The organism is Allobosea thiooxidans (assembly GCF_900168195.1).
In the GTDB taxonomy this organism is placed as follows: domain Bacteria; phylum Pseudomonadota; class Alphaproteobacteria; order Rhizobiales; family Beijerinckiaceae; genus Allobosea; species Allobosea thiooxidans.
The window spans coordinates 1-53,474 of the sequence record NZ_FUYX01000022.1 but is presented as its reverse complement, the minus strand read 5'-3'; the positions used below and the strand labels follow the sequence as shown (position 1 = coordinate 53,474).

General features: G+C 68.2%; 56 protein-coding genes. 25 read left to right on the top strand and 31 right to left on the bottom strand.

From position 1 onward, the window contains the following. Nucleotides 1-4 precede the first annotated feature (4 nt). Nucleotides 5-199 carry a Trm112 family protein gene (locus tag B5Y19_RS24450; protein WP_055730662.1) on the bottom strand — a complete coding sequence of 65 codons (195 nt, stop codon included), beginning with the start codon at nt 197-199 and terminating at the stop codon, nt 5-7. A gap of 14 nt (nt 200-213) precedes the next feature. Beyond that, nucleotides 214-5,049 (bottom strand): NAD-glutamate dehydrogenase, encoded by a 4,836-nt coding sequence (locus B5Y19_RS24445; protein ID WP_411914172.1) that lies wholly within the window; start codon nt 5,047-5,049, stop codon nt 214-216. A 180-nt stretch (nt 5,050-5,229) separates the two neighbouring features. Here B5Y19_RS24445 and B5Y19_RS24440 point away from each other — a divergent pair, with 180 nt between their 5' ends. Both B5Y19_RS24440 and B5Y19_RS24435 read left to right on the top strand, forming a co-directional pair. After that, nucleotides 5,230-5,778 carry a peroxidase-related enzyme gene (locus tag B5Y19_RS24440; RefSeq protein ID WP_055730712.1) on the top strand — a complete coding sequence of 183 codons (549 nt, stop codon included), beginning with the start codon at nt 5,230-5,232 and terminating at the stop codon, nt 5,776-5,778. 364 nt (nt 5,779-6,142) lie between these two features. After that, complete coding sequence (locus tag B5Y19_RS24435) at nt 6,143-6,511, top strand: DUF2794 domain-containing protein (RefSeq protein WP_055730663.1); 369 nt, start codon at nt 6,143-6,145, stop codon at nt 6,509-6,511. Between the two features lie 110 nt (nt 6,512-6,621). On the opposite strand, the gene B5Y19_RS24430 is transcribed toward B5Y19_RS24435, so the two are convergent. The 4 genes from B5Y19_RS24430 to B5Y19_RS24415 all read right to left on the bottom strand — a co-directional run bounded on the left by B5Y19_RS24430 (nt 6,622) and on the right by B5Y19_RS24415 (nt 11,564). After that, nucleotides 6,622-7,158 carry a GNAT family N-acetyltransferase gene (locus B5Y19_RS24430; RefSeq protein ID WP_055730664.1) on the bottom strand — a complete coding sequence of 179 codons (537 nt, stop codon included), beginning with the start codon at nt 7,156-7,158 and terminating at the stop codon, nt 6,622-6,624. 114 nt (nt 7,159-7,272) lie between these two features. Next, on the bottom strand, nt 7,273-8,055 hold the full coding sequence (locus B5Y19_RS24425; protein WP_055730665.1) for a Bax inhibitor-1/YccA family protein: 783 nt from the start codon (nt 8,053-8,055) through the stop codon (nt 7,273-7,275). Between the two features lie 219 nt (nt 8,056-8,274). Continuing rightward, on the bottom strand, nt 8,275-10,860 hold the full coding sequence (locus B5Y19_RS24420) for an ABC transporter permease (RefSeq protein ID WP_055730666.1): 2,586 nt from the start codon (nt 10,858-10,860) through the stop codon (nt 8,275-8,277). Between the two features lie 2 nt (nt 10,861-10,862). Next, nucleotides 10,863-11,564, bottom strand: coding sequence for an ABC transporter ATP-binding protein (locus B5Y19_RS24415; protein WP_055730667.1), 702 nt, complete (start codon nt 11,562-11,564; stop codon nt 10,863-10,865). Between the two features lie 150 nt (nt 11,565-11,714). On the opposite strand from B5Y19_RS24415, the gene B5Y19_RS24410 reads away from it, so the two are divergent. The 4 genes from B5Y19_RS24410 to B5Y19_RS24395 all read left to right on the top strand — a co-directional run bounded on the left by B5Y19_RS24410 (nt 11,715) and on the right by B5Y19_RS24395 (nt 14,594). Beyond that, on the top strand, nt 11,715-12,356 hold the full coding sequence (locus B5Y19_RS24410; RefSeq protein ID WP_079592289.1) for an arylesterase: 642 nt from the start codon (nt 11,715-11,717) through the stop codon (nt 12,354-12,356). An 80-nt stretch (nt 12,357-12,436) separates the two neighbouring features. After that, on the top strand, nt 12,437-13,492 hold the full coding sequence (locus B5Y19_RS24405) for an aldo/keto reductase (RefSeq protein WP_055730669.1): 1,056 nt from the start codon (nt 12,437-12,439) through the stop codon (nt 13,490-13,492). Between the two features lie 236 nt (nt 13,493-13,728). Then, nucleotides 13,729-14,301, top strand: coding sequence for an RNA 2',3'-cyclic phosphodiesterase (gene thpR, locus B5Y19_RS24400; protein ID WP_055730670.1), 573 nt, complete (start codon nt 13,729-13,731; stop codon nt 14,299-14,301). Next, complete coding sequence (locus B5Y19_RS24395; RefSeq protein WP_055730671.1) at nt 14,298-14,594, top strand: 4a-hydroxytetrahydrobiopterin dehydratase; 297 nt, start codon at nt 14,298-14,300, stop codon at nt 14,592-14,594. The genes thpR and B5Y19_RS24395 overlap by 4 nt, the downstream gene beginning before the upstream one ends. 6 nt (nt 14,595-14,600) lie before the next feature. Here the strand turns inward: B5Y19_RS24395 and B5Y19_RS24390 are convergent, their stop codons facing one another. Further along, complete coding sequence (locus B5Y19_RS24390) at nt 14,601-15,266, bottom strand: RluA family pseudouridine synthase (protein ID WP_244555717.1); 666 nt, start codon at nt 15,264-15,266, stop codon at nt 14,601-14,603. Between the two features lie 272 nt (nt 15,267-15,538). On the opposite strand from B5Y19_RS24390, the gene ftsY reads away from it, so the two are divergent. The 4 genes from ftsY (at nt 15,539) to B5Y19_RS24370 (ending at nt 18,708) form a co-directional block, all read left to right on the top strand. Further along, nucleotides 15,539-16,801 (top strand): signal recognition particle-docking protein FtsY, encoded by a 1,263-nt coding sequence (ftsY, locus tag B5Y19_RS24385; RefSeq protein ID WP_139384549.1) that lies wholly within the window; start codon nt 15,539-15,541, stop codon nt 16,799-16,801. Beyond that, entirely contained in the window at nt 16,798-17,433 is a 636-nt protein-coding gene (locus B5Y19_RS24380; protein WP_055730674.1) for a septation protein A, read from the top strand. The genes ftsY and B5Y19_RS24380 overlap by 4 nt, the downstream gene beginning before the upstream one ends. A gap of 151 nt (nt 17,434-17,584) precedes the next feature. Beyond that, the gene (locus B5Y19_RS24375) at nt 17,585-17,998 is read left to right on the top strand and encodes an MbcA/ParS/Xre antitoxin family protein (protein WP_055730675.1); all 414 of its coding nucleotides are present in this window, start codon (nt 17,585-17,587) and stop codon (nt 17,996-17,998) included. Then, entirely contained in the window at nt 17,995-18,708 is a 714-nt protein-coding gene (locus tag B5Y19_RS24370; protein WP_079592287.1) for an RES family NAD+ phosphorylase, read from the top strand. Before B5Y19_RS24375 ends, B5Y19_RS24370 begins: the two co-directional genes overlap by 4 nt. A gap of 18 nt (nt 18,709-18,726) precedes the next feature. On the opposite strand, the gene B5Y19_RS24365 is transcribed toward B5Y19_RS24370, so the two are convergent. Together B5Y19_RS24365 and B5Y19_RS24360 are read right to left on the bottom strand one after the other, a co-directional pair. Continuing rightward, nucleotides 18,727-18,951, bottom strand: a complete 225-nt coding sequence (locus B5Y19_RS24365) for a toxin-antitoxin system YwqK family antitoxin (protein WP_055730677.1) — start codon at nt 18,949-18,951, stop codon at nt 18,727-18,729. A 45-nt stretch (nt 18,952-18,996) separates the two neighbouring features. Continuing rightward, nucleotides 18,997-19,782 carry an SDR family NAD(P)-dependent oxidoreductase gene (locus B5Y19_RS24360; RefSeq protein ID WP_055730678.1) on the bottom strand — a complete coding sequence of 262 codons (786 nt, stop codon included), beginning with the start codon at nt 19,780-19,782 and terminating at the stop codon, nt 18,997-18,999. 179 nt (nt 19,783-19,961) lie between these two features. Here B5Y19_RS24360 and B5Y19_RS24355 point away from each other — a divergent pair, with 179 nt between their 5' ends. Continuing rightward, nucleotides 19,962-20,336: a YkvA family protein gene (locus B5Y19_RS24355; RefSeq protein ID WP_055730679.1), complete on the top strand. Its 375-nt coding sequence runs from the start codon at nt 19,962-19,964 to the stop codon at nt 20,334-20,336. A 111-nt stretch (nt 20,337-20,447) separates the two neighbouring features. On the opposite strand, the gene B5Y19_RS24350 is transcribed toward B5Y19_RS24355, so the two are convergent. Beyond that, on the bottom strand, nt 20,448-21,422 hold the full coding sequence (locus B5Y19_RS24350) for an NADPH:quinone oxidoreductase family protein (RefSeq protein ID WP_055730680.1): 975 nt from the start codon (nt 21,420-21,422) through the stop codon (nt 20,448-20,450). Between the two features lie 190 nt (nt 21,423-21,612). On the opposite strand from B5Y19_RS24350, the gene B5Y19_RS24345 reads away from it, so the two are divergent. The 3 genes from B5Y19_RS24345 (at nt 21,613) to B5Y19_RS24335 (ending at nt 24,153) form a co-directional block, all read left to right on the top strand. Beyond that, entirely contained in the window at nt 21,613-22,212 is a 600-nt protein-coding gene (locus tag B5Y19_RS24345; RefSeq protein ID WP_055730681.1) for a hypothetical protein, read from the top strand. A gap of 231 nt (nt 22,213-22,443) precedes the next feature. Next, nucleotides 22,444-23,670, top strand: coding sequence for a dual-specificity RNA methyltransferase RlmN (gene rlmN / locus B5Y19_RS24340; RefSeq protein WP_055730713.1), 1,227 nt, complete (start codon nt 22,444-22,446; stop codon nt 23,668-23,670). A 3-nt stretch (nt 23,671-23,673) separates the two neighbouring features. Continuing rightward, the gene (locus tag B5Y19_RS24335) at nt 23,674-24,153 is read left to right on the top strand and encodes a hypothetical protein (RefSeq protein WP_055730682.1); all 480 of its coding nucleotides are present in this window, start codon (nt 23,674-23,676) and stop codon (nt 24,151-24,153) included. Between the two features lie 6 nt (nt 24,154-24,159). Here B5Y19_RS24335 and ggt read toward each other — a convergent pair whose 3' ends face one another. Beyond that, nucleotides 24,160-25,896 carry a gamma-glutamyltransferase gene (gene ggt, locus B5Y19_RS24330; protein WP_079592285.1) on the bottom strand — a complete coding sequence of 579 codons (1,737 nt, stop codon included), beginning with the start codon at nt 25,894-25,896 and terminating at the stop codon, nt 24,160-24,162. A 127-nt stretch (nt 25,897-26,023) separates the two neighbouring features. Here ggt and B5Y19_RS24325 point away from each other — a divergent pair, with 127 nt between their 5' ends. The 3 genes from B5Y19_RS24325 (at nt 26,024) to B5Y19_RS24315 (ending at nt 28,135) form a co-directional block, all read left to right on the top strand. Beyond that, on the top strand, nt 26,024-26,626 hold the full coding sequence (locus B5Y19_RS24325) for a LemA family protein (protein WP_055730684.1): 603 nt from the start codon (nt 26,024-26,026) through the stop codon (nt 26,624-26,626). Between the two features lie 106 nt (nt 26,627-26,732). Next, the gene (locus tag B5Y19_RS24320; RefSeq protein WP_055730685.1) at nt 26,733-27,530 is read left to right on the top strand and encodes a TPM domain-containing protein; all 798 of its coding nucleotides are present in this window, start codon (nt 26,733-26,735) and stop codon (nt 27,528-27,530) included. Further along, the gene (locus B5Y19_RS24315; RefSeq protein ID WP_055730686.1) at nt 27,530-28,135 is read left to right on the top strand and encodes a TPM domain-containing protein; all 606 of its coding nucleotides are present in this window, start codon (nt 27,530-27,532) and stop codon (nt 28,133-28,135) included. The genes B5Y19_RS24320 and B5Y19_RS24315 overlap by 1 nt, the downstream gene beginning before the upstream one ends. 21 nt (nt 28,136-28,156) lie before the next feature. Here B5Y19_RS24315 and B5Y19_RS24310 read toward each other — a convergent pair whose 3' ends face one another. The 11 genes from B5Y19_RS24310 to acnA all read right to left on the bottom strand — a co-directional run bounded on the left by B5Y19_RS24310 (nt 28,157) and on the right by acnA (nt 38,663). Continuing rightward, nucleotides 28,157-28,921 carry a DUF1223 domain-containing protein gene (locus tag B5Y19_RS24310; RefSeq protein WP_055730687.1) on the bottom strand — a complete coding sequence of 255 codons (765 nt, stop codon included), beginning with the start codon at nt 28,919-28,921 and terminating at the stop codon, nt 28,157-28,159. A gap of 68 nt (nt 28,922-28,989) precedes the next feature. After that, entirely contained in the window at nt 28,990-29,925 is a 936-nt protein-coding gene (locus tag B5Y19_RS24305) for a lipid A biosynthesis lauroyl acyltransferase (protein ID WP_055730714.1), read from the bottom strand. Nucleotides 29,926-30,083: 158 nt separating this feature from the next. Then, nucleotides 30,084-31,106: a zinc-binding dehydrogenase gene (locus B5Y19_RS24300; protein ID WP_055730688.1), complete on the bottom strand. Its 1,023-nt coding sequence runs from the start codon at nt 31,104-31,106 to the stop codon at nt 30,084-30,086. A gap of 15 nt (nt 31,107-31,121) precedes the next feature. Further along, a complete protein-coding gene (locus B5Y19_RS24295) occupies nt 31,122-31,406 on the bottom strand; it encodes a type II toxin-antitoxin system RelE/ParE family toxin (protein WP_055730689.1) in 285 nt (94 codons plus the stop codon). Then, nucleotides 31,403-31,651, bottom strand: a complete 249-nt coding sequence (locus tag B5Y19_RS24290) for a CopG family ribbon-helix-helix protein (protein ID WP_055730690.1) — start codon at nt 31,649-31,651, stop codon at nt 31,403-31,405. Before B5Y19_RS24290 ends, B5Y19_RS24295 begins: the two co-directional genes overlap by 4 nt. A gap of 55 nt (nt 31,652-31,706) precedes the next feature. Continuing rightward, entirely contained in the window at nt 31,707-32,453 is a 747-nt protein-coding gene (locus tag B5Y19_RS24285; RefSeq protein WP_055730691.1) for an SDR family oxidoreductase, read from the bottom strand. Next, the gene (locus B5Y19_RS24280; protein ID WP_055730715.1) at nt 32,450-33,730 is read right to left on the bottom strand and encodes a beta-ketoacyl-ACP synthase; all 1,281 of its coding nucleotides are present in this window, start codon (nt 33,728-33,730) and stop codon (nt 32,450-32,452) included. Before B5Y19_RS24280 ends, B5Y19_RS24285 begins: the two co-directional genes overlap by 4 nt. Before the next feature lie 10 nt (nt 33,731-33,740). After that, nucleotides 33,741-34,886, bottom strand: a complete 1,146-nt coding sequence (locus tag B5Y19_RS24275) for a beta-ketoacyl-ACP synthase (RefSeq protein ID WP_055730692.1) — start codon at nt 34,884-34,886, stop codon at nt 33,741-33,743. After that, a complete protein-coding gene (locus B5Y19_RS24270) occupies nt 34,883-35,347 on the bottom strand; it encodes a 3-hydroxyacyl-ACP dehydratase FabZ family protein (RefSeq protein ID WP_055730693.1) in 465 nt (154 codons plus the stop codon). The genes B5Y19_RS24275 and B5Y19_RS24270 overlap by 4 nt, the downstream gene beginning before the upstream one ends. A gap of 130 nt (nt 35,348-35,477) precedes the next feature. Beyond that, a complete protein-coding gene (locus B5Y19_RS24265) occupies nt 35,478-35,759 on the bottom strand; it encodes an acyl carrier protein (protein WP_038358122.1) in 282 nt (93 codons plus the stop codon). Nucleotides 35,760-35,963: 204 nt separating this feature from the next. Then, nucleotides 35,964-38,663: an aconitate hydratase AcnA gene (gene acnA / locus B5Y19_RS24260; protein ID WP_055730694.1), complete on the bottom strand. Its 2,700-nt coding sequence runs from the start codon at nt 38,661-38,663 to the stop codon at nt 35,964-35,966. 219 nt (nt 38,664-38,882) lie between these two features. Between acnA and ccmA the strand changes: the two genes are divergently transcribed. Together ccmA and ccmB are read left to right on the top strand one after the other, a co-directional pair. Continuing rightward, on the top strand, nt 38,883-39,506 hold the full coding sequence (gene ccmA, locus B5Y19_RS24255; RefSeq protein WP_055730716.1) for a heme ABC exporter ATP-binding protein CcmA: 624 nt from the start codon (nt 38,883-38,885) through the stop codon (nt 39,504-39,506). Beyond that, on the top strand, nt 39,503-40,171 hold the full coding sequence (gene ccmB, locus B5Y19_RS24250) for a heme exporter protein CcmB (RefSeq protein ID WP_055730695.1): 669 nt from the start codon (nt 39,503-39,505) through the stop codon (nt 40,169-40,171). The genes ccmA and ccmB overlap by 4 nt, the downstream gene beginning before the upstream one ends. Here the strand turns inward: ccmB and B5Y19_RS24245 are convergent. Beyond that, nucleotides 40,159-40,401: a hypothetical protein gene (locus B5Y19_RS24245; protein WP_055730696.1), complete on the bottom strand. Its 243-nt coding sequence runs from the start codon at nt 40,399-40,401 to the stop codon at nt 40,159-40,161. The genes ccmB and B5Y19_RS24245 overlap by 13 nt on opposite strands. 293 nt (nt 40,402-40,694) lie before the next feature. Here B5Y19_RS24245 and B5Y19_RS24240 point away from each other — a divergent pair, with 293 nt between their 5' ends. From B5Y19_RS24240 to B5Y19_RS24230, 3 genes are read left to right on the top strand one after another with little or no spacing between them, the layout of a single operon-like run. Continuing rightward, nucleotides 40,695-41,459, top strand: a complete 765-nt coding sequence (locus B5Y19_RS24240) for a heme ABC transporter permease (RefSeq protein ID WP_055730697.1) — start codon at nt 40,695-40,697, stop codon at nt 41,457-41,459. Continuing rightward, nucleotides 41,456-41,641 (top strand): heme exporter protein CcmD, encoded by a 186-nt coding sequence (gene ccmD, locus B5Y19_RS24235; protein WP_055730698.1) that lies wholly within the window; start codon nt 41,456-41,458, stop codon nt 41,639-41,641. The genes B5Y19_RS24240 and ccmD overlap by 4 nt, the downstream gene beginning before the upstream one ends. Further along, nucleotides 41,638-42,228 carry a DsbE family thiol:disulfide interchange protein gene (locus tag B5Y19_RS24230; protein ID WP_055730699.1) on the top strand — a complete coding sequence of 197 codons (591 nt, stop codon included), beginning with the start codon at nt 41,638-41,640 and terminating at the stop codon, nt 42,226-42,228. Before ccmD ends, B5Y19_RS24230 begins: the two co-directional genes overlap by 4 nt. Nucleotides 42,229-42,354: 126 nt before the next feature. Here B5Y19_RS24230 and purQ read toward each other — a convergent pair whose 3' ends face one another. The 4 genes from purQ to purC all read right to left on the bottom strand — a co-directional run bounded on the left by purQ (nt 42,355) and on the right by purC (nt 44,797). Continuing rightward, complete coding sequence (gene purQ, locus B5Y19_RS24225) at nt 42,355-43,050, bottom strand: phosphoribosylformylglycinamidine synthase subunit PurQ (protein WP_055730700.1); 696 nt, start codon at nt 43,048-43,050, stop codon at nt 42,355-42,357. A 3-nt stretch (nt 43,051-43,053) separates the two neighbouring features. Next, nucleotides 43,054-43,296, bottom strand: a complete 243-nt coding sequence (purS, locus tag B5Y19_RS24220) for a phosphoribosylformylglycinamidine synthase subunit PurS (RefSeq protein ID WP_055730701.1) — start codon at nt 43,294-43,296, stop codon at nt 43,054-43,056. 83 nt (nt 43,297-43,379) lie between these two features. Further along, nucleotides 43,380-43,961 (bottom strand): hypothetical protein, encoded by a 582-nt coding sequence (locus B5Y19_RS24215; RefSeq protein WP_055730702.1) that lies wholly within the window; start codon nt 43,959-43,961, stop codon nt 43,380-43,382. 41 nt (nt 43,962-44,002) lie between these two features. Next, complete coding sequence (purC, locus tag B5Y19_RS24210; protein ID WP_055730703.1) at nt 44,003-44,797, bottom strand: phosphoribosylaminoimidazolesuccinocarboxamide synthase; 795 nt, start codon at nt 44,795-44,797, stop codon at nt 44,003-44,005. Nucleotides 44,798-45,118: 321 nt separating this feature from the next. Here purC and B5Y19_RS24205 point away from each other — a divergent pair, with 321 nt between their 5' ends. Continuing rightward, on the top strand, nt 45,119-45,442 hold the full coding sequence (locus B5Y19_RS24205) for a DUF1476 domain-containing protein (protein ID WP_055730717.1): 324 nt from the start codon (nt 45,119-45,121) through the stop codon (nt 45,440-45,442). Nucleotides 45,443-45,530: 88 nt separating this feature from the next. On the opposite strand, the gene B5Y19_RS24200 is transcribed toward B5Y19_RS24205, so the two are convergent. Beyond that, nucleotides 45,531-47,102: an alkaline phosphatase D family protein gene (locus tag B5Y19_RS24200; protein WP_055730704.1), complete on the bottom strand. Its 1,572-nt coding sequence runs from the start codon at nt 47,100-47,102 to the stop codon at nt 45,531-45,533. 356 nt (nt 47,103-47,458) lie between these two features. On the opposite strand from B5Y19_RS24200, the gene B5Y19_RS24195 reads away from it, so the two are divergent. Further along, nucleotides 47,459-48,238 carry an HpcH/HpaI aldolase family protein gene (locus B5Y19_RS24195; protein ID WP_055730705.1) on the top strand — a complete coding sequence of 260 codons (780 nt, stop codon included), beginning with the start codon at nt 47,459-47,461 and terminating at the stop codon, nt 48,236-48,238. 52 nt (nt 48,239-48,290) lie between these two features. Here B5Y19_RS24195 and B5Y19_RS24190 read toward each other — a convergent pair whose 3' ends face one another. Beyond that, entirely contained in the window at nt 48,291-48,935 is a 645-nt protein-coding gene (locus B5Y19_RS24190; protein WP_055730706.1) for a DNA-3-methyladenine glycosylase family protein, read from the bottom strand. A gap of 87 nt (nt 48,936-49,022) precedes the next feature. Between B5Y19_RS24190 and gluQRS the strand changes: the two genes are divergently transcribed. Beyond that, nucleotides 49,023-49,919, top strand: a complete 897-nt coding sequence (gene gluQRS, locus B5Y19_RS24185; RefSeq protein ID WP_055730707.1) for a tRNA glutamyl-Q(34) synthetase GluQRS — start codon at nt 49,023-49,025, stop codon at nt 49,917-49,919. 10 nt (nt 49,920-49,929) lie between these two features. Here gluQRS and B5Y19_RS24180 read toward each other — a convergent pair whose 3' ends face one another. Beyond that, nucleotides 49,930-50,847 carry an AEC family transporter gene (locus B5Y19_RS24180; RefSeq protein ID WP_079592277.1) on the bottom strand — a complete coding sequence of 306 codons (918 nt, stop codon included), beginning with the start codon at nt 50,845-50,847 and terminating at the stop codon, nt 49,930-49,932. A gap of 113 nt (nt 50,848-50,960) precedes the next feature. Beyond that, nucleotides 50,961-52,988 (bottom strand): M23 family metallopeptidase, encoded by a 2,028-nt coding sequence (locus tag B5Y19_RS24175; protein WP_055730709.1) that lies wholly within the window; start codon nt 52,986-52,988, stop codon nt 50,961-50,963. Nucleotides 52,989-53,474: the final 486 nt, after the last annotated feature.

Below are 53,474 nucleotides of genomic sequence, written 5' to 3'. Positions count from 1 at the left end.
GGCCTCAGTCTTCCAGCTGCCGGGCTTCCTCCGGCAGCATGATCGGGATGCCGTCGCGGATCGGATAGGCCAGCTTCGCGGCCCGGCTGATCAGCTCCTGCTTCGCCGCATCATATTCCAGCGTCGCCTTGGTCAGCGGACAGACCAGGATCTCGAGCAGCTTGGGGTCGATGCGGGTGGCGGTGTCCGGTTCGTTCATTGATCGCGTCCTGTTCAGCCGTGCTTGCGCGGCAGGTCGGCGAGCATGCCGGCCGCCACCATCAGCTTCGGCAAAGTGAGGCCCGAGCTCGTGATCGCGTTGACGGTGGTGCGGGTGCGACCCGTCTCCTCGCCGCGCTCCGCGAGCCAGCTTTCGAGCGTGCCTTCGCCCTTGGCGGAGGCGGAGACCTCCCAGGTCAGGCCGGAATGGGCATCGTCGAGGGTCTCGATCGCGCGCTCGCGGGCAAGGCGCTCATAGTCGTCGGTCGCCGGCACGGCTGCCGCAGCCGCCTTCAGGCTCGACAGGCCGAAGAGCGCGTCGATGCCGAAATGGATGCGGGCGACGTCGCGGATCTTGCGCTTGCTGCGCTCGGCGATGTCGACGATGTCGGTCGCTTCCGCGAGCGCCGGCAGGCTGGCGATGCGGGCCGCCAGCGCCTCCGGCACGCCATCCGCCGTCAGGACCGCGATGCGCGCGAGCCTGGCCTGCGCGGCCGCTTCCGGCAGCAGGCCGTCGAGCTCCTGCGAGAGCTCCTTTACCCCCTTGGCATAGCGGGCGATGGTCTGCTCGATCGTGCCGGGCTTGGCCACGCCGCGACGCAGGAACCAGCCCATGCGGTTGGTGACCAGCTCCTGGGCCGCGCCGTAGAGGCCGAGCTGGGTCTTGCCGGGGATCCTGGCATCCAGCCCGTCGATCTCGCCGTTGAGCCCGATCAGATCGAAGGAGTCGCGGGCGATCGCATAGGCAGCGGCGATGGCCGGAGCCTCGGAGCGCGTCAGCGCCGCAAGCACCGGCACCAGCGCCGGGCCGCCGCGATTGACGATGGCATTGGCGAGCTGGGTCGCGACGATCTCGCGGCGCAGCTTATGGCCGGCGATGGCGTCCGGATAGGCGTCGCGCAGCGCCTTCGGGAAGTAGCGGACGAGCTCGCTCGCCAGATAGGGATCGTCCGGCACCGGCGATTCGAGCAGTGCGTCGTGCAGCGAGAGCTTGGCATAGGCCAGGAGCACGGCGAGCTCCGGCCGGGTCAGCCCCTCGCCGCGCTTCTCGCGCTCGGCGAGCTGGGCGTCGCTCGGCAGGAACTCGACGCCGCGGTCGAGGCGGCCTTCCTTCTCCAGGGTCTGCATCAGGAAGCGCAGGCCGGGCGTCGCGCCCGAGCCCTGCGCCTCGGTCAGCGAGAGCGCGAGCGTCTGCAGGTAGTTGTTGCGCAGGACGAGATCGCCGACCTCGTCGGTCATCGCGGCGAGCAGGGCGTTGCGCTTGTCCTCGGCGAGGCGGCCTTCCTTCACCGGGACGGCGAGCGCGATCTTGATGTTGACCTCGACGTCGGAGGTGTTGACGCCGGCCGAATTGTCGATCGCGTCGGTGTTGAGCTTGACGCCCCTGCGCGCCGCCTCGATGCGGCCGCGCTGGGTCATGCCGAGATTGGCGCCCTCGCCGATCACTCGGGCGCGGATATCGGCCCCGGTGACGCGGATGGCGTCGTTGGCGCGGTCGCCGACCTGGGCATCGGTCTCGTCCGAGCCGCGGATATAGGTGCCGATGCCGCCGAACCAGAGCAGGTCGATGCGCGCCTTGAGGATCGCGGTCATCAGTTCGGGCGGCGAGACCTCCTTCTTGTCGAGGTCGAGCAACGCGCGGACTTCCGGAGACAGCGGGATGCTCTTGGCCTGGCGCGAGAAGATGCCGCCGCCCCTGGAGATCAGCGTCTTGTCGTAATCGGCCCAGGAGGAGCGGGGCAGCTTGAACAGCCGCTGGCGCTCGGCCAGCGACTTTGCCGTGTCCGGATCGGGATCGAGGAAGATGTCGCGATGGTCGAAGGCGGCGACGAGCTTGATCGCCGGCGAGAGCAGCATGCCGTTGCCGAAGACGTCACCCGACATGTCGCCGACACCGGCGACGGTGAAGGGCGTGGTCTGGATGTCGACGTCGACCTCGCGGAAGTGGCGCTTCACCGCTTCCCAGGCGCCCCGCGCCGTAATGCCCATGCCCTTGTGGTCGTAGCCCTGCGAGCCGCCGGAGGCGAAGGCATCGCCGAGCCAGTGATGCTTCTCGAGTGAGATCGCGTTGGCGGTGTCGGAGAAGGTCGCCGTGCCCTTGTCGGCCGCGACGACGAGATAGGGGTCGTCGCCGTCATGGCGCACCGTGTCCGGCGGCGGCACGATCGTCTCGCCGTCGAGATTGTCGGTGAGCTCGAGCAGGTTGCGGATGAAGATGCGGTAGCTCTCGGTGCCCTCGGCCAGCCAGGCCGCGCGGTCCGAGGCCGGGGGCAGCTGTTTCGGCACGAAGCCGCCCTTGGCGCCGACCGGCACGATCACGGCGTTCTTGACCTGCTGCGCCTTGACCAGGCCGAGCACTTCGGTGCGGAAGTCCTGCGGCCGGTCCGACCAGCGCAGGCCGCCGCGCGCGACCTTGCCGAAGCGCATATGGACGCCCTCGACCCGCGGCGAGTAGACGAAGATCTCGTAGAGCGGCCGCGGCAGCGGCAGCCCGTCGACCCTGGCGCAGTCGAACTTGAAGGAGATGGTCTGGCGCGGCTGGCCGTCCGGACCGGTCTGGAAGAAGTTGGTGCGCAGCGCCGCATCGACCAGGTTGATCAGGCGGCGCAGGATCCGGTCCTCGTCGAGGCTGGTGACGGCGTCGAGCGCCTCCTCGATCTCGGCCCGCTTCTGGGCCATGCGCTGCTCGCGCTCGGCGGCCGGCTGGCGCGGATCGAACTTGGCGTTGAAATAGGCGACGAGGCCCGAGGCGATGTCCGCATGGCGCGTCAGCGCGTCGGCGATGTAGCCTTGGGCATAGGGCGCGCCGGCCTGGCGGAGATAGCGGCCGAAGGCGCGCAGCAGCGCCGCCTCGCGCCAGGCGAGTCCGGCGACAAGCACGAGCTGGTCGAAGCGGTCCGATTCGGCGAGGCCGCGGAACTGCGCCATCAGCGCTGCCTCGATCGTCGGATCGAGGCGCTCGATGTCGATCTCGCCGTCGTCGGCGCGCTCCAGCGTCATGTCGTGCAGCCAGACGCGGGCGTTCTCGCCATTGCCCTGCGGCATGACGTTGTAGGTCCGCTCGTTGACGACGCGGAAGCCCATGTTCTCCAGAACCGGCACGCGGGCCGAGAGCGAGATCGGCGTGCCGCGCGAGAAGACCTTGAGGTTGGCGCGCTTGGCGTCGTCGCCTTCGCGCCGGTAAAGGTTGACGGCCCGGCCGCGCTCCGGCGTCAGCTGCTGGAGCATCTCGATGTCGACAAGGGCGTCGGCGGCCGAGAAGCGCTCGCGATAGGCGGCGCCGAAGGCCTCGGCATAGCGCTCGGCGAGCGCCCGGGCGGCCGGCCCGGCCTTCTCCTGGTCGAGCACGTCCTTGAGCCCGTCGCCCCAGGTGCGGACGATGGCGCTGATGCCGGATTCAAGGGTGGCGCGGTCGATGCGCGGGGTTTTGCCGTCATCGCGGCCGATGATGTAGTGGGTCCGTGACAGCGGACCTTCCGGATAGGCCGGATAGGCAGCCGAGACGCGGCCGCTGTAGATCCGCGCCAGGAACTCGCCGACGCGCTGGCGCACGGTGGTGTCGTAGCGGTCCTTCGGGATGAAGACGAGGATCGAGACGAAGCGATCGAACTCGTCGACGCGGGCGAGCGCGCGGATGCGCGGCCGCTCGGTCAATTGCAGGATGTCGATCGCGAACTGCTCCAGCGTCGGAACGTCGATCTGGAAGAGCTCGTCGCGCGGATAGGCATCGAGCACGTTCATCAGCGCCCGGCCGGAATAGCTCGCCGGGTCGAAGCCGATGTTCTTGGCGACGCGCGCGACCTTGAGCCTGAGATAGGGAATGGCGCGGGCCGAGCCGGTATAGGCGTTCGAGGTGAGCAGGCCGACGATGCGCAGCTCGCCGTCGAGCCGGCCGTCGGGCGTGAACAGCTTGACGCCGACGTAGTCGAGATGGACGCGGCGATGCACACGGCTCTTGACGTTGGCCTTGGTGATGATCAGCGCCTGGGGCTTGGCCAGGAAGGAACGCACCTCCGGCGTCGTCGTCACCAGCTCACGCCCCTTGCGCAGCACCTTGACGGAGGGGTCACGCAGGATGCCGAGGCCGGACCCTTCGATCGGGTCGGCGGCGACGTCGCCGCCCGGGAAGCGGTAGGCGCGGATGCCGAGCAGGGTAAAGTTGTCGCCTGCGATCCATTCGAGGAACTGCAGCGCCTCGGCGATCTCGTCCTCCGGCAGCGGCGGCGGATTGGCGCGATAGGCCTGGATCACTTCGGTGATGCGGCCGCGCATCGCAGCCCAGTCGTCGACAGCCAGGGCGACGTCGCCATAGACGTGCTCGAGCCCGGTGCGCAGCCTTTCGCGCGCTTCCGGCGTGTCGACGCGCTCGATATGGATGTGCAGCAGGCTCTCGCGCCGGGTGCCCTCGGGGGCGCGGCCGGTCGCTTCGCCGGCGAGCGAGACGAACTTGCCCTTGGCGTCGCGGGCGACGGCCAGGATCGGGTGGGCGACGAGGCGCGGCTCGTGGCCCTGCTCCTGCAGCTCGGCGAGCGTCGAATCGAGCAGGAACGGCTTGTTGTCGTTGACGACCTCGAGGATCGTCACCTGGCGCTTGCGGGCGCCCGAGCCGAATTCGGCATCGCGGAAGCCGAGATTGATCGTCTCCGGCTTGCGGGGCTGGACGAGATGCTCATAGGCGTCGGCGGCGGCGCGGGCCAGCATGTCCGCCGGCAGGGCCTCCAGATCCTCGGCGACGGCGCGACCGTAAAGGAGGCGGGGAAATTCGGCCGGCATCGCGCTCTTGAGCCCGGTGGCCGCGGCTTCGATGGCTGCGATCGCCCCCGCGGTCGCGTTCGTCACCCGTTTGCCCATTATCCAACCCCAGTTGTTTTGCCGCAGCGATGGCATAGGCTGCGCAGCCTTTCAACTTTGCCTTGCCTTAAAAAGCGGCAAAATTGCCGCAAAGGCTCGACGGGACCCACCATGGCGACAAAGCATGACAAACCCAAGGTGGGCGAAGAGCCGGTGCGACAGCATGCGCCGCCGCCGGTGATGGCACTCGCCCTGGAGCCGGGCCAGCTCTCGCTACAGAACGAGGCCTATTTCGAGAAGTGCCGCGAGAAGCTCGGTTTCGTGCCCAACGTGCTGACCTCCTACGCCCATGACGACGCCAAGCTTTCGGCCTTCGCCGCCTTCTACAACGACCTGATGCTGGCGCCGTCGGGCCTGTCGAAGCTGGAGCGGGAGATGATCGCGGTCGCGGTTTCGAGCGTCAATCGCTGCTACTATTGCCTGGCGGCGCACGGCGCGGCGGTGCGCCAGCTCTCGGGCGACCCGGTGCTGGGCGAGCTGCTGGTGATGAACTATCGGGCAGCCGAGCTGTCCGCGCGGCATCGCGCCATGCTCGATTTCGCCGTCAAGCTGACGGAGACGCCGCATCTGATCGGAGAGGAGGACCGGGCCGGGCTGCGCCGCGCCGGTTTCGCCGAGCGCGACATCTGGGATATCGGCGCCGTCGCGTCCTTCTACAACATGTCGAACCGGATGGCCTCGGCGGTGGATATGCGCCCGAACGCCGCCTATCACGGCCAGGCGCGCTGATCGCCCGCCCCCGGAAAAGCTGCGGGCGCCGCCGGCCATGAGGTCAGCAACGCCCGCAAAAGAAAACGGCCGGCATCAAGCCAGCCGCTAGTTGGCCTCGACTTTGGTGGCCCGGCTCCACCGGAACTCCGGGGGGCTGGGGGGCTGACAAACCGGCGTTCAGCGAAACCGGGCCGTCGAGGCAACGAGGGGAGTTGAGCGGCGCAACTTGGCGGTCCCTTGACGCGTTCGAGGCGAAAATGCGGCATTTTGGACGAATGCTGACCCAGCGGCGAAAGGGCACAGCGCGGTCCCTTGCCAGCGCAGCACTGCGGGCGCATCATCCGCGGCGTCGTCACCTCGAGGCCCCGGTCAGGGAGGCGCCATGAGCGAAAGCGAAACGCCCCAATCGCAAGCGGCCGGCGCGGTCGTCCATTTTCCGGCGCCGGCCCGGCACGCAACCGTCACCTTCGATCGGCGTGAGCTCAGCGAGCTGCTCAACCTCTATGGCCGCATGGTCGCGGCCGGCGAATGGCGCGACTACGCCATCGATTTCCTGAAGGACAAGGCGCAGTTCTCGGTGTTCCGGCGCTCCTCCGAAATGCCGCTCTACCGCATCGTCAAGGACCCGGCGCTGGCGCGCCGGCAGGGCGCCTATTCGGTCGTCGCCGCGACGGGGCTGATCCTCAAGCGCGGCTCGGAACTGTCGCGCGTCCTCAAGGTGCTCGACAGGAAGCTCAGCGTGGTGGGCTGACGCGCTTCGGCCCGTCATGGTGCGGAGCGTCGGCGACGACGCAATCCAGGGGGACCTGGAACTCTCCAGCCCCGCCTTCCTGGATTGCCTCTTCAGGCTTGTAATGACGATCAGAATGCGGGCGGCGTGCGCCCGCCTTCGCCGAGCTCCTTCTGCATCAGCATCTGGTCGAGCCAGCGGCCATGCTTGAAGCCGACCTTCTCGGCGACGCCGATCAGGCGGAATCCAGCCTTCTCGTGCAGGCGGCGCGAGCCGACCGAAGCACCCGTGCCGTCGCCGATCACCGCGACCATCTGGCGGAAGCCGCGCTCGGTGCAGGCCTTCATCAGCGCCTCGAGCAGCAGACGGCCAAGGCCGAGGCCCTGTGCGGCAGGCGCGATGTAGATCGAGTTTTCGACCGTGGCCCGATAGGCCGGGCGCGGCCGATAGGCGCTGGCATAGGCGTAGCCCAGCACTTCGCCTTCGCGCTCCGCGACGAGATAGGGATAGCCGCCCGCGAGCACCGCCTCGAAGCGCCTCAGCATCTCCGACTCGTCCGGCGGATCGAGCTCCCAGGAGGCGGTTCCGTGCAGCACGGCATGGGTGTAGATCGCCGCGATGGCGGGGATGTCGGCAGGCGCGGCGTGGCGGATGGCAGGCGCGGTCATGGCGTGATCATCGCTAGGGTCGGTCGTCGGACCAAGCGGAGCAACGACCGTGCCAAAAGAAAAGCCCCGGCCGTGAGGCCGGGGCTCTGATGCTCCGATCGGAGCTCGTCGCTCTTACTCGCGGTTGCCGAGCAGCGAGAGCAGGAACTGGAACATGTTGATGAAGTTCAGGTAGAGCGACAGCGCGCCGTTCACCGAGAGCTTCGCAGCTTCCTCCGGGCCGAGCTCGGAGTAGAGATACATCTCCTTCAGGCGCTGGGTGTCCCAGGCGGTCAGGCCGGCGAAGATCAGCACGCCGATCACCGAGATGGCGAAGCCCAGCGCGCCCGAAGCCAGGAAGATGTTCACGATCGAGGCCAGGATCAGGCCGATCAGGCCCATGACCAGGAACGAGCCCATGCCGGAGAGCGACTTCGTGGTGGTGTAGCCGTAGAGGCTGAGGCCACCGAAGGCCGCCGCGGTGATGAAGAAGACCTGCACCACCGACGCGCCGGTGTAGCGGATCAGGATCGTCGAGAGCGAGACGCCCATCACCGCCGCGAAGGCGAAGAACATCGTCCGGGCCGACGAGGCGGACATCTTGTCGGCGCGGAACGAGAAGAAGAAGATGAAGGCCAGCGGCGCCAGCGCGACCACCCACATCAACGGCGTGCCATAGAGCAGCTGGCCGAAGGAGGTGAGGTAGGTGTTGCCGACGCGGGCAACGGCATTGGCCTGGTCCGTGACGGCCATCTTGTTGATGCCCAGCGCGAACAGCGCCGAGATCGCCAGGCCGATCACCATGTTGTTGTAGACGCCGAGCATGAACGAGCGCAGGCCCTGATCCATCTCGACGGCGCTGGTCTGCTGTGCGCGGCCGGCACCCCAGACTGGAGCATTGCGGTCGAAGTTGCTCATTAAGCGAATTTCCCCTGACGTAGTTTCGGACGACGGAGGGCGCGCAGGCGCCAGCCGTCCTCGCGCACGATCGTCGCGATAGCGGGAATATGAGGGGCTTTGGCGGTTCTTACAAGGGCCAGCCATGGTTAAGGCAGCCTCGGCGATAGAAGTTCGCCGCCGCAACTATGCAGAATTACAGGATTGTAATGTCTATCGAGAGTCGATTCCAGATAGTCATCATAAATTCCTGAGATAAGAAGCCGGCGCCTTCGCCAGTATTTTTATCGTACCGACAAGGCCGAACAGGACGGTAACCGCGACAGCTGCAGTCGCAGCCAGTATCGCGCCGATCGGATCACTGACGAATTCGATCCGCATCACTTGCGTGACGATCCCCCAGCCGGCCGCTGTACCCGCGATAACGCCGAAGACGGCTGCGACCAGGCCGATCGCCGCGTATTCAAAGGCGTACGACGAAAGTATGAAGCGACGGGTCGCGCCGAGGGTTTTCAGGATCATCGCGTCATAGAGCCGCGCCCTTTGTCCGGCCGCGAGCGCGCCGCCCAGCACCAGCAGGCTCGCCGCGATGGCAAGGCCGGAAGCGCCTCGGATCGCCATGGCGAGCTGGGTGACGATGGTGTTGACCGCCTCGAGCGCGTCCTTGACCCGCACCGCGGTGACGGCCGGGAAGTCGAGGGCGAGGCGGCGCATCAACGCCGCGTCGGTCGCGCCGCTGCCGTCCGGGCTCGCGGTGACGGTGGCGAGGTTGGTGTGCGGCGCTCCGGTGAAGGTGTTGGGCGAGAACACCATGACGAAATTGATGCCGAAGGAGCGCCAGTCGACCGTGCGCAGATTGGCGACGCGGGCTGTGATGGTGCGGCCGAGCACGTTGACGGTCAGCCTGTCGCCGATCTTGAGGCCGATGCCGGCGGCGTTCTGGGCGTCGAAGGAGACCAGCGGCTCGCCGCGATAATCTGCCGGCCACCATTCGCCGAAGGAGACGCGCGAGCCTTCGGGAACCGTAGCGGCATAGGTGATGCCGCGGTCGCCATCGAGCACCCAGGCGGATTGCTCGCTCGCCTTGATGTCCTCGGCCCGGGTGTCGTTCACGGCGACGATGCGTCCGCGCATCATCGGCACGCGCTCGGTCTTCGCGCCCGGGCGCTGCTCCGCCAGGAAGGCGTCGAAGCGCGCGGATTCGCGGCTCGGTATGTCCAGGAAGAAGAAGCTTGGTGCCTTCTCCGGCAGCGCCCCGGTGAGCTGGCGGGTCAGGCTGACATCGATGAAGGAGAGCGCCGAGAGCAGCGCGACGCCCAGGCCCAGCGACAGCACCAGCGAGGGCGTCAGCGCGCCGGGCCGGTGGCTGTTGGCGAGCGCCATCCGCAGGGCCGGGCGGCGTGGGCGCGGGATGCGGCGGGCGAGTGCCATCAGCCCGAGCGAGACGGCGCGCAGCAGCAGGAAGACGCCGAACATCACGCCGATATAGATCAGCGCGATCCGGCGGTCATAGGCGAAGCCGATGGCGACGCCGGCCAAGCCTGCGAGCGCCAGCGCGCAGAGGACGAGATAGACCGGGCGCGGCAGGCGCGGATCGGGCTCGATCCGGTCGCGGAACAAGGCCGAGACCGGGATGTCATGGGCGCGCCCGAGCGGGATGATGGCGAAGACGAGCGCGGTCAGCAGCCCGTAGAGCGCGGCGATCGCGAGCTCGCCCGGCGCCAGCGTCGGCTCGAACGGCACCGGCAGGATGCTCTGGATGATCGCGCCGAGGCCGAAGGGCGCGGCGGCGCCGAGCGCGAGGCCGATGCCCGTGCCGATCGCGGCGACGAGCATCACCTCGGTCAGGTGGATCGCGACGACATAGCCGCCGGTGGCACCGACCGCCTTCATCGTGGCGAAGTCGAGCTTCTTGGCCTCGACGAAGCGGCGCACCGCATTGGCGACGCCGACGCCGCCGACCAGCAGGGCGGTCAGGCCGACGAGGGTGAGGAACTGGGTGAAGCGCTCGAGATTGCGCTGGAAGCTCGGCGCGGCATTGGCGCGGGAGCGGATCTCCCAGCCCGCATCGCGCTGCTGCGTGCCGACATCGGTGACGAGCCGCTCGAGATCGGCGTCGCTGGCGGCGGTTTGCGGAAGCTGGAGGCGATAGGTCCAGCGGATCAGGCTGCCGGGCTGGATCAGGCCGGTCGCCTTCAGCGCCTCCTGTGACATGAGGAGGCGCGGGCCGAAGCCGACGCCGGCCGCGATCTTGTCGGGCTCGGAAACCAGATTGGCGCGCAGCTGCAGCCTGGCGCCGCCGACCGTGACGATGTCGCCGGGCTTGAGGTCGAGCCGGCCGAACAGCACGGGATCGGCGACCGCGCCATAGAGGCCGTCGCGCTGCTCCAGCAGGCCGGGCAGCGCGGCCTGCGGCTCGGTTTCGACCGAGCCGAGGCTCGGATAGGCCGAATCGACCGCCTTGATCTCGACCAGCGCCGCGCCCTTCACGCCGGCATTGGCCATGCCGCGCATGGTCGCGATGCTGGAGACCGTGCCCCGCGCCGTCAGGAAGGCGAGCTCCTGTGGCGTCGCTTCGCGATGGATCAGGCTGAAGGCGGCATCGCCGCCGAGGATGCGCCGGCCTTCGCGGGCGAGGCCCTCGGTCAGGCCGCGCGAGGCGGAGGCGACCGCGGCGATGGTCATCACGCCCAGCGCCAGGCAGGCGATGAAGATGCCGAAGCCGCGCAGGCCGGCACGCAGGTCCCTCAGGGCGAGCCGCAGGGCGAGCCCGGCGCCGCGGAAGCGCTGGGGTGGGTTCGGCGACGGCTTGACGGGCGCATGCATCGTCAGGCGACCGCCATCTCGGCCTCGGCCTCGATCACGCCGGAGCGCAGCCTGACCGTGCGTTCGCAGAGCGCGGCGAGCGACAGATCATGCGTGACCAGCACCAGCGTCGCGCCGCGCTCGCGCTTCAGCGCGAAGATCAGATCGACGATGGCGCGGCCGGTCGCCTCGTCGAGATTTCCGGTCGGCTCGTCGGCGACGAGGATCGCGGGATCCGGCGCGACGGCCCGCGCGATGGCGACGCGCTGCTGCTCGCCGCCGGAGAGCTGGGCCGGATAATGGTCCATGCGCTGGCCGAGGCCGACATTGCGGAGTTCCGCTTCGGCGCGGCTGAAGGCGTCGGGATGGCCGGCGAGTTCCAGCGGCAGCGCCACGTTCTCGCGCGCCGTCATGGTCGGGACCAGATGGAAGGACTGGAAGACGATGCCGATATGCTTGCCGCGGAAGACGGCGAGCCCGTCTTCGTCGAGCGCGCCGAGATCCTGGCCGGCAACCTTGACGAGCCCGGAATCGGGGCGCTCCAGCCCGGCCATGGTCATCAGCAAGGTCGACTTTCCGGAGCCGGAGGGACCGACGAGGCCGGTCGCCTCGCCATCGGCCAGCGACACCGAGACGCCCTTGAGGATATGGACGCGGGCGGCGCCGCGCCCCAAACTCAGATGGACATCCTGCAACTCGATCGCCGGGGCGGCCTTCTCGCTCATCACGCCATGATCCTGACTTACGCTTCCATCGCCGTCCCGGTCGGAACACCGTCGTCGCGGCCCCAGCGGGCCTGCGAGGCGCCGCGAAGGGGTCTGCGCCGATATGGGCGCGGTTTCGCGCTTGTCCAATCGGCTGCGGCGATTTTCGCCATGGCCTTGCTGTTTCTCCTCGGTTCCCATGCCATGGCCAATGCCCAAGCCTCCAGTTCCAGCCCGGCTGCCGCGCGGTCGCTGAAGCTCGTCGTCTTCGGCGATTCGCTCTCCGCGGGCTATAATCTGCCGGGCAGCGCCGCCTTTCCGGCCGTGCTGGAGCAGGCCCTGCGTCAGAAGGGCGTCGCTGTCGAGATCGTGAACGCCGGCGTCTCCGGCGACACGACGCAGGGCGGGCTCGAGCGGCTCGACTGGTCGGTGCCGGATGGGACTGACGGCGTCATCCTCGAACTCGGCGCCAACGACGCGTTGCGCGGCGTCGATCCGGACCAGACGCGCAAAGCGCTGGAGGCGATGATCACCCGCCTGAAGGAGCGCGGGATCCCGGTGATGCTCGCCGGCATGTACGCGCCGCGCAATCTCGGAGCCGATTACGCGAAACGCTTCGACGCGATCCATCGCGAGCTTGCGGAAAAGCACGGGCTGGTGCTTTACCCCTTCTTCTTGGAAGGCATCGCGGGCGACCGCACGCTGAACCAGGCGGATGGGCTTCACCCCACGGCCGAAGGCGTCAACGTCATCGTCCGGAACATCCTGCCGACGGTCGAGCGCTTCATCGCCAGCCTGCCGCCCAGGTCCTGATCCGTCCGCGGGCTCTCCGCGCGGCGATCCCCGAATCTCGCATCGCCGCCCGCCGGCCCCGCTTCCGGAGTTGCTTTTCCATGGAATATCGCCGTCTCGGACGCACCGATCTCAAGGTCTCGGTGATCTGCTTGGGAACCATGACCTGGGGCGAGCAGAACAGCGAGGCCGAAGGCCACGCCCAGATGGACTATGCCGTCGGGCAAGGCGTCAATTTCTTCGACACCGCCGAGCTCTACTCGATCCCGCCGAAGCCGGAGACGCAGGGCTCGACCGAGCGGATCATCGGCAGCTGGTTCAAGGCCCGCGGCAACCGCGACAGGATCATCCTGGCGTCGAAGGTCTGCGGACGGGGCGGCAACACCTGGTTCCGCGATGACGGCAGCCCGACGCGGCTGACGCGCAAGCAGATCTTCGAGGCGGTCGAGAAGAGCCTGAAGCGGCTGCAGACCGACTATATCGACCTCTACCAGCTGCATTTCCCCGAGCGGCCGGTGCCCTGGGGCTCGAACCCGACGCGCTTTGCGGCTTCGGCCTATGAGCGCTCGGCCGACGAAGCCTCGATCCCGGAGCAGCTCGACGCCCTCGGCGAGCTGGTCAAGGCCGGCAAGATCCGCCATCTCGGCCTCTCCAACGAAAGCGCCTGGGGCACGATGCGCTTCGTGACGGATTCCGAACTCCGCGGCACGCCGCGCGTGCAATCGATCCAGAATGCCTACAACCTCCTCAACCGCACCTTCGAGACGGCGCTTGCCGAGGTCGCGATCCGCGAGGATGTCGGCCTGCTCGCCTATTCGCCGCTGGCGCAGGGCTACCTCACCGGCAAATATCTCGACGGCGCCCGCCCGGCGGGAGCGCGCACGACGCTGTTCGACCGCGGCCAGCGCTATCAGACGGCCGGCGCCGAGGAGGCGACCAGGCGCTACATCGCCGTGGCGCGCGAGGCCGGGCTCGATCCGGCGCAGATGGCGCTCGCCTTCGTCAACAGCCGCGCCTTCGTGACCGCCAACATCATCGGCGCGACCTCGATGGAGCAGCTCAGGACCGATATCGCCTCGATCGACCTCAAGCTTTCGCCCGAGGTCGAGGCGAAGATCGACGCGATCCATCAGCTCGTCGGCAATCCCTGCCCGTAACGGCTTGTTTTCGACCTGAACGGGGTCATCCCGGGCGCCGCAGGTCGACCCGGGATCCATGCCTGAACCTCCATCGGAAGCGCTCCGGCATGGATCCCGGATCGACGCCGCTTCGCGGCTCGCCCAGGATGACGGCGCGGGATGGGAATGCGATGGCAGTGCAAAAACAATTCCCTTGAGCCGGCTTCGCGCCTACCGTCTCGCCAGAGTCACAATTGCTTGGCAGGGATTCGTTCATGCCGAGGCTGTTCATCGCTCTGGAAATTCCCGCCGATGTCGCATCCGAGCTGACGTTGCATCGCGGCGGCCTGTCGGGTGCTCGCTGGATCGAGCCAGCCGACTACCACATCACCCTGCGCTTCCTGGGCGATGTCGACCGGCGCATGGCGAACGACGTCGACCACATGCTCTCCGATCTCACCGCCTATCCGTTCGAGGTGACGCTCGATGCGCTGGGCAGCTTCGGCGGCGACAAGCCACGTGCGGTCTTCGCCCGGGCGGCGCCGACAAAGGCGCTGACCGATCTGCAAGTCGACGTCGAGCGGCAGATGCGTCGTATCGGCCTGCCGGCGGAAGGCCGCAAATTTGTGCCGCATGTCACGCTGGCGCGGCTGCGCGATACGGCGCCGACGGAGGTCGCGCATTATCTCAGCCTGCACCCGATCGTGCGGCCGATCAGTTTCACGGCGCGTCGCGTCGCGCTGATGTCCTCGCGCGATTCGATCGGCGGCGGCCCCTATGTGCTGGAGGCGGCCTATCCGCTCGGCCCGTCCTATCCGAATCGCCTGCCACGGGAGATTCGCCGATGACCCGACCGAAACGACTCTCTCCCGAGGCGCAGGCCGAGGCGCTGGCGACGCTGACCGGCTGGAAGCTGGTGCAAAGCCGCGAGGCGATCACGCGGCGCTTCGTCTTCCGCGATTTCAGCGAGGCCTTCGGCTGGATGACGCGGGTCGCCCTGCTGGCCGAGGCAATGAACCATCACCCGGAATGGTCGAACGTCTACCGCACGGTCGAGGTGACGCTCGCCACCCACGATGCCGGCGGGCTCACCGAGCTCGACGTGAAGCTGGCGCGGGCGATCGACGCCCTGGCGAGCTGAGCGGTCTCAGTCCGAAGGGTGCCAGCCGCAGGCCTGCAATGCCGCCAGCATATGCGGTGGAGGCGGGGCCGTTACGGCGATCGGCTCGCGCTTCTTGTAGAGTGGGATCGTCACGGCGCGCGCGTGAAGCTGAAGGCCGGGGCCGCCCTCGCGCGGCGCGGTGCCGTAGATTTCGTCGCCGAGCATCGGCCAGCCGGAAGCCTGGCAGTGCACGCGCAGCTGGTGGGTGCGGCCGGTCAGCGGTTCCATGGCGAGCCAGGCAATCGGCCCGGCCCCATCGTGGCCGCGACCCAGGACTCGATAACGTGTCTGCGAGGGCAGGCCGGCGGGGTCGACCTTCATCCACCAGCCGCGCTCGGGCGAGCGACGGCCGAGGGGCAGGTCGATCAGCCCTTCGTCCAGCGCAGGCTCGCCCTGCACGATCGCCCAATAGGTCTTGCCGATCCGGCCGTCGCGAAACATCTGGTTGAGCTCGGCCATGGCGCGCGGATGCCGGCCGAGCACGAGGCAGCCGGAGGTGTCCTTGTCGAGCCGGTGCGCCGCTTCCGGCCGGCGCGGCAGGCCGAAGCGCAGGGCGTCGAGATGGTCGGTGAGCACCGGGATGGAACGGCGCTGCGCCGGCGGGCCGCTATGGACGGGCAGGCCGGCGGGCTTGTCGATGACGAGCATCATGGCGTCGCGATAGAGTAGCGGCACCGGCAGCTCGGCGTCGTTTTGCCCCGGTGCTTGCGAATTCTCTGGTCGGTCCGGCCTTGCCATGGCATTGCGATAGCGCGCTTTCCATTCGACCGGAATGGTCGAGCGACAAGAATTCGCGCAGAGACAAAAAGCTGTCGGAGCGCGTTCCTCTCGCAGAAGTGCTCGCCACTTTCGCGGAACGCGCTCGGACGAAGCCGGCCCGGCGGGCAACCGGAGTTGCCCGCCGAACCGTAGACAGGATGGCGATGAGCGAGACCGAACCGAAGAAACGCGGCTTCTTTTCGAGGCTGTTCGGACGCGACGAGCAGCCGGCCCAGCCGGTACCGACTCCGGAACAGGTGGCTGAGTCCGTCGAGGCGCCGAAGCCGGAAGCCGATGAGGCCGTCGCTGCGCCGGTTGCCGAGGCGGAGGCTCCTGTCGCCGAGACGCCGGCCCTCGAACCGGTTTCGCCGGCCCTTCCGGTCGAAATCGCTCCGCTGCCCGTGGAGCCGGAACCGGAACCCGAAATCGCCGTCGTTCCGCAGCCCGAACCGGTTGCCGTTCCGGAGCCTGCTCCCTCACCTGCGCCCGCGCCGCAGCCGAAGCGGAGCTGGTGGCGCCGGCTGACGGAGGGGCTGTCGCGCACCTCCTCGGCGCTGACGACGGGGATCACCGACCTCTTCACCAAGCGCAAGCTCGATGCCGGAACGCTCGAGGATCTCGAGGACATCCTGATCCAGGCCGATCTCGGCCTCGCCACCTCGGCGAAGATCGCCAGGGCGGTTGGCGACGGCCGCTACGACAAACAGATCGAGCCGGCTGAGGTGAAGGCGATCCTGGCGCGTGAGGTCGAGACGATTCTGACGCCGGTGGCGCTGCCGCTGGCGATCGACGCCACGAAAAAGCCGTTCGTGCTCCTGATGGTCGGCGTCAATGGCTCCGGCAAGACCACGACGATCGGCAAGCTCGCGGCGAAGTTCCGGGCCGAGGGCAAATCGGTGATGCTGGCCGCCGGCGACACCTTTCGCGCCGCCGCGATCGAGCAATTGCGGGTCTGGGGCGAGCGCACCGGCGCCGAGGTCGTCTTCGGGCAACAGGGCGCCGACGCTGCCGGCCTCGCCTTCGAGGCGCTGCAGAAGGCGAAGGCCAATGGCACCGACGTGCTGCTGGTCGATACGGCCGGTCGGCTGCAGAACAAGCAGGGGCTGATGGACGAGCTCGCCAAGGTGGTCCGCGTGATCCGCAAGCAGGATCCGAGCGCGCCACATGCGGCGCTGCTCGTGCTCGACGCCACCGTCGGCCAGAACGCGATCAGCCAAGTCGAGGCCTTCCGCGAGACGGCGGGCGTCACCGGGCTGGTGATGACGAAGCTCGACGGCACGGCGCGCGGCGGCATCCTGGTGGCGCTGGCGGCACAATTCGGGCTGCCGGTGCATTTCATCGGCGTCGGCGAGAGCGTCGAGGATCTGGAGCCGTTCTCGGCGCGCGATTTCGCCCGCGCCGTGGCGGGATTGGGAGAGGCGGCGTGAGCGAGACGACACAGCAGGTTCCGGTCAAGGCAGCCAAGGGCAAGACGGTCAGCCCCCTGCTCAAGCTCGCCCTGGAATTCGGGCCGCTGGCGATCTTCTTCTTCGCCAATTCCTATGGCGACCGCCTGCTCGGCGTCGCGGAGGATCGGCGCATCTTCGTCGCGACCGGCATCTTCATCGTCGCCTCGCTGGTGGCGCTGGCGCTGTCGCGGGCGCTGATGGGTTATCTGCCGCGCATGGCGATCGTGAATGCCGTCGTTGTGACAGTCTTCGGCGGGCTGACGCTGGCGCTGGACGACGCCTTCTTCATCAAGGTGAAGCCGACCATCGTGAACACGCTGTTCGGCTCGGTCCTGCTCGGCGGGCTGCTCTTCGGCCGGCCGCTGCTGTCGCTGGTGTTGGAGACGGTGCTCCAGCTCGACGAGGAGGGCTGGCGCAAGCTGACCTTCCGCTGGGGGCTGTTCTTCTTCGTCCTGGCGGTGCTGAACGAGGTGGTCTGGCGCACGCAGACGCAGGATTTCTGGGTCGCCTTCAAGGTCTGGGGCGTGATGCCGCTGACCATGGCCTTCGCCCTGGCCCAGACGCCGCTGATCCTGAAGCACGAGATCAAGCCGGCGAAGACGGAGGAATAGGCAGCCTGCTTTCGGGCAGGCGGCAGCATCATTGCGAGGAGCGAAGCGACGAAGCTGCGCTCGCAATGACGGTTTCGACAGCGGCAGGAGGGCATGCCTCTTGCCATTTGGCAAAATTATCTCCATTTTATGCCAAATGGAGAGCAACGCCATGTCGGCCCTGCTGCGCATCGAGACGGCCCAGCGCGACTTCGTCCCCGATCCGATCAGCGATGACGAGGCGGCGGCGATGTTCCGCGCCGCCGTGAACCTGTTCCGGCTCTGGCGGATCACCGACGACGAGGCGGCGGTGCTGATCGATCTGCCGGTCAGGACCTACCGGCGCTGGAAAGCCGGCGAGCTCGGGCGCATCTCGCGCGACGGCAAGGCCCGACTCTCGAACCTGATGGGCATCCACAAGGCGCTGCGGCTGATCTTCACCGAGCCGCAGCGCGGCTATGACTGGATCAAGCGGGCCAATGCCGATTTCGGCGGGAAGTCAGCGCTGGATGTGATGCTTGGCGGCGAGCTCACCGACCTGATGCGGGTGCGCCGCCTGCTCGATGCCGAGCGAGGCGCCTGGTGATCGACCCGGCGAGCCTGCCGGTCGCGGAGATCGAGTGGCACGGTGCGGTCCGGATCATCCGCAGCATCTTCCCGCCGATCGACCTGTTCGAGGATATCGCCGATCCGGCCGACTGGCCGCTGCTGATCGCGGCGGAGCAGAAGACCAATCCGCGCCTGATGGAGACGATCGGCAATCTCGATCTGGTACCGGCGGAGCGGCGCGTGTCGGGGCCGGGCGCGAGCTGGCTGATGGCGCCCTTCACCCATGTCAGCCCGGACCGGCCGAGCCGCTTCAGCGACGGCAGCTTCGGTGTGCTCTATGTCGCCGACCGCTTCGAGGTCGCGCTGCTGGAGACGATCCACCACCATTCCCGCTTCATGCGGGCGACGTCCCAACCGCAGGGCTGGACCTCGCAGTTCCGCGAGATCGTGCTCGACATCGACGCCGCGCTGCACGATCTGCGCAGAAGCGGCGACGAGGCGGCGGCGCTGCTCGATCCGGACAGCTACGCGGCGTCCCAGGTACTCGGAGGCCGGCTCCGCGATGCGGGTGCGGAGGGGATCGTCTATCCGAGCGTGCGTTCCCCCGGCGGCGAATGCGCCGGCCTGTTCTATCCCGACGGCGCCGGCCATCCGGTGCAGGGGCGGCATCTCGACTATCACTGGAACGGCGAGCGGGTGGACCTCTACCGGGACCGCAGCGCCGGCGAGGTCTATCGCATTCTCTGACGGTGGCGGATGCGCGGCTCAGCCCTCGGCCCGGCGCATCTGCGTCACCTTGTAGACGCGGCCGGCCGAATCATAGGTGGTCCATTCGCCGACCTGCTCGCCCTTGTCGAAATGGCCGGAGCGCAGCTTCGTCCCATCCTTGCGAAACCACTCCCAATAGCCGGTGGGTCCATCGTCCAGCGTCTGGCCGCGTGCCCAGAGGCTCCCGTCCTTGTGGCGCTTTTCGAACGGTAGGGGCTTCATGAAAGCCTCCCCGTGATTGCGAGCTCGTTGAAGACAGGTACCGCGCTATTTCGGCGCCAGCCTGATCGCGCCGTCCAGGCGGATCGTGGTGCCGTTCAGCATGTCGTTCTCGACGATGCTGCGGGCCAGCGCGGCATATTCCGCCGGCCTGCCGAGGCGCGAGGGGTGCGGCACCGAGACGGCGAGCGAGGCCTTCGCCTCCTCGGGAAGACCGGCGAACATCGGCGTCTCGAACAGGCCGGGCAGGATGGTGACGACGCGGATGCCGATGCCGGCGAGATCGCGCGCGATCGGCAGCGTCATGCCGGCGACGCCGGCCTTGGAGGCGGCATAGGCCGCCTGGCCGATCTGGCCGTCCTCGGCCGCGACCGAAGCCGTGCAGATGATGACGCCGCGCCCGCCATCGGCGGTAACGGGATCAAGGCCGGCGAGCGCCACCGCCGATTTGGCGATGACACGGAAGGTCCCGGTCAGGTTGATCGCGACCGCCTTCTCGAAGGTGGCGAGGTCATGGGCGACGAGCTCGCCAGTGTCGCGCTTCTTCGAGACGACGCGGCGGCCGGGCGCGATGCCGGCGCAGTTCACGATGATGCGAGCGATGCCATGGGCGGCGCGCGCCTTGGCCAGCGCCTCGTCCACCGAGGCCTCATTGGTCACGTCGCAAGTGCAGAAGACCCCGCCGATCTCCTTCGCGATCGCCTCGCCACGCTCGGCATTGAGGTCGAGCAGCGCGACCTTGACGCCCTCACCCGCGAGCATGCGGGCGGTCGCCTCGCCGAGGCCGGAGGCACCGCCGGTCACGATCGCGGCGAGGGAGGAATCGAGCTTCATGATGCGTTTCCCGTCCATTCTGGTCCTGAACCCGGTTTAGAGGGCGTTTCGCGCCGCTCCAAGCGGGTTTTCCGGCAGGCCTCTTGTGCAGGATTGCGACGGGGCCATCTTTCGACATGGCGCGCCGATCGGGAGCGCGCGATCATCGGCGTCCCCAGGCGCCAAGGAGCAAGACAGGAATGACCGAGGGGTTCAGCGCCCGCTTCAGCCGCGAGGAGATGGAGGCGATCCGCAAGAGCCTACGCGACGAAGCGAAGTTCGGCGCCGACTTCATGGGGCGGCTGAAGCGCGTCGCGAAACGCATTCCCTTCGCCGAGGATCTGCTGGCGGCGTGGTTTTGCGCGCGCGATCCGGCGACGCCGCGGCGTGTGCGGATGACGCTGCTCGCCGCGCTCGGCTATTTCGTGCTGCCGGTCGATGCGCTGCCGGACATCATGCCGCTCTTCGGCTTCACCGACGATGCGGCAGTGATCGCCGCGGCGATCGCGGCGGTGGCCGGCTCAATCACGGTCGAGCACCGTGAACGGGCGAAGCAGGTGCTGGCGGAGCTTTGATCCAGCGGCGTCACGCCCGGGCTTGACCCGAGCCTCTCGGAAACCAGTGCCTTCTCGCCCCGAGTTTCTCGGGTCGAAGCTTTGCTTCGCCCGAGAATGACGTGGACCGATCTACAGCGTCAGCACGACCTTGCCCTTGGCCTTGCGGTCTCCGATCAGGGCATAGGCCTCGGTCCAGCGCTCGAGCGGGAAGGTCGCATGGACATGGGCGCGGATATGGCCGCTCGCCGCCCAGTCGAGGAGGCGCTCCATGTTGCGCCGATGCGCGGCGGGCTCGCGCAGGACGAATTCCCCCCAGAAGACGCCGCGCAGGTCGCAGCCCTTGAGCAACAGCAGGTTGAGCGGGATCTTGGGGACCTCGCCACCGGCGAACCCGACGACGAGATAGCGGCCTTCCCAGGCCATGGCGCGCAGGGCCGGCTCGGCGAGCTCGCCGCCGACCGTGTCGTAGAGCACGTCGACGCCGCGCCCGCCGGTGAGTTTCTTCAGGCTGCCCCGGATCTCGTGCCGGCCGTAGTCGACCTCCTCCTGCGCGCCGTGCTCGCGGGCGAGCGCGAGCTTGTCGGGGGAGGAGGCGCAGGCGATGACATGGGCGCCGAGCAGCGCGCCGATCTCCACCGCGGCCAGACCCGCCCCACCGGAAGCACCGAGGATGGCCAGGGTTTCGCCGGGCTTGAGGCGGGCGCGCTGGATCAGCCCGTGCATGGCGGTGCCATAGGTGACGAACAGACCCGCCGCCTGCGCGTCGTCGAGACGGTCCGGCACGCGCAGGAGCGCCTCGGCGGGGACCACGACCTTCTCGCGCGCCGCGCCGAAGCCGAGCCAGGCCGCGACCCGCTCGCCGACCTGCCAGCCGGAGACGCCATCGCCGATGGCCGCGATCGTGCCGGCGCATTCGGCACAGGGCGAGAACGGGAAGGCCGGCTTCGTCTGGTAGCGCCCCCTGATGATCAGCGTGTCGAAGAAATTGAGCGCGGCCGCCGTGACGGCGACGACGACCTCGCCGGGCCCGGGCTTCGGCTCGGGCAGGTCACGGATCACGAGATCTTCGGCCGGGCCGTGACGTTCGCAGAGCAGTGCCTTCATCGTCGATCCGCCGTCGCCGTTTCTTCCGCAGGATTGTGCCATGGGTGCTCCTCACGCGGAACCGCGGTGTCACGGCGCCATTCGCATTTTCGCCAGGATCGTGACACTCTATGCCGCCGCCCCGCGCGGCTCCGCCTTCTCTTCAGGTGGTGAACGCGGTGTTAAGATTTTTAGTGACTGATGGCGGTCCATGATCAGCTCGTTCTTCCGCACCCCCCAAGCCGCTGTGTTCCGTCTGGCTGTTGCCGCCCTGTTGGCGGGTAGCGCGGCCGTCGTGCTGATGCCGAGCGATGCCGCGGCCCAGCGCGCCAAGCCGGCCGCCACGGCTGCTGCCGCCACCCCCGGGCAGGGGCAGGCCATGCTGCTGGAAACGGCCGGCAAGTGGCAGGCCTTCTCGTCGCAGCAGGGCCGCTCCAAGGTCTGCTATGCGCTGTCCAAGGCGGAGGCCCGGCTGCCGGCCAACCTCAAGGATGTCGAGGGGCTGCTCTTCGTCTCCAACCGCCCCGGCGAGGGCGTGCGCAACGAGATCAGCTTCGTCATGAATTTCGACGTCAAGGAAGGCGTCGAGCATCAGGCCATCATCGGCAACGAGCGCTTCGCGCTGGTCGCCAAGGGCCAGAACATGTGGCTGAAGAACCCGGCCGAGGAGCCGCGCATGCTCGACGCGATGCGTCGTGGCGCCGGGCTCGAAATCAAAGGCACCTCGAAGAAGGGTAATCCGACCAGTGACAAATACTCTCTCGCCGGCATCAGCCAGATCGTGAAGCGGGCCGAAGACGCCTGCAAGTAAGGTCGATCAGCGAGGCCATGCGGCCAAGCTCCGGAGGCGCGTCATGCTCGGGCTTGGCCCGGGCATCTCGTTCCGGAAGGAGCCGCAGGCGCCTTCTCGTCCGGAGTTTCTCGGTTCACCGCTTCGCTCCGCCCGAGAATGACGGCGGGAAGCGATTTCCGGTTTTCCCATAATTGTGGTAGGGAGCGGCGAAATCCCGCGCCTTTTCCGATGGGCGACGACAGAGCTCCGATGACCGTGACCGTTTCCGCTACCGCCGCCCCGGCGGCCGAACCCGTTTTGCGACGCCCCTCGCTTGTCGGGCGCACCCGCGCCGGCATGGCCGAGGCGCTGGCCGAGATCGGCGTTCCCGAGAAGGAGCGGCGCATGCGCGTCGGCCAGCTCTGGAACTGGATCTATCATTACGGCGTGCGTGAATTCGACGCGATGACGACGATCGGCAAGGGGCTGCGTGGTCAGCTCGCCGAGCATTTCTCGCTCGACCTGCCGAGCGTCACCGCCGAGCAGGTCTCGACCGACGGCACGCGCAAATGGCTGATGCGCATGCCCTCGACCGGCCCGCATGACCGTGGCGCCGAGATCGAGTGCGTCTATATTCCCGAGGTCGACCGCGGCACGCTCTGCGTCTCCAGCCAGGTCGGCTGCACGCTGACCTGCACCTTCTGCCACACCGGCACGCAGCGCCTCGTGCGCAACCTCAAGACCGAGGAGATCGTCGCGCAGCTGATGGTCGCGCGGGAGCGCCTCGGCGATTTCCCGAACCGCAAGCCCCCGGAAGGCGCCTTCGTGCCGAATGATGGCGGGCGCTTCGTCTCGAACATCGTCTTCATGGGCATGGGCGAGCCGCTCTACAATTTCGACGGCGTGCGCGACGCGATCGACGTGATTACCGACGATCAGGGCCTGTCGCTCGGGCGCCGGCGCATCACCGTCTCGACCTCGGGCGTCGTGCCGCAGATCGGCCCGCTCGGGGCTGAGATGGGCACGATGCTGGCGATCTCGCTGCATGCGGTGCGCGACGATCTGCGCAACGAGCTGGTGCCGCTCAACAAGAAGTATCCGATCAAGGATCTGCTCGAGGCCTGCCGGAACTATCCCGGCCTCTCGAATGCGAAACGGATCACGTTTGAATACGTCATGCTCAAGGGCGTGAACGATTCCGACGCCGAGGCGCGCGAGCTCGTCCGGCTGCTCAAGGGCATCCCGGCCAAGATAAACCTGATCCCGTTCAACCCCTGGCCCGGCACGAAATACGAATGCTCGGACTGGGATCGGATCGAGCGCTTCTCCGAGATCGTGTTCCGCGCCGGCTACGCCTCGCCGGTCCGCACCCCGCGAGGGCGCGACATCCTCGCCGCCTGCGGCCAGCTCAAGAGCGAAACCGAGAAGCTCTCCGCCCGCGCTCGGCTGATGCTGGACGAGGCACAGGCGGCTGCGCCTGCGGTGGCCGCGGAGTAAGCCTTGCTGCGCTGGATCCTTCTGATCCCCTTCGCCTGCATCGTCGCGATGGGGGCCGGGATGTTCTTCCTCGCCATGGCGAGCGTCGCTTCGCCGGCGGTGGCGCTGCTGATCGGCGGCGGCATCGAACGGCTGGTCGACATCCTGTTCGGGCTCGCCGAGAGCGGCATCGACCCGGCGCCGGCGGCGCAGGCCGCCTTCGCGCTGATCGGCCGACTGGGGCTTGCGATCATCGTCGTGCCGGTCGTGCTGGTCGCGATCGGCAGCGAGCTCTTCCGGCTGCGCAGCGGGCTGCTGCAGAGCGGGTTCACCGGCCTGCTGGCGGCGCTGCTGCCGCTCGCCATGCTGCGTCTGTCGCGAGCGCCCAGCCCCGCCGAGATCCAGATCATCTCCGGGCTCTTCCTGGTCGGGGCGGCGACGGGCTTCGTCTATTGGCTGATCGCCGGGCGACAGGCCGGCGGCGAGCGCCCGGCCCAGCCCTGAGCGGGCTCAGTCGCCGATCGCCACGCCCTCGCGCCGCCCGTCGGCGCCGCCGAGGAAACCTTCCGGCGTCTTGACGATGGCCTGCGTGCCTGAGGTCATCTCCAGCAGCCGGACCTCATGGCCCTTGGCTTCGAGCGCAGCCTTCCAGCCTTCCGCTTCCGTGCCCTTCTCCAGCTCTGTCGGGCCATTGCGGCTGCCGAAATTGCCGAAATCCACCGCCTGTTGCGGGTCCATCTTCCAGTCGAGCAGCGCAACGAGCGTCTTGGCGACATAGCCGATGATCTGGCTGCCGCCGGGCGAACCGACGACGGCGTAGAGACGGCCGAAGGCGTCGAAGACCAGCGTCGGCGCCATCGAGGAACGCGGCCGCTTGCCGGGCTCGACGCGGTTGGCGACGGGCTTGCCGTCCTCTTCCGGAGCGAAATTGAAGTCGGTCAGCTCGTTGTTGAGAAGGAAGCCGCCCTTCGTCATCAGGCGCGAGCCGAATCCGTCCTCGATCGTCGTCGTCATCGCGACGGCGTTGCCGTCGGCATCGACCACCGAGATGTGGCTGGTGCCGTTCTCGATGCCCTCCGAGGGGGCGATGAGCCCGGCGCGCCGATGCGGTGGATCGCCGGCCTTCGCCTTGCCCATCGAGCGTTCCGGGCTGATCAGCTGGGCGCGCGAGCGGATATAGTCGCGGTCGATCAGGCCGCGCACCGGCACGCTGAAGAAGGCGGGGTCGGCGAGATAGAGGGCACGGTCGGCGAAGGCGAGCCGGCCGGCTTCGCTGAACCAATGCGCCGCCTCGGCCCCGGGGCCGCTCCGGCGCAGGTCCTGCGCCTCCAGGATGCCGAGCATTTGCTGGAGGGCGACGGCGCCCGAGCTCGGCGGCCCCATGCCGCAGAGGCGCCAGATCCGGTAGCCGCCGCAGACCGGCTCGCGCTCCTCGATCCTGTAGGCAGCGAGATCGGCCAGCGTCATATCGCCGGGATTGGTGGGGTGGCCCGTCACCGTCGCGACGATGTCCTCCGCGATCGGCCCTTCATAGAGGGCCTTCGCACCCTGGGCTGCGACGGCGCGCAGCGTCGCGGCGAAGGCCGGGTTCCTCAGGAGGGTTCCGACGGCCTTGGCCTTGCCGTCGGGCTCGTAGAAATAGGCGGCAGCGAGCGGGTTCTTCGGCAGGCTGGCCTCGCCCGCGAGCAGCCCGTTGAGGCGCGGCGAGATCGCGAAGCCCTCCTCGGCGAGCTTGAGGGCCGGCGCGATCAGATCGGCCCAGGGCAGCTTGCCCCAGCGGCGATGCGCATCCTCCAGAAGCTTCAGCGTCCCCGGCACGCCGACGGAACGGCCGCCGACCACCGCCTCCCGGAACGGCATCGGCTTGCCGTCCTTCATGAAGCGGTCGGGCCTTGCCGCCGCCGGCGCTGTCTCGCGCCCATCGAGCGTCGTCACCTTGCGGTCTTCTTCGTCCCAATGGACAAAGAAGGCGCCGCCACCAATGCCGGAGCTTTGCGGCTCGACCAGGTTGAGCACGAGCTGGATCGCGATGGCCGCGTCCGTCGCGCTGCCTCCGGCGCGCAGGATGTCGCGGCCGGCCGAAGCGGCGAGCGGGTTGGCCGCCGCCGCCATGAAGCGCTGGGCGGTGCCGAGCGCCCTCGCGGCGCGTCCGGTTGCCGCCTCGGGCGCGGGGGCGAGCTGCTGGGCAAAGGCGGGCTGGGTCGCCGCCAGGACGGCGGCGAGAGGCAGGATAAGAGCCAGGCGCATGGGCAAATCTCCGCGGCAGGCGTGCAGGATAGGTCATTCGCAGCCGCTTGCCAGCTTGGAGGGGCGGGCCGCGACAGGTAGAGTTCCGAATCGAACCATCCTGACACTGCCAAAAGGGGTTTTCGGCATGTCGTTTTCTGCCCGTTTCCGTCGTCCGCTGGCCTGGCTCGTCCTGGGTCTGATCGGCATCGCTGTCGCCGGTTGCGGCTACAACAACGTGCCGACACTGGAGGAGAAGGCGAAAGCGGCCTGGTCCGAGGTGCAGAACCAGTACCAGAGGCGGGCCGACCTGATCCCGAATCTGGTCGAGACCGTGAAGGGCTATGCGGCCCAGGAGCGCGAGGTGCTGACGGCGGTGATCGAGGCGCGCGCCAAGGCGACGCAGGTCAAGGTCGACGCCTCGACCGTCAACGATCCCGTCAAGTTCAAGGAATTCCAGGACGCGCAGAACCAGCTCACCGGCGCTCTCGGGCGGCTGCTCGTCACGGTGGAGCGCTATCCGGAGCTGAAGTCGAACCAGAACTTCCTCGCGCTTCAGTCGCAGCTCGAAGGCACCGAAAACCGGGTCGCCGTGGCGCGGCGCGACTACATCCAGGCGGTGCAGGCCTTCAACACCGAGATCCGCACTTTCCCGGGCGTGATCTGGGCGAAGCTGTTCTGGGGCGCCAAGCCGATGGAGACCTTCACCGCCACGGCCGGGGCCGAGCGGCCGCCTGCGGTGAAGTTCTGAGGCTGTCGACCGAGCGCGGGTGATGTCGACAAGGCCGTCATGCCAGGGCCAGACCCGAGCATCTCTTGCCGGGAGCTCCCGGGGCGACGTTCCGCTTCGCCCGGGAATGACGGTGCTGCGCGCGATCGCGACCTTGTTCCTGCTGGTCTGCGTCCTGCCGGCCTTCGCCGCCGAACTGGCCTATCCGGCCCTCAGCGGCCGGGTCGTCGACGGCGCCAATTTGCTCGCGCCGGACGTGCGGCAGCGGCTCGAGGACAAGCTCAAGGCGCATGAGGACAAGACCTCGGACCAGGTCGTGGTCGCGACGGTGCCCTCGCTGCAGGATGTGACGATCGAGGATTTCGCCAACGGCCTGTTCCGGCATTGGCAGCTCGGCCAGAAGGCCAGGAACAACGGCGTGCTGCTGATCGTCGCGCCGAAGGAGCGCAAGGTCCGCATCGAGGTCGGCTACGGCGTCGAGGGGGCGCTGACCGACGCGCTCTCCAAGGTCATCATCACCACGGCGATCGCGCCGAAGTTCAAGACCGGCGACTTCGCCGGGGGCATCGAGGCGGGCGTCGACGCAATCCTGACCATCCTCGCCGGCGATGCCGAGGAATGGCAGCGGCGCGCCGAGGTCCGTTCCGACGAGAGCACGCTCGGCGAGGACATCGCCGTCATCATCGCGATGTTCGTGATCTTCCTGTTCATCGTCGCCTTCCTGCGCGGCCTGAGCCAGCAGGGTGGAACCCGGCGGCATCGCCTGCGCAACGGGCAGTGGGTCACGCTGCCGCAGAGCACGGGCTGGAGCACGGGTTCCGGCTCGGGCTGGAGCGGCGGCGGAGGCGGCTGGAGCTCGGGCGGCGGCGGATTTTCGGGTGGCGGCGGCTCCTCGGGCGGGGGCGGGGCTTCGGGAGACTGGTGATGGATGCTGCCGACAGGGACGCGATCGCCGAGGCGGTACGGCGCGCCGAGCTGCAGACGGCGGGCGAGATCGTCGTCGTGATCGACCGGGCGGCGTCGAGCTATCGCACCGTGCCGGTGGTGATGGCGCTTGCGCTTGCGCTGTTCGTGCCATGGCCGCTGCTCTCGCTTTCGGCGATGAGCGCGCAGCGGATCTTCATGATCCAGCTGTTCTGCGCCGCCGCCCTGCTCGGGACCTTGCTCTGGTACGGTCGCGGCGGGCGCTTCGTCCCGGGTTTCGTCAAGCGCCGGCGGGCGCATGAGGCGGCGCTGCGCGAGTTCACGGCGCGCGGGCTGACCCGGACCAAGGGGCGCACCGGCGTGCTGCTCTATATCGCCCTGCAGGAGCGCTATGCCGAGGTGCTGGCGGATACCGGGATCGACGGGCTGGTCGATGACGGCGTCTGGCGCGGCATCATCGAGGCGCTGCTGGCGGCGGCGCGGGAGGACAGGCTGACCGAGGGCCTGATCAAGGCGGTCGACGCCGTCGGGGCCGAACTTGCCCGGCACGCACCGCCGGTGCCCGGCGATGTCGACGAACTCTCCAACAAGGTCATCCTGCTGTAGAGGCTCCCGCGGCGCCGGGCTTCAGCGTGCTGCCAGGCCCTTGGCGGCGGCGAGGATGGCGCCGGGCATCATGAAGCCATGCTTGCCTGGGCGCTCGGCCTGGACGATCACGACATAGCCGTCGGCATCCTGGGCCTGGGTCGCGCTCAACGGGGCGCTCAGCGTCGTCTCCTTGCCGTCCCAGTCGCCGACGCGGACCATGCCGCGCACGACATTGGCGTAGGACAGCGTCTTGCCCTCGTTCTCGCCGCGCGTGATCGGAACCGAAGCTTGGCGGGTCGTCGGCACGATCCAGACACCGGCGGCCTCCGTGACGGCGCGCGTCGGGGCAATGCGGATCTGAAGGCTGCCATTGTCCTCCTTCAGGGTGAGCTGCGCGGCGAAACCGGGTGTGGCGAGCTGGCCGATCGCCTTCTCGATCTCGGGTCTCTCCGAGCCCACGGCATGAGCGGCGCCGTTGATGACGACCTGCGGCGTATAGACCTGGCCGTCTCCCCGGGCCTTGGCGTAGAATTTCTGGCGCCTGGCGAAGGAATCCTTCCCGAGCGTGTCCTTCCAGCCGAGATAGTCCCAATAGGTCACGGGCAGGGTCAGCGCGATCAGCTCCGGGTCCTTCGCCAGCTCGACGATCAGCGCGTCGGCGGGCGGGCAGGAGGAGCAGCCCTGGCTGGTGAAGAGCTCGAGCACCGCCTTCGGCGCCTTGCCGGCCGTCTGCGCGAGGGCGGCCGTTGCACCGAAGATGAGCACGGCGACGGTCGCAGCGGATTGGCGCAGGACAGGGAGCATGATCTCGACTTTGAGGGCGATGTGTTTTCCGGAGGTTACCAAAGCCAGCAATTCGCCCTGGAGGGAAATCACGTTGCCTTGAAAACGGGCAGGGTCGCGCGGGCGTGATCGGATTGGGCCAGCGCCGCGGCCGAGATCATGTTCGGACGCCAGCGGCGGTGCATCCAAAGCCATTGCTCCGGGTATTCGCGCACCCAGCCTTCGACCACCGCGGTCATCATCGCCATCGCTCCTTGGACGTCGATCTCGCCGTCGGCGCCGCGCGGCAGGTCGAGCGGCGGCGTCAACTCGATGCGGAAGCGGTGGTTCGGCAGGCGGATGACGCGCACGCCATGGACCGGGCACTCGAAGCGGCGGGCGAACTTGCCCATGATCGGGTTGGTCAGCGCGGGGCGCCCGAGAAAGGGCACCACCACGCCGCGGGTGAAGTGCTGGTCGATCAGCATGCCGAGATGGCCGCCATTCTCGAGCACGCCCTGCATGGCGAAGGCTGCGCCCTGCTTCGCCGCTGCCAGCCCGCCCATGGCGCCGGAACGGATCTCATGGACCACCGCCGCGATGGCGGGGTCGTTCGGCGCGCGGAAGACGGCGGTGGTCTCGAGGTCGTAGGTCGCGGCGCAGATCGCCGGCAGCTCCCAATTCGCCAGATGGGCCGAGAAGATCAGCCCGGGCTTGTCGTCGTCCTTGAGCGCGATGAAATGCTCGATGCCTGCCACCTCGACGCGGGAGGGCTTGTCGGGGTCGTGGTAGTCGTAGTCGAACAGCGCCTTGAGATGCGCGTATTCGGCGGCGGTGCGGCCGAGATTCTCCCAGGCGGCGCGGGCGATGCGCTTGACCTCCGCCTCTCCCATATCGGGGAAGGCCGCGCGGATATTGGCGAGCGCGACCCGGTTGACCGGGACCAGGGGGCTTACGGCGCGCAGCAGCCAGCCCCCGAGATTGCTCGAGCGCTCGGGGCCGAGCAGGCGCAGGAACGCGAACAGCGCCCGGATCACGCCGATCATGACCGCCGCGCCGATGCGCGCGGCGACACCCTTCAATCGTCTCAAGTTCGGTCCAGCCTCAATCTCGCCCGTGCCGAGAGCAAGACCGGGCCTTGAAGGCGCGATCTGGGGCAGGATCGCGCCGACGTCAAGTCTTGCGCCGGCGCGGGCCGCTCCGCTCAGAAGGCGATGACGACCTTGCCGAAGACCTGCCGGCCCTCGATACGGGCAAGACCCTTCTCGAATTCCGCGAGCGGGAAGACCGAATCGATCACGGGCTTCATGCCGCCGGCCATCTTCTCCAGCGACTGGGCGATGTTCTCGATGCGGCAGCCGAAGGAGCCGGTGATGCGGTATTGCTGCTGGAAGAGCTGCATCAGGTTGATCGTCGCCGAGGGACCGGAGGTCGCGCCGCAGGTGACGAGGCGGCCGCCGCGCTTCAGGCAGAGCAGCGAGCCGTTCCAGGTGTCGGCACCGACATGCTCGAAGACGACGTCGACGCCCTTGCGGCCGGTGAGCTTGCGCACCACGCCCTCGAAGCGGTCCTCGCGGTAGTTGATGACATGGTCGGCGCCGAGCGCCTTGGCCTTGGCGCCCTTCTCGTCGTCGCCGACCGTCGTATAGACCGTGCAGCCGATCGCCTTGGCCATCAGGATCGCCGCCGTGCCGATGCCGGAGCCGCCGGCATGAACCAGAACCGACTCGCCGGGTTCGAGCCTCGCATTGTCGAAGAGCATGTGCTGGACCGTGCCGAAGCCGATCGGTGCGCAGGCGGCATCCTCGAAGGAGACGCCCTTCGGCGCCTTGATGGTCAAGCGGGCCGGGCGGTTGAGCAATTCGCGGGCGAAGCCGTCGATATGAAAGCCCATGATGCCGGCGACGTTCTCGCAGAGATTGTCGCGCCCCTCGCGGCAGGCCTTGCACTGGCCGCAGGTATCGGCGCCATAGGCGGTGACGACATCGCCGGGCGCGAAGCCCTCGACGCCCTCGCCGACGCAGACGATCTCGCCCGCTGCCTCGACGCCGGCCGCCTGCGGCATCTTGCGCTTGGCGAAGGCCATGCCGCGAAAGCCCCAGAGGTCGAGATAGTTCAGCGCCACCGCCCTGATGCGGATCTGCACCTCGCCCGGAGCAGGCGGTGGCGGCGGCTCGATCTCTTCGAGGCGGAGGTCACGGTCGCCATGGAGCTGAAGGGAGCGCATGAGGCAATCGGTCTTTCAGAGCTGGTCCGGCCATTGCCGGGAGGTGTGGAGAACCGCGAGGATTTCGACACGGCCGTCACGGACGCGGTAGGGCAGGACGTACGAAGTTCCGGGAACGACGAGTTCACGCGTGCCTTCGATGCGCCCCGGCCGGCCGCTGGCCGGGTGGTGGAGGAGTTGCGTCGGCGCGGCGCGGATCGTGCGGATCATCGACAGGGCGGCAAACGGGTTGAACTGCGTCAGGTAGCGTGCCGCATCGCGCAGATTGCGCTGGGCTCTCGGCGTCCAGACAATCCTCATTGTCGGTCGATCTTGGCCTGAATCTCAGCCTCGATCGCATCGAGATCTGCCTCGGTCACAAATTCCCCGCGATCGGCCTCGGCCAGGCCGGCCTTGATCTGCTCGACCTGCCAGGCATTCAGCTCGACATAGGTCTCGATCGCCTTGGTGGCGAGCCAGCTCCGCGAGCGATCGGTGTCGGCAGCGAGCGCGTCGAGCTTGGCCAGCATCTCGTCGTCGAGGCGGATGGTGAAGGCAGCCGTCATGTCGGTTCACTCTGGTTCGAAGTGAACCATATCACGGTCCGCCGCTTCGGTCGATTCAGCGATGGACGCCGAGCTGCGCGGTCAAGCCGCCATCGATCGGGAGCACGGTCCCGCTGATATAGGCGGCGGGTTCGCTCATCAGGAAGGCGGCAAGGCCCGCGACTTCCTCGGGTTTCGCGAAGCGGCCGGCCGGGATCTGCGCCTGCATCTTGTCGCGATAGGCGGCGTAGGGCGCCATCATGTCGGTGTCGACGAAGCCCGGCGCGATCACGTTGACGGTGACGCCGCGCTTGCCGGTCTCGACAGCCAGCGTCTTGGCATAGGAGATCAGTGCACCCTTCGAGGCCGCATAGGCGGCGTTGCCCGGGTTGCCGCGCAGTGCCGCGACCGAGCCGATCGCCACGATACGCCCCGCCTTGGCGCGGATCATGTTGCGCATCAGGCTCTTGGCAAGACGCGTGAAGGCCCAGAAATTGACCTGCATCGCCGCTTCCGCCTTGTCCTGCGCCATCATCGCGGCGAGCGAATCATAGGGCTGGCCGGCATTGTGGACGAGGCCGAAATAGCTCTCGCCCTCCCGCGCCTCGCAGAACGCGTCGAGCGCTTCCTTGTCGGAGAGATCGAGCGGCAGCGCCGTGATCGCGCGGCCGGGATGGCTCGCGGCGATCTCCTGCGCCAGCGCCTTCGCCTGCTCGGCCGAGGAGCGGAAGGTGAAGTCGACATCATGGCCGGCCGCGGCGAGCGCGCGCACGATCGCGGCGCCGACACCCTTGGCGCCGCCGGTGACGAGGATCCTGGTCATGCGGCCTCCGGGGGCGCCGTCAGCACGAGGCAGGTGTTCTGGCCGCCGAAGCCGAAGGAGTTGGAGAGGACCGTCCGCACCTTGGCCTTGCGCGCCGCGTTGGGCACGACGTCGATCGCGATGGCGGGGTCCGGGTTCGCATAGTTGATCGTCGGCGGGATCGTGCCGCTGGCGATGGTGAGGAAGGAGATCACCGCCTCGACCGCGCCGGCCGCCGTCAGCGTGTGGCCGATCATCGACTTGTTCGAGGAGATCGGCAGGCTGGCCATGCGCTCGCCGAAGACGGCGGCGCAGCTCATCGCCTCCATCTTGTCGTTCTCCGGCGTCGAGGTGCCGTGGGCGTTGATGTAGTCGACATCGTCCGGGGTCAGACCGGCATCGGCCAGCGCGTCCTGCATGGCGAGGATGGCGGGCTTGCCGTCCGGGCTCGAGCGGGTGCGGTGGAAGCCGTCGCCGCGCTCGCCACAGCCCGCGACGATGCCGAGGATGGTGGCGCCGCGCGCCAGTGCGTGGTCGTAATCCTCCAGCACGAGGGCACCGGCGCCTTCGCCCATGACGAAGCCGTCGCGGTTCTTCGAGAAGGGCTTGGCCGCGCCTTCCGGCGGGTCGTTCTGGGTCGAGAGCGCCGAAAGCAACGAGAAGCGGATCAACGCTTCGGCATGGATCGAGCCGTCGGTGCCGATGCACAAGGCCGCCTGCGTATCCCCGCGGCGGATCGCCTCGACGCCCATCTGGATCGCGGTCGCGCCCGAGGAGCAGGCGGTCGAGAGCGAGATCGGAGAGCCCTTGGTGCCGAAACGGTCGGCGATGTGGTCGGCGACGCCGCCGAAGACGAAGAGCTCATGCATCGGGCGGAACTTGCCGGTGGCGGCGGCACGCAGCAGGCCGTCATAATCGACCTCGCCCTCGATGGCCTGGGCCATCTCCTGCTTCTGCGGCCATTCCATCTCGACGGGCGGCACCGCCATGAAGAGCTCGCCCGGGAAATCGCCGGCCGCGCCGATGCCGCTCTGGCCGACAGCCTCTTCGGCCGCGAGCGTGGCGAGCTTCTCGGACAGCTGCGGGGCGGTGAAGGGGCCGTCGAACAGGAAATCGACCGTACCGCCGATGCTGGTCTTCAGGCCCTCGGTCGGGAAGCGCTCGATGCGGTGGATGCCGGATTTCCCGGCGGTCAGCGCCTGCCAGTTGGTGTCCTTGCCCTGGCCGAGCGAGGTGACGATGCCGAGTCCGGTGACGGCGACGAGCGGGCGGCCCTTGGCGTCGCGATGCGTGGTCATGGCTTCAACCTCACGCTTGAACGAGATGCGCGGCACCTTCGCCGCGCCAATGGCCGGCGCCGGTGACGACCGCTTCCCTGGCCTGCCCGGCGGACAGGGCGATTGCGGCGAGCGCCACCGAGACCGGGAAAGCGGCTTCAACACCGTGGCCGACGAGGTCGCCTGCGGCGATGCGCCTGGCCGTCGGGGCTGCCGCCTTCAGCGCGGCGGCTTCCTCGGCTGTGATGCCGGCGCAGCCGGTCGCGGCCGAGATCGCGAGCGCGTCGCCGGCGATCGGGCCGAAGCCGCCGACGAGCTTCGTCAGGGCGGATTCGACGCTGCCGGCCGTGCGGCGGCTGCGATCGGCGCCAACATGGCTGAGCTTGGCATGGGCGGTGGCGCCGCGCGCGGCGGCACGCTCGGCCGATTCGAGGACGAGGAAGGCGCCGGCACTGCCGGTGATCAGGCCCGGCGCGTCCTCGCGCGCAAAGACAGGCGCGAAGCCGTCGCGCCGGAGATAGCCGCCGAGCTCGAAGAGCAGCAGCATGTCGCGGCGCTCGGCATTATAGGCGCCGCCGACGAGCATGAGGTCGGACTGGCCGGAAGCGATGCGGGCATGCGCCGTGCGGATCGCGTCGACGCCGGCCTGCTCCTCCCCCATGAAGGTGCGCGAGGGGCCGGTGACGCCATGGACGATGGCGATGTTGCCGGCGAGCAGGTTGGAAAGCTGGGCGAGGAAGAGCGTGGGCCTGAGATCGCCCATCAGGCGCTCGTTCAGGAAGGTGCCCGGCTCGTTGGCGCCGCGCAGGCCGCTGAGAATGGCGGAATCGACGGCATGGTCGCGCTCGCCGCCGCCGGCGGCGACGATCACCTGCAGCGCGCTCTTGGCCTCGGCATCCTCCTTCAGCCCGGCGGAATCGAGGGCGAGCCCGGCGGCATAGACGCCGAGGCGCTGCCAGGGCTCCATCTGGCGCTGGTCGGACTTCTTCGGGATCTGCCGGTCGAGCTCCAGCGCCGCCAGCGGATGCACCGGATAGGGCTTGAAGCTCTCGGCGTCGACGATCGGCGGGCCGCCGGCCGCGAGCGCTGCGGCATGGGCCTCGACGCCTTCGCCGAGGCTGGAGGCGATGCCGATGCCGGTGATGGCCACATCGCGGCGATGGGGGGCGCTCGTCATGGCGCAGGCTCCGGCGTGAGGCCGATGGCTTCGATGCGGCTCTGCATCAGTGTGCGCATATCGGCGGGGAAGGGCATCAGGCGGAAGCGCAGCTCCGCATCGCAGATCGGCTTGCCGCCGCTCGTCAGCTTGACCTTGGTCGCGGCATAGCCGGAGCCTTCGATGACGAGCTCGGCGGTGGCCTCGAGCTCGGTCCGCGGCTCGACGAAGGTGCGGAAGCGCGCCTTGTCGACGGTCATCAGGAAAGGCATCTGGCTGAGGCCGTTGAGGCCGAGCAGCAGATAGCCGGAGGCCTGCGCCATGGTTTCGGTCAGCAGGACGCCGGGCACCAGCGGGTGGCCGGGAAAATGCCCTTCGAAGACAGGGCTCTCGGCGGGAACGGTCGAGCGCGTGACGATACGCTTCTGCGACGGATCGAAGGTCACGACCCTGTCGATCATGTCGAAATATTCGAGGCGCATGCGATCCTTGATCTGATGAGCGCCAGAACGGCGCGAGGCCGCGGCACGGATCAGGTCGATCCGCGCGACGGCCCCTATGCTCTATCGGGAGCGGGGCGCCGGCTCAAGTCCGGCGGCCTCGGCCCAGGCGTTACGCCTTCTTGGCGGCGACGAGGTCGTCGATGCGCTTGCACAGGTTCTCGAGCACGAAATACTGCTCGGCCGGAGCCTTGCCCTCGTTGACTTCCTGCGTCCACTGCTCGAGCGGCAGCTTGATGCCGAAGGCCTTGTCGATCGCGAAGGCGATGTCGAGGAAGGCGAGGGAGTCGATGCCGAGATCGTCGATCGCGTGGCTCTGCGGCGTGATCTTCTCGCGCGGAATATCGCAGGTTTCGGAAATGATGCCGGCGACCGTCTCGAACGTGGCGGACATGCTGCGGGTGCTCCCGTCTGTTGTCGATGATGGCGGACGACATCCGAGCGCGGGATGTCGCCTGCGCCTGCCCCAAGTCGCCACCGAGGATGACTGAACCGCCCCCTTACACTGCGGCGCGCGCGAGGACAACCGGGGCGGGGCTTGAATGCAACATGGCCGGCTTGCGCCGGCCATGTCGTCTCGATGCCGGCCTGTTCGGGCTCAGGCGGCGAGGCCGCGCAGCACGTAGTGGAGGATGCCGGCGTTCTTGAAGTAGTCGATCTCGTCCAGCGTATCGATGCGGCAGAGGATCGGCACCTTCTTCATCGAGCCGTCGGCATAGGTGATCTCGGCTTCCATCATCTGGCGCGGCTTGACGTTGGCCAGGCCCTTGATGGTGACGAGTTCGTCGCCCTTGAGGTCGAGCGAGGCCCAGCTGGTGCCTTCCGCCAGGGTGAAGGGCACGACGCCCATGCCGACCAGGTTCGAGCGGTGGATGCGCTCGAAGCTCTGGGCGATCACTGCCTTGACGCCGAGCAGGTTCGTGCCCTTCGCCGCCCAGTCGCGCGAGGAGCCATTGCCGTATTCGACGCCGGCGAAGATCACCAGCGGAACGTTCTCGTGCTGGTAGCGCATCGCTGCGTCGTAGATCGGCAGCTCTTCCTTCGACGGGTAGTGGATGGTGTAGCCGCCCTCGCGCCCGTTCGGGCCGAGCATGTGGTTGCGGATGCGGATGTTGGCGAAGGTGCCCCGCATCATCACCTCATGGTTGCCGCGGCGCGTGCCGTACTGGTTGAAGTCGGCCACGGCGACGCCGTGCTCGGTGAGATAGGCGCCGGCCGGAGAGGCGGCCTTGATCGAACCGGCCGGGGAGATGTGGTCGGTGGTGATCTTGTCGCCGAACAGGCCGAGGATGCGCGCGCCGGCGATGTCGGAGACCGCGGCCGGCTTCTTGCCCATACCCTGGAAATAGGGCGGGTTCTGCACATAGGTCGAATCGTCATCCCAGGCATAGGTCTCGCTCTTGGGAGCGTCGACCGCCTGCCAGTGCGCATCGCCCTTGAAGACGTCGGCGTATTTGGCCTCGAAGATAGCGCGGGTGACGTTCTGCTGGATGAAGTCCTGGATCTCCTTGTTGGAGGGCCAGATGTCCTTCAGATAGACGTCCTTGCCGTCCGAGCCCTGGCCGAGCGGCTGGGTCGTCAGGTCCATCTGGACCGAGCCGGCGAGCGCATAGGCGACGACCAGCGGCGGCGAGGCGAGATAATTCGCCTGCACGTCCGGCGAGACGCGGCCTTCGAAGTTGCGGTTGCCGGAGATGACGGCGCCCGCGATCAGGCCCTTCTCGTTGATGGTCTTCGAGATCGGCGCCGGCAGCGGGCCGGAATTGCCGATGCAGGTGGTGCAGCCGAAGCCGACCAGGTTGAAGCCGAGCTTGTCGAGGTCGGCCTGCAGGCCGGCCTTCGCAAGATACTCGGCGACGACCTGCGAGCCGGGCGCGAGCGAGGTCTTCACCCAGGGCTTGACCTTGAGGCCCTTCGCCACGGCGTTGCGGGCGAGCAGGCCCGCCGCCATCAGCACCGACGGGTTCGAGGTGTTGGTGCAGGAGGTGATGGCGGCGATGACGACGTCGCCATGGCCGAGATCGAAGTTCTCGCCCTCGACTTGCACGCGGCGCGAAAGCTCGCCGCCCTTCTTGTAGTCGGTCTCCATCGCAGCGGCGAAGCCGGCCTTGACGGCGGAGAGATCGACGCGGCCTTCCGGACGCTTCGGGCCGGCCATCGAGGGCTGCACCGTCGAGAGATCGAGCTCGAGCGTGTCGGTGAAGACCGGATCGGCGGTCTCGCGGGTGGCGAAGAGGCCCTGCGCCTTGCTGTAGGCCTCGACCAGCGCGATGCGGTCGGCCTTGCGGCCGGTGGTGGTGAGGTAGTCCAGCGTCTCGGCATCGACCGGGAAGAAACCGCAGGTCGCGCCGTATTCCGGGCCCATATTGGCGATCGTCGCGCGATCGGCCAGCGTCAGGTTGTAGAGGCCGGGGCCGAAGAACTCGACGAACTTGCCGACGACGCCCTTCTTGCGCAGCATCTGGGTGACGGTGAGCACGAGGTCGGTGGCGGTGATGCCTTCCTTGAGCGCGCCGGTCAGCTTGAAGCCGATGACCTCCGGCAGCAGCATCGACTGCGGCTGGCCGAGCATGGCGGCCTCGGCCTCGATGCCGCCGACGCCCCAGCCGAGAACGGCGAGGCCGTTGACCATGGTGGTGTGCGAGTCGGTGCCGACGAGCGTGTCGGGATAGGCGACCTCGACCTCGACGCCGTCGATCGTCTCGTTACGGGTCCAGACGGTCTGGGCGAGATATTCCAGGTTGACCTGGTGACAGATGCCGGTGCCGGGCGGCACGACGCGGAAATTATCGAAGGCACCCTGGCCCCATTTCAGGAACTTGTAGCGCTCGGCGTTGCGCTCGTATTCGAGCTCGACGTTCTTGGCGAAGGCCCTAGGCGAACCGAACTCGTCGACGATGACGGAGTGGTCGATGACGAGGTCGACCGGGACGAGCGGGTTGATCTTCTGGGCGTCGCCGCCGAGTGCCTTGACGCCGTCGCGCATCGCGGCGAGGTCGACGACGGCGGGAACGCCGGTGAAGTCCTGCATCAACACACGGGCCGGGCGGAAGCCGATTTCCTTGCCGGCCTTGCCCTTGTCCTCGAGCCAGCCGACGAAATTCTCGATGTCGGCCTTGGAGACCGAGCGGCCATCCTCGAAGCGCAGCAGGTTCTCGAGCAGCACCTTCATCGAGAAGGGCAGCTTCGAGATGCCCGGCAGGCCGTTCTTCTCGGCGTCGGGGAGGGAGTAATAGGTGTAGGTCTTGCCAGCGACGGTGAGCGTCTTGCGGGCTTTGAAGGAGTCGAGCGAGGCCATTCGGGCTTGATCCTGATCAAGGGGTTGCGGTCGCGAGCGGCTCGCCCTTGCGGACGGCGCCGTTCGAAGGCCTAATGCGCATGACGCGCGCGCCGCCTCGGGAGTGCCCGAGCCCCGCGCCGGATCGGCGTGCGGCGTAGCCGCGGGTTCTATAGAGCAATTCCAAGAAGCGCGCTAGATGAACGAAATGTGGTCGCATGCATCGGCGGCAGCTCTGCCTTGACGCCAGGTTCCTTCTCCCCGACGCGCCTTCTTGCGGAGAATCTCGCTTGCCGCCGCGGCGGCCGGCTGATCTTCGAGCGCTTGAGCTTCAGCCTCGCCTCGGGTGAGGCGATCGCGCTGACCGGGCGCAACGGCGCCGGCAAGTCCAGCCTGATCGCCATGCTGTGCGGCCGGCTGCGCCCCGACGGCGGCAGCATCCTGCTCGAGGGCGCGGGCGACGAGCCGGCGCTCGCCGAGAATTCGCATCTGGTCGGCCACCGCGACGGGCTCAAGACGGCGCTGACGGCGGGCGAAAATCTCGCCTTTGCCCAGGCGGTCCTCGGCGACGCGGCCCTGGCGCCGGCGGAGGCGCTTGCGGTCGTCGGCCTCGCCCATGCGGCGGAACTGCCGGTCGGCTATCTCTCGGCCGGGCAGCGGCGGCGCGTGGCCCTGGCGCGGCTCCTGGTCTCGCGACGCCCTTACTGGCTGCTCGACGAGCCGATGTCGGCCCTCGACACCGCCTCCCAGGCGATGCTGGCCGGGCTGATGCGCGACCATCTCGCCCAGGGCGGCGCAATTCTCGCCGCGACGCATGGACCGCTCGGCCTCGACGGCGCGCGCGAACTCAGGATCGGCCCGTGACCCGTGCCTTCATCGCCATTCTCAAGCGCGATCTCGCGCTGGCGTCGCGGGCCGGGGGCGGGGGCGAGCTGGCTCTCGTCTTCTTCTTGACGCTGGTCGTGCTCGTGCCCTTCGCGCTCGGGCCCGATCTCAACCTGCTGTCGCGGATCGGGCCGGCGATCCTCTGGCTCGGCGCGCTGCTGTCGGTGCTGATCGGGCTCGACCGGCTGTTCCAGAGCGACGAGGAGGACGGCTCGCTCGACCTGATCCGGGCCTCAGCCCTGCCGCTGGAACTCGCCGTTCTGGCCAAGGGGCTGGCGCATTGGCTGACGACGGGCCTGCCGCTGGCGCTGATCACGCCGCTGCTCGGTCTGCTGGTCGCGTTGCCCGGCGAGGGCGTGCTGCCTCTGGTGGCGACGCTTCTGGTCGGCACGCCGGCGCTGAGCTTCATCGGCGCAGGCGGCGCGGCGCTGGCGGCGAGCCTCAGGCGCGGCGGGCTGATCGTCCCTGTGCTGGTCGCGCCGCTGACGGTGCCGGTGCTGATCTTCGGGGTTTCCGCCGCCAATGCGGCGCTGGGCGGCACGGTGCCGTTCCTGACGCCCTTCCTGATCCTCTGCGCGATCTCTCTGGCCGCGATCGTCGTCGGTACGGTCGCCGCTGCCGCGGCGCTGCGTCAGGCCGACTGAGCGTTTCCGGTCTTGGCACCACCGAGCTCGACCGCGCAGCCGCATTGCGCGGCCAGGCGGGCGACGGTCGCGATCACGGCATCGAGATCGACCTCGCCGACATCGTGCCGGCTGCGGATCTCCTCGGCGGTCGCGTAGAGGTCGATCACGAGGGACTGGCTGGCTTTCGAACGGATCGTCTGCTCGACTTCGCGCTGGACCTCGTCAGAAAGCTGAAGCCGCATCGTCATCCCCCGCATCGGAGCGACAGGCTAGAGGCTCGATCCGCGGCGCGCAAGCAAGCAAAACGGATGAAAACTGCAACAGCTTCAATGTGATAACGATTAGCCGGCGCCCTTACCGTGGGGCAGGCGCGGCCGGCGGCCGGAATTGCGCCGGCCATGCAAGGGCTTGCGCCGAAGCGTGCCGGTGCCGGACGCTCCGGTTCGTGATGTCGCAGCATGGCACGGCGCATTGCTTGGAAGCGGTCGAGATTGCTAAAAGCTGCCGCCATGGCACTTCAGCCCCCGACGATATGGCCCGCATGATGGCCAGCCTGATCGACCTCGCCAATCCGACGCGCTTCATGCGCTTCTCGGCGGCGCTGCTGCCGTGGCTCGCGACGGCCGCGACGCTGCTGATCCTCGCGGGGCTCTATCTCGCCTGGTTCGTGGCGCCGGCCGACTATCAGCAGGGCGAGACGATCCGCATCATGTTCATCCATGTGCCTGCCGCCTGGCTCGCCATGATGTTCTATTCGATGATGGCACTCTCGGCGTTGGGTACGCTGGTCTGGCGCCATCCGCTCGCCGATGTCGCGCAGAAGGCGGCAGCCCCGATCGGCGCCTGCTTCGCGCTGATCTGCCTGATCACCGGCGCACTCTGGGGCAAGCCGATGTGGGGGACCTACTGGGTCTGGGATGCGCGGCTGACATCCATGCTCGTGCTGCTGCTGATCTATCTCGGCCTCATCGCGCTCTGGCGCGTCCTCGACGAGCCGTCGCGGGCGGCACGGGCCGTCGCCATCCTGACGCTGGTCGGCTTCGTCAACGTGCCGATCATCAAATTCTCGGTCGACTGGTGGAACACGCTGCACCAGCCGGCCTCGGTGCTGCGCATGGGGGGGGCGACGATACACCCCTCGATGCTCTGGCCGCTGCTGATCCTGGCCGTCGGCTTCACGCTCTTCGCGCTGGCGCTGCACATGGCGGCGATGCGGGCCGAGATCATGCGTCGGCGCGTGCGCACCCTGACGATCCTCGAGGCCGAGCGGCTCGACCGGCTCGCGGCGCAGGGGATGCCGGCATGAGCGGCCTCCTCGCCGGTTTCGGGCCGCATGCCGGCTTCATCCTCGCCTCCTATGGCGCGGCAGCGCTCATCCTCGCCGGGCTGACGCTGGCGATCCTGCGCGATCACCGCGCCCAGAAACGGGCACTCGAGACGCTCGAGCGCCGCGGCGCCGGGCGTCGTTCGACCCGCGAGAGATCATGAACCCGACCGAAACGGCGCGACGCCGCTCGCCCCTGCTTTTCCTCATCCCGCTGCTCATCTTCGGCGGGCTCGCCATCGTCTTCGGCATCGGGCTGTTCTCGGGCGACAAGAGCAAGGTTCCATCCGCGCTGATCGGGCGTGTCGCGCCGGCGATCACGCTCGCGCCGCTGGAGGGCCTCCAGAAGGACGGCAAGCCGCTGCCGGCCTTCGGAAACGCCGATCTCGCGAAGGGGCAGGCGACGCTGGTCAATGTCTGGGCGAGCTGGTGCGCGCCCTGTCGCGTCGAGCATCCCGTGCTGATGGGTTTGGCCGAGACCGATGCGGTGAAGCAGGGCAAGGTCGCGCTGGTCGGGATGAACTACAAGGACGAGGCTGAGAATGCCCGCCGCTTCCTCGGCGCGCTCGGCAACCCGTTTTCGGCGGTCGGGGTGGACCGGGCCGGGCGCGCGGCGATCGAATGGGGCGTCTACGGCGTGCCCGAGACCTTCGTCATCGGGCCGGACGGGCATATCCTCGAGAAACATGTCGGTCCGCTCGACCAGGCCGCGGCAGGCAGGCTGCTGCAGCGGGCGCTGAAGGCGCGATAGCGCACGTCATGCTCGGGCTTGACCCGAGCATCTCATGCCAAAAGGGCGCCTTTTCCCGGAAGAGATTCTCGGGTCTGCGCTTCGCTTCGCCCGAGAATGACGTGCCTGTTCCGCCCGCAGCCTTTTTCAGGCCGCCTTGCGGCTGCCGACGAGGCTCTCGAACAGGCCGCGCCCATCGGTGCCACCGACCAGCGAATCGATCAGATTCTCCGGATGGGGCATCAGCCCGAGCACGTTGAGGCCGGGCGAATAGATGCCGGCGATGCCATTGAGCGAGCCGTTCGGATTGGCTTCCGGCGTGACGTTGCCCTGCGCGTCCGCGTAGCGGAAGGCGACGAGGCCTTCGCCTTCGAGGCGCGCGAGCGTCTCGGCATCGGTGATGTAGTTGCCCTCGCCATGGGCGATGCAGACGTCGATCGCCTGGCCCTTCGCATAGGCGCGGGTGAAGGCCGTATCGTTGCGCTCGACCTTCAGGTGCTGGCGCTTGCAGACGAATTTCAGGTTGGCATTGCGGACAAGGATGCCGGGGAGCAGCCCCGCCTCGCAGGCGATCTGGAAGCCGTTGCAGATGCCAAGCACGTAGCCGCCGCGCGCCGCATGGGCCCGGGTCGCGTCCATGATGTGGGCGCGGCCGGCGATGGCGCCGGTGCGCAGATAGTCGCCATAGGAGAAGCCGCCCGGCAGGACCATCAGATCGACGCCCTGCGGCAGCTCGGTGTCGCCGTGCCAGACATGAACGACTTCGGCGCCGGCCTGCTTCAGCGCCTTGGCGACGTCGCCGTCACGGTTGGAGCCCGGAAAGGTGATGACGGCGGCCTTCATGGTTCAGGCTCCGATCTCGACGCGGTAATTCTCGATTACGGTGTTGGCGAGGAGCTTTTCGCAGGCGGCCTTGAGGGCGGCCTCGGCGGCGGCCTTGTCGGCACCGGCGAGCTCGATGTCGAAGACCTTGCCCTGGCGGACCGAGTCGACGCCGTCGATGCCGAGCGACTTCAGCGCCCCCTCGATGGCCTTGCCCTGCGGATCGAGCACGCCGTTCTTCAGGGTGACGGTGACGCGGGCTTTCATGGGTATCTCCGGGCGAGCTTTCTGCGGGCTGCCTTAGCGGTGAATCGGGGCAGGCTCAACCGTTTCCCGCCGTTTCACGTGAATCAGCGGCTGCGCCAGGCCGCCTCGGCATCGCGCCGGGCGGCCGCGGCCGTGGCGCCGACGGCAAGCGCCAGGACGAACCGATCGGCCTCGCGGCCGTAGAGGATGGCGGTGACGGCCTGGCGGCCCGGCGTATCGAGCGAGCGGATCGTGACAAGGACGCCGCGCGCCTCGGCCGAATCGAGGCGGACGATGTCGGTCGCGCTCCGGGCCGGCTTCGGCTCGACCTTCTTCTTCTGGTTGCGCTCGGCCTTGCGGCGTTCGGCCGCCTTCGCCGCGGCCAGCCGGGCGAAGGCCTGGCCGAGGCTCGCGGGGCTCTCCGACAAGGCCTGCTCCATCTGCCGCGCGCGCTCGCCTTCGAGCGCGATCACCGCGGCGAAGCCCTGCTGCGTGCAGGTGTCGCGCGGACAGAACACCATTGCGCGCGCCTCGATGCCGTCATTCAGCACCCAGGAGCCGATCGGCAGCGGCTGCCAGCCCTGCGAAGCCGGCAGCTCGGTGATGCCGGGGCCGAAATGCTGCGAGCAGGCGGCGAGCAGCGCGCCGGCCAGAAGCACGAGCGCGACATGAAAACGGGAGCGCATGCGCTCCCGCTTCGAATGCGATGCCGTTCGCGCCGCGGCGCTCACTGCACCAGGCGCGGGCCGGTCGGGCCGGGGTTCTCGTTCTCGCCGAGAATGCCGAGACGGCGGGCGACCTCGGAATAGGCCTCGATCAGGCCGCCCATGTCGCGGCGGAACCGGTCCTTGTCCATCTTGTCCTTGGACCGGATGTCCCAGAGGCGGCAGGAATCCGGGCTGATCTCGTCGGCGACGACGATGCGCATCATCTCGCCTTCCCAGAGCCGGCCGGTCTCCATCTTGAAGTCGACGAGGCGGATGCCGGCGCCGAGGAAGAGGCCGGAGAGGAAGTCGTTGACGCGGATGGCGAGCGCCATGATGTCGTCGATCTCCTGCGGCGTTGCCCAGCCGAAGGCGGTGATGTGCTCCTCGGAGACCATCGGATCGCCGAGCGCGTCGTTCTTGTAATAGAACTCGATGATCGAGCGCGGCAGCTGCGTGCCTTCCTCGAGGCCCAGCCGGGTGGCCAGCGAGCCCGCGGCGACGTTGCGCACGACGACCTCGAGCGGAATGATCTCGACCTCGCGGATCAGCTGCTCGCGCATGTTCAGCCGGCGGATGAAATGCGTGGGAACGCCGATGTCGTTGAGGTTCGAGAAGATGTGCTCGGAGATGCGGTTGTTGAGCACGCCCTTGCCGTCGATCACTTCATGCTTCTTGGCATTGAAGGCGCTGGCGTCGTCCTTGAAATGCTGGATCAGCGTACCGGGCTCGGGTCCTTCATAGAGGACCTTCGCCTTGCCTTCGTAGATGCGACGGCGGCGATTCATGGGGATGTACCGTGGCTTGAGGAAATCCAAAGGTCGGCCCTTCTCTGGACGCGATGGGTCGCGGCGGGATCTTGGCCCCTGATCTTTTCGGTCCTGCCGCACGGCCCGGCGACCCGCTGGGGATCGATCCTCGGGCCGGCGCCGGCGCCGGTTGCTCGTGCGGAAGCCGGAAGGCGGCCGCAGCGCCTGCTATATGGAGCTTCCGGGCCGCAAACGCAACAAACCGCCTTTCGGCGGCTGCGGGAGGCTTAAGCGGCTCTGAATCTGGCGATGAGGCTGGCCCTCGCCGCGCCGCCGGCCTATATGATCGGGGAACAGGAAATCAGCCCCGCGAGAGGACATGGACGCCGCATGACGACCTTCGATCAACGCAAGGACGCCTTCGAGAACAAGTTCGCCCATGACGAGGAGCTGCGCTTCAAGGCGACGGCCCGGCGCAACAAGCTGCTCGGGCTGTGGGCGGCCGAGAAGCTCGGCAAGAGCGGTGCCGATGCGGAGGCCTATGCCAAGGCGGTCGTCGTCGCCGATTTCGAGGAAGCCGGCGACGAGGACGTGGTGCGCAAGGTCAAGAGCGATTTCGCGCTCGCCAACGTCAACACCTCCGATACCGAGATCCGCACCGTGATGACCGAGCTGCTGCTCAAGGCGGCCGAGGACATCCAGGCCGGGCGCTGATACGCCGGGTCGAGAAACTCCGATTCACGGAGCTCTTCAGCACGGCGTCGGCGAGCTTCTCGCCGACGCCGTGCGCGTTTTTATCGCGTCAAACGCGCTGCAGGCCGGCAATCCCCCACCTGGTTTCGTAGGCGGCCAAGGTGGCGATGCCCGACGCCGGATCACGGACATCGTCGACGGCTCGGAACTCGAACGACGCGCTGTCTCGCGTGAAGGTGCAGCGCGTGTAGCCGTGACGCTCGGCGTCGACAAACTGGATATGCGGATTCTCCGGAAGCGACGCGACATAGTTGCGGTGGTCGCCGAGGCGTGAGCTGATCGCGCCGCAGACGATGTGTGCCGAGACGGGATTCGAGCGCAGTTCCTGTCGTCGCGCCGGGACATTCGAAGCGACGAACCCGTGGATGTCGCCGCCGAGAACCACGGTGTCGCGGTTCGGTCGCGCGGCGATGAGATCGATGATGCGCTGGTGCGCGGCCGCATAGCCACCCCAGCCATCGGTATCGAAGCCGGTTCCGGAACCGCGCTTGCGTTCGAAGGGCGAGAACATGAGCTGCTGGCCGAGCAGCAGCCACCGCGCGCGGGCCGGTTCGGCGAGGCAGCGCGCCAACCAGGCTTCCTGATCCAGTCCGAGCATGGTCCGCTGCGGATCGAACGCATCCGCGCATTCTCCAGCCGAAACCAGGTGGTTGCGGTCGAGCTTCGGCGCCGGCGGGGGGCAGGCGAGCGGCGAGCGGTATTGCCGCTCGTCTAGCATGACGAGGTCGACCAGATCGCCAAACGCCAGGCGACGATAGAGCTGCGCATCGGGTCCCAGCGGGCGCTGGGCGCTCCGCAACGGCATATGCTCCCAATAGGCCTGATAGGCGGCGGCGCGCTGGCGCAGGAACGCGGCAGTGGGCGGGCGGGCCGGCGCATGATTGCCGGCATAGTCGTTTTCGACGTCGTGATCGTCCCAGATCGCGATCCACGGACAGGCAGCGTGCGCCTGCTGGATCGCCGGGTCGGTCTTGTACCAGGAGTGCATCAGGCGATAGTCGGCCAGCGTCTTGGGGACGTCGAAGGGGACGTCGCGCACCTTCTGCTTGGCTGCGGCGGCACTCGAGGAGGGAGCCTCGTAGATGTAGTCCCCGAGGTGCAGCACAAAATCGAGATCTTCCTCGGCCATCCGACGGTAGGCGGCCCAGTTTCCGTACATCCAATGCTGGCACGCAGCGGCCGCAAACCGCAGGCGCGGCACCTGCTGTCCCAGCGCGGGCGCGGTCCGGGTCCTGCCGGTCGGGCTCTCGTCGCCTCCGGAGCGAAAGCGGTACCAATAGGCGCGTCCAGGCTCCAGACCGCCCACTTCGACATGCACGGAATGACCAAGCTCCGGCATCGCCAAGGTGACGCCGGTTCGCGCGATATCCTGAAAGCGTTCGTCGCGGGCCAATTCCCAGATCACCTCGACGGGGGTCTCGCCCATGCCGCCATCCGCCGCGAGCGCATCGCGAACCAGCCGCGTCCACAGGACGATGCCGTCGGGCCATGGATCTCCGGAAGCGACACCGAGCTTGAAGAGGCCGCCGGTATTCGACCGAGCCTGGTTCACGCCGAGCGATGTCGACAGACCAATCCCGGCCGCCCCGGCGAGCATGTCGCGGCGCGTATACGACGTCATGGCTGGTTTCCTCCGATGAGCGGAACGCGGCCGGAAGCGGCTTCTTCGATCCGCGTGCCGGAAGGCTGCCAACGCCCTCGATGCGGGACAAATAGATTCTCGGACCCGAACAGATAGAAGAATCCGATCGAACCGGCAGGCTCGATGGAAACGGCGGCGTCGAAACGAGGGTTGCGGATGCCCGCACGCGGAGTGTCGCCGCTCCCGGATCCTCTCCGGCCGACCAGCCGCCCATCTGACGCAGGACGTCTCTGAGACGGGCGCATGGGCGCCCGTTTGCATTTCCGGGCCGGCCCGGGGCAACGTGCCGGGCAGCCGCGCCGCGCCGCGCGGGTCTCGAAACGGATGAACGCATCATGGCCAAGCCCACCGTCCTCGCCTCCCTCGCCGATCGCTTCGCCAGGGGCGACAGCGTCGTCTCGGCCTGGTGCGGCCTGCCCGATCCCTCGATCTCGGCGATCCTCGCCCAGGAGGATTTCGACGCGATCACCCTCGACATGCAGCACGGCCCGATCACGCTGGGCGAGGTGATCCGCGCGATCTCGCTGATCAACGCCGCCGGCAAGCCGGCGATCGCGCGCATCCCGGTCGGCGAGTTCCAGAACGTCTCGAAGCTGTTCGACGCCGGTGTCTCCGGGGTGATCGCGCCGATGATCAACACCATGGAGGATGCGCGTCGTTTCGCCGCCTATGCCAAGTACCCGCCGATGGGCGAGCGCAGCTGGGGCAGCTATGGCGGCCTCGGCGCGTCGGGTCTCGACCAGAACGGCTATCTCAAGGCGGCCAATGGCTTCTCGATGACCTTCGCGATGATCGAGACCCGCGAGGCGATGGCGATCGTCGACGACATCCTGGCGCTGGACGGGATCGATGCCCTCTTCGTGGGGCCGTCCGATCTGTCGATCGCGCTCTCGGGCGGGGCGAAGGTCGATGCCACCGCGCGCGAGGTCGACGAGGCGCTCAAGCATGTCGTCGCCCGCGCTTCGGCCGTGAACAAGCCGGTCGCGCTCTATGCGGCGAGTGCCGAGCGCGCCAAGGCGGGCCTCGATATGGGCGCGCGCATGGTCACGGTGATGAGCGATTCGGCGCTGCTGCGCGCCGCGACGCAGGCGGCGCTCAAGATCGTGCGCAGCTGAGCCATCCGGGCATCGGCTCCGAAAACCGTTTCCCGTTTTTCGGGCCGATGCTTCAGGCGTTGATGCCTTCGCGGCGCTTCAGCTGGGCGTAATAGGCCCAGAGCAGGCGCGCCGCGACGCCGCGCCACGGACGCCAGGCCTCTGCCATCGCCTGCAACTCCGCCGCCTTCGGCCGCTCCTCCAGGCCGAAGGCGTGGCGCGCGGCCTCCTGGATGGCAAGGTCGCCGGCGGCGAAGCCGTCGCGATGGCCGAGGCAGAACAGCAGATAGACATCGGCCGTCCAGGGGCCGATGCCGGAGATCGCGGTCATCTGCGCATGGACCTCCTCGGGCGTGGCCCGTTCGAGGGCCTCGAAGACGAAGCGCCCTTCGGCGAGGGCGGAGGCGAGCGCGAGCAGGGTGCGCTGCTTCGGCCGCGACAGGCCCGAGAGGCGCATGTCGTCATCCGTGGCGGCGAGCACCCGTGCCGGCGTCAGCGGCACGAAGACGCTCTCGAAACGGTTCCAGACGGCCCGGGCGCTGGCGACCGACAATTGCTGCGAGACGATGATCGAGGCGAGCCCGACGAAGCCGCCTTCGCGCAGCCTCAGCGGCGGCAGCCCGGTGCGCTCGACGATGGTTTTCCAGTCCGGATGCAGCGCGGCCAACGCCGCCATGCCTTCCTCGAGGTCGCTGTTGCAGGTGATTCGTTCGGTCATCGCGCCAACATTGATGAGGCAGGAGCCGGCTCGCGTCAGCAGCGGGGAACGCTTGGCGGGCGGCGCCCGGCCTCCTAGACAAAAGCCATGGCGTTCATTCCACCCGATTCCCGCAAGCCGGTCTTCCGCTTCGCGCCGAGCCCGAACGGACGGCTGCATCTCGGCCATGCGCTGTCGGCCCTGACCAACGAGGCGCTGGCGCGAAAGGCAGGCGGGCGCCTGCTGCTGCGGATCGAGGATATCGACCTCGCCCGTTCGCGTCCGGAATTCGTCGCCGGGATCATCGAGGATCTCGGCTGGCTCGGAATCGTGTTCGAGCCCGGCATCCGCCGGCAGTCCCGGCATTTCGAGGATTATGGCGCGGCGTTGCGGAGGCTGCAGGCGCGGGGATTGGTCTATCCCTGCTTTTGCTCGCGCCAGGAGATCCGCGCCGAGGTTGCGGCGCGGGAGGCCGGGACAGGCCGACCCTGGCCGCTCGATCCGGATGGGGCGCCGCTCTATCCCGGCCGTTGCAAGGCGCTCGCGCCGGAGGAGGCGGCAAGGCGGATCGCGGCCGGCGCGCCGCATGTGCTGCGCCTCGACATGGCGAAGGCCCTGGCGGCGACGGGGAATGCGCTCGGCTATGTGGTCTTCGAGGCCGACGGCTCCCGCCGCGAGGTCGAAGTCAGGCCCGAGCGCTGGGGCGATGTCGTGCTCGCCCGCAAGGACGTGCCGACGAGCTACCACCTCGCCGTCGTCGTCGACGATGCCCTGCAGGGAGTGAGCCATGTCGTGCGCGGGCGGGACCTGGAAGCCGCCACCGATATCCATGTCGTGCTGCAGCGGCTGCTCGGGCTGCCGACGCCGCTCTACCATTTCCACCGCCTGCTGCTCGACGAGGACGGACGCAAGCTCGCCAAGAGCCGGCAGTCGGAAAGTCTGGCGGAATTGCGGGCGGAAGGCGTTCAGCCGGCGGATATCCGCCGGCAACTGGGGTTCAGTTGAAACATCAGCTTCAACCGACGCCGAGGAAGGTCAGCCAGGCGGCGGTGGTGAACAGCGACAGCAGCGTGGAGAGCGTGATCGCGCTGGATGCATCGGCCACGCCCTGGCGGTAGCGCTCGGCGAAGAGATAGGCGTTGATGCCGCAGGGGCAGGCGGCGAACAGCACGGCGACGCCGGACCAGTGAGCCGGCATGTCGAAGACCGCGGTCGCGAGCCAGTAGACCAGCAGCGGATGCAGGCCGAGCTTCAGCCCGCTCAGCACCGTGGGCAGCGCCAGGCCCGATTCCAGCCCGTAGCGGCGCATCGCGATGCCGAGGCTGATCAGCGCGCAGGGGACGGCGGCTCCCGCGAGCAGGTCGACCAGGGTCCAGACCGGGGTCGGGATGAGAGGCACGATTGGGCGGACGGCCGATCCGAGCAGGATGCCGACGATGATCGGATGGGTGACGAGCCGCTTGAGCAGCAGCGGGATCGAGGCGCTGCGGCCTTCCGCCAGCAGCGTCGCCACCGTCATCGTCACCGGCAGGTGGATGGCGAGCAGCAGGCCGAGCGGCACGGCGCCGGCATCGCCATAGGCCTTCAGGATCATCGGGACGCCGACGAAGACGGTGTTCGACTGTGCGGCGGCGAAGCCGGAGACCACCAGTTCGGGGCCCTTGCGCGCGAAGAACCTGGCGGCGATCGCCATGGCGAGAGCCCAGACCACGGCCAGCCCGGCGAAATAGGCGATCCAGTAGCCACAGGGCTGGGTCAGCGGGATGTCGGCCTTGGCGAGGGTGCGGAACAGCAGGCAGGGCACGGCCAGGACGAAGACGAAATCGGACAGACCTTCGCCCGTCGTTTCGCGCAGGAGCTTCGTCCAGCGCGCGACATAGCCGAGGCCGATCAGCCCGAAGACGGGCAGGACGACGAGGAGGGAAGCGAGCATGGGCCCGGTAACTCGCGCGAGAAAGGAAGCGACGCCCCGGCGGTGTCGCCTCGCGCCGGCAGTGTCAAGCCGTAGAAGCGGGGCACGCTCCGGATCGCGCGCCCGTCATGCGTTCAGCGCAATTGCGCGAGGGTGCCGCCGGCCTTCTCGATCAGGCCGCGGATCTCGTCGCGCTGGCGCCGGAACTCGGCCAGGGTCGTGCCCTGCAGCTCGCGCCCGCGCGGCACGCGGATCTTCATCGGATTGACGAAGTTGCCGTTGACCAGCACCTCGTAATGCAGATGCGGGCCGGTCGAGAGGCCGGTGCTGCCGAGATAGCCGATGACCTGGCCCTGCCGGACCTTGGCGCCGGGAACGATGCCGGACGCGAAGTTCGACTGGTGCGAATAGGTCGTGACGTAGCCGTTGGCGTGCTGGATCTCGGTGTGCTTGCCGTAGCCGGACGACCAGCCGGCCTTGGTGACGACGCCGTTGCCGGCGGCGAGGATCGGCGTGCCGATGCGGTTCGCCCAGTCGACGCCGGTATGCATCTTCGAATAGCGCATGATCGGGTGGTAGCGCATGCCGAAACCCGAGCGCAGCTCGCCATCGGCGATCGGCTTGCGCAGCAGGAACTTCTTCAGCGATTTCCCCTCCTCGTCGAAATAGTCGATGAGGCCGTCTTCGGGCGACTGGTAGCGATAGACCCGGCGCGCCTCGCCATTGACCGTCAGGGTCGCGGAGAGGATTTCGGCGCGCTCGCCCTCGTCCTCGTCGGTGAAGATCACCTCCAGATTGTCGCCGCCATGGACGCGCTGCTGGAAGTCGAGGTCATAGGAGAAGATCCGGACGAGCTCGTCGATCAGCGGCCGCGGCAGGTCGTGGCGCGCGCCGGTCTCGTAGAGGCTCTCATAGAGGCGGGCGCCGCCCGTGCCCTCATCCTCGTCCTCGTCATCCTCGGCATTGCGCCGCGGCGGGCGCTGCGGGCCGGCCGCATCCTGCCGCGGCAGGTCGACGGAAACGAAGCTGCCCTTGTCGCTCATCGCGACCGTGCCGTCCGGCTGGCCGTTGGTGAGGAGCGAGACCCGCATGATCTGGCGGGAGTCGCCCGGACGGGGGCCCGGCGCGTAGAGAACCTGGAGGACCTGGCCATCGGGCAGGGCCGCGGTCCGGACCTTGCCGCCGAAGGCCGTGATCATCGCGCGGACCTGCTCCGGCGTGGCGCCGGCCCCGCGCATCACCTGCTCGAAGTTCTCGCCGCGCTTGGCCATCACCAGCTTGTCCTCGACCAGGGGCTCCCGGGAGGCCGGGATCGGGGTCTTGGGCGCGTTGGTGACGTTCTCGGGCACGACCCGGACCTCGATGCCCGAGAAGCGGGTGTCGGTCGCCGGTGCATAGGCGAGGATGTCGGTGCCGGGGGCGGCCGCGCCGGTGAGCGTGCGGCTGAGCATCAGCTGGGGCGGGATCGGCAGGGCGCGCTGGCGGCCGGCGCTGACCAGATTGGCGCGCTCCTCCTCGACCTGCGAGATCACCTCGGCGTCGCTCAGCAGCGGCTTGCCGGCGGGGACCGTAACATCGGCGAGATCGCGCTTGACGATGGTGACGTCGGCATCCGGCATGTCCTGGACCGGCTCGGCATAACGCTCCTCCGGCTGCCCGCCTTCGGCGAAGAGGCGCAGCGGATTGAAGGGCGGGACATTGGTCGCGTAGACGCCGGTGGTCAGGGACAGGTTCGAGGCGAGGCGCACGAAGGGGCGCACCCGGATGACCTCGCGGTCACCGACCCGTTGCGACATCGGCGCGCGCATGGCGTGCCGGGCCGACATGATCGGCTGGTCGGCGACGAGCTTGTCGGCCTTGCGCGCGCCGCCGCCGTCGCCCGCCGTCGAGGACATCCGGACCGTGACGGTCTCGGGCGGCTCGGGATAGCTGGTGTCGCCACGCATCGCGACGAGGATGGCGGCGCCGAGAAGCGCCGCGCCGCAGGACCCGACCAGGGCGCAGGCGAAGAGCCAGCGCAGCGAGACGCCGCGCCGGTCGGGCGGCTGCTGGCGCGAATCGACCGGCCGAATCGGCGGCTCGATCCCGAGGTCGACCAGCAGGGCCGTCGCTTCGGGAGCGAGCGGCTCGGCTGGTTGCGCGAACTCGGGATGGGCGTTCATCGGGGCTGTGTCTTGAAGGCGGCTGTCGGAGGGGCGGTCTGTCGGGTTCTGGCTGTCTCTTGTCGTGGCAGGCCGTGACGAACTGCGCCGCCGCCAAACGGAGATTCCGGAGGAAGCGAAACGGTTCGAATGGCGTCCCGGCCGGAGACGACGCCGAGACCATGCCCGCGTCGTCCCCCGGAATCAATCCGTGAGCCTTTGCGGCGGCCCCCATCTGCCGGTCGATTGCGGCTGTTTTTGGAAGCGCAAACCGAACGCGCGCTCGCGCTCGCGTGCGCATGAGCCCCGGAAAAGCCGCCGCCGCGAAGCCCCATTTCGGGGGCGGTCACGACGTCTTTCGGAAGCCGTCAAAAAAACTTCATCGAGCGTGTTGACATCCGTTCCGGGCCTGGCCTATAAACCGCCCATCGAGACGGCGCCGCCGCTGAGCGGCGCTGTTGACGCGCTTCACTGACTGGCAGGGCGTTTGGTCCGGTGGGTTTGACC

What these genes read in the sequence shown, in the direction of transcription:
- B5Y19_RS24410 (WP_079592289.1), top strand. Translation starts at nt 11,715, where the DNA reads ATGGCCTTGCTGTTTCTCCTCGGTTCCCATGCCATGGCCAATGCCCAA.
- B5Y19_RS24280 (WP_055730715.1), bottom strand. Translation starts at nt 33,730, where the DNA reads ATGACCACGCATCGCGACGCCAAGGGCCGCCCGCTCGTCGCCGTCACC.
- B5Y19_RS24435 (WP_055730663.1), top strand. Translation starts at nt 6,143, where the DNA reads ATGAGCGAAAGCGAAACGCCCCAATCGCAAGCGGCCGGCGCGGTCGTC.
- gluQRS (WP_055730707.1), top strand. Translation starts at nt 49,023, where the DNA reads ATGGCGTTCATTCCACCCGATTCCCGCAAGCCGGTCTTCCGCTTCGCG.
- B5Y19_RS24270 (WP_055730693.1), bottom strand. Translation starts at nt 35,347, where the DNA reads ATGCGCCTCGAATATTTCGACATGATCGACAGGGTCGTGACCTTCGAT.
- B5Y19_RS24200 (WP_055730704.1), bottom strand. Translation starts at nt 47,102, where the DNA reads ATGACGTCGTATACGCGCCGCGACATGCTCGCCGGGGCGGCCGGGATT.
- B5Y19_RS24325 (WP_055730684.1), top strand. Translation starts at nt 26,024, where the DNA reads ATGTCGTTTTCTGCCCGTTTCCGTCGTCCGCTGGCCTGGCTCGTCCTG.
- B5Y19_RS24265 (WP_038358122.1), bottom strand. Translation starts at nt 35,759, where the DNA reads ATGTCCGCCACGTTCGAGACGGTCGCCGGCATCATTTCCGAAACCTGC.
- B5Y19_RS24300 (WP_055730688.1), bottom strand. Translation starts at nt 31,106, where the DNA reads ATGCGCTCCCTTCAGCTCCATGGCGACCGTGACCTCCGCCTCGAAGAG.
- B5Y19_RS24415 (WP_055730667.1), bottom strand. Translation starts at nt 11,564, where the DNA reads ATGAGCGAGAAGGCCGCCCCGGCGATCGAGTTGCAGGATGTCCATCTG.
- purS (WP_055730701.1), bottom strand. Translation starts at nt 43,296, where the DNA reads ATGAAAGCCCGCGTCACCGTCACCCTGAAGAACGGCGTGCTCGATCCG.
- B5Y19_RS24350 (WP_055730680.1), bottom strand. Translation starts at nt 21,422, where the DNA reads ATGAAGGCACTGCTCTGCGAACGTCACGGCCCGGCCGAAGATCTCGTG.
- B5Y19_RS24440 (WP_055730712.1), top strand. Translation starts at nt 5,230, where the DNA reads ATGGCACTCGCCCTGGAGCCGGGCCAGCTCTCGCTACAGAACGAGGCC.
- B5Y19_RS24290 (WP_055730690.1), bottom strand. Translation starts at nt 31,651, where the DNA reads ATGACGGCTGCCTTCACCATCCGCCTCGACGACGAGATGCTGGCCAAG.
- B5Y19_RS24230 (WP_055730699.1), top strand. Translation starts at nt 41,638, where the DNA reads ATGAACCCGACCGAAACGGCGCGACGCCGCTCGCCCCTGCTTTTCCTC.
- ggt (WP_079592285.1), bottom strand. Translation starts at nt 25,896, where the DNA reads ATGCGCCTGGCTCTTATCCTGCCTCTCGCCGCCGTCCTGGCGGCGACC.
- B5Y19_RS24430 (WP_055730664.1), bottom strand. Translation starts at nt 7,158, where the DNA reads ATGACCGCGCCTGCCATCCGCCACGCCGCGCCTGCCGACATCCCCGCC.
- B5Y19_RS24355 (WP_055730679.1), top strand. Translation starts at nt 19,962, where the DNA reads ATGACCGAGGGGTTCAGCGCCCGCTTCAGCCGCGAGGAGATGGAGGCG.
- B5Y19_RS24405 (WP_055730669.1), top strand. Translation starts at nt 12,437, where the DNA reads ATGGAATATCGCCGTCTCGGACGCACCGATCTCAAGGTCTCGGTGATC.
- B5Y19_RS24390 (WP_244555717.1), bottom strand. Translation starts at nt 15,266, where the DNA reads ATGATGCTCGTCATCGACAAGCCCGCCGGCCTGCCCGTCCATAGCGGC.
- purQ (WP_055730700.1), bottom strand. Translation starts at nt 43,050, where the DNA reads ATGAAGGCCGCCGTCATCACCTTTCCGGGCTCCAACCGTGACGGCGAC.
- B5Y19_RS24275 (WP_055730692.1), bottom strand. Translation starts at nt 34,886, where the DNA reads ATGACGAGCGCCCCCCATCGCCGCGATGTGGCCATCACCGGCATCGGC.
- B5Y19_RS24420 (WP_055730666.1), bottom strand. Translation starts at nt 10,860, where the DNA reads ATGCATGCGCCCGTCAAGCCGTCGCCGAACCCACCCCAGCGCTTCCGC.
- B5Y19_RS24375 (WP_055730675.1), top strand. Translation starts at nt 17,585, where the DNA reads ATGTCGGCCCTGCTGCGCATCGAGACGGCCCAGCGCGACTTCGTCCCC.
- B5Y19_RS24345 (WP_055730681.1), top strand. Translation starts at nt 21,613, where the DNA reads ATGATCAGCTCGTTCTTCCGCACCCCCCAAGCCGCTGTGTTCCGTCTG.
- B5Y19_RS24310 (WP_055730687.1), bottom strand. Translation starts at nt 28,921, where the DNA reads ATGCTCCCTGTCCTGCGCCAATCCGCTGCGACCGTCGCCGTGCTCATC.
- acnA (WP_055730694.1), bottom strand. Translation starts at nt 38,663, where the DNA reads ATGGCCTCGCTCGACTCCTTCAAAGCCCGCAAGACGCTCACCGTCGCT.
- B5Y19_RS24445 (WP_411914172.1), bottom strand. Translation starts at nt 5,049, where the DNA reads ATGGGCAAACGGGTGACGAACGCGACCGCGGGGGCGATCGCAGCCATC.
- rlmN (WP_055730713.1), top strand. Translation starts at nt 22,444, where the DNA reads ATGACCGTGACCGTTTCCGCTACCGCCGCCCCGGCGGCCGAACCCGTT.
- B5Y19_RS24450 (WP_055730662.1), bottom strand. Translation starts at nt 199, where the DNA reads ATGAACGAACCGGACACCGCCACCCGCATCGACCCCAAGCTGCTCGAG.
- B5Y19_RS24295 (WP_055730689.1), bottom strand. Translation starts at nt 31,406, where the DNA reads ATGAGGATTGTCTGGACGCCGAGAGCCCAGCGCAATCTGCGCGATGCG.
- thpR (WP_055730670.1), top strand. Translation starts at nt 13,729, where the DNA reads ATGCCGAGGCTGTTCATCGCTCTGGAAATTCCCGCCGATGTCGCATCC.
- B5Y19_RS24245 (WP_055730696.1), bottom strand. Translation starts at nt 40,401, where the DNA reads ATGACGATGCGGCTTCAGCTTTCTGACGAGGTCCAGCGCGAAGTCGAG.
- B5Y19_RS24240 (WP_055730697.1), top strand. Translation starts at nt 40,695, where the DNA reads ATGATGGCCAGCCTGATCGACCTCGCCAATCCGACGCGCTTCATGCGC.
- B5Y19_RS24305 (WP_055730714.1), bottom strand. Translation starts at nt 29,925, where the DNA reads ATGATCGGCGTGATCCGGGCGCTGTTCGCGTTCCTGCGCCTGCTCGGC.
- B5Y19_RS24395 (WP_055730671.1), top strand. Translation starts at nt 14,298, where the DNA reads ATGACCCGACCGAAACGACTCTCTCCCGAGGCGCAGGCCGAGGCGCTG.
- B5Y19_RS24425 (WP_055730665.1), bottom strand. Translation starts at nt 8,055, where the DNA reads ATGAGCAACTTCGACCGCAATGCTCCAGTCTGGGGTGCCGGCCGCGCA.
- B5Y19_RS24365 (WP_055730677.1), bottom strand. Translation starts at nt 18,951, where the DNA reads ATGAAGCCCCTACCGTTCGAAAAGCGCCACAAGGACGGGAGCCTCTGG.
- B5Y19_RS24285 (WP_055730691.1), bottom strand. Translation starts at nt 32,453, where the DNA reads ATGACCAGGATCCTCGTCACCGGCGGCGCCAAGGGTGTCGGCGCCGCG.
- B5Y19_RS24360 (WP_055730678.1), bottom strand. Translation starts at nt 19,782, where the DNA reads ATGAAGCTCGATTCCTCCCTCGCCGCGATCGTGACCGGCGGTGCCTCC.
- B5Y19_RS24190 (WP_055730706.1), bottom strand. Translation starts at nt 48,935, where the DNA reads ATGACCGAACGAATCACCTGCAACAGCGACCTCGAGGAAGGCATGGCG.
- B5Y19_RS24175 (WP_055730709.1), bottom strand. Translation starts at nt 52,988, where the DNA reads ATGAACGCCCATCCCGAGTTCGCGCAACCAGCCGAGCCGCTCGCTCCC.
- B5Y19_RS24205 (WP_055730717.1), top strand. Translation starts at nt 45,119, where the DNA reads ATGACGACCTTCGATCAACGCAAGGACGCCTTCGAGAACAAGTTCGCC.
- B5Y19_RS24320 (WP_055730685.1), top strand. Translation starts at nt 26,733, where the DNA reads ATGACGGTGCTGCGCGCGATCGCGACCTTGTTCCTGCTGGTCTGCGTC.
- B5Y19_RS24315 (WP_055730686.1), top strand. Translation starts at nt 27,530, where the DNA reads ATGGATGCTGCCGACAGGGACGCGATCGCCGAGGCGGTACGGCGCGCC.
- ccmD (WP_055730698.1), top strand. Translation starts at nt 41,456, where the DNA reads ATGAGCGGCCTCCTCGCCGGTTTCGGGCCGCATGCCGGCTTCATCCTC.
- B5Y19_RS24215 (WP_055730702.1), bottom strand. Translation starts at nt 43,961, where the DNA reads ATGCGCTCCCGTTTTCATGTCGCGCTCGTGCTTCTGGCCGGCGCGCTG.
- ftsY (WP_139384549.1), top strand. Translation starts at nt 15,539, where the DNA reads ATGAGCGAGACCGAACCGAAGAAACGCGGCTTCTTTTCGAGGCTGTTC.
- B5Y19_RS24180 (WP_079592277.1), bottom strand. Translation starts at nt 50,847, where the DNA reads ATGCTCGCTTCCCTCCTCGTCGTCCTGCCCGTCTTCGGGCTGATCGGC.
- B5Y19_RS24195 (WP_055730705.1), top strand. Translation starts at nt 47,459, where the DNA reads ATGGCCAAGCCCACCGTCCTCGCCTCCCTCGCCGATCGCTTCGCCAGG.